General features: G+C 43.6%; 36 protein-coding genes (2 of these 36 running past the window's edge). 9 read left to right on the forward strand and 27 right to left on the reverse strand.

Features of this window, described 5'->3' with window-relative positions:
• From MKY28_RS16070 to MKY28_RS16130, 13 genes are all read right to left on the reverse strand, one after another.
• Window positions 1–1211: the 5' portion of a PTS fructose transporter subunit IIABC gene (locus MKY28_RS16070; protein ID WP_340936372.1), read on the reverse strand. Its footprint begins 757 nt before the window's first position; only the first 1211 of its 1968 coding nucleotides appear in the window; its start codon is at window positions 1209–1211; the stop codon falls past the left edge of the window.
• 90 nt (window positions 1212–1301) lie between these two features.
• Window positions 1302–2213, reverse strand: a complete 912-nt coding sequence (pfkB, locus tag MKY28_RS16075; protein WP_076249938.1) for a 1-phosphofructokinase — start codon at window positions 2211–2213, stop codon at window positions 1302–1304.
• Window positions 2214–2215: 2 nt separating this feature from the next.
• Window positions 2216–2962, reverse strand: a complete 747-nt coding sequence (locus tag MKY28_RS16080; RefSeq protein WP_017689448.1) for a DeoR/GlpR family DNA-binding transcription regulator — start codon at window positions 2960–2962, stop codon at window positions 2216–2218.
• 252 nt (window positions 2963–3214) lie between these two features.
• Window positions 3215–3664, reverse strand: coding sequence for a hypothetical protein (locus MKY28_RS16085; RefSeq protein ID WP_340936373.1), 450 nt, complete (start codon window positions 3662–3664; stop codon window positions 3215–3217).
• Between the two features lie 170 nt (window positions 3665–3834).
• The gene (locus MKY28_RS16090; protein WP_340936374.1) at window positions 3835–5265 is read right to left on the reverse strand and encodes an NAD(P)-binding domain-containing protein; all 1431 of its coding nucleotides are present in this window, start codon (window positions 5263–5265) and stop codon (window positions 3835–3837) included.
• A 320-nt stretch (window positions 5266–5585) separates the two neighbouring features.
• Window positions 5586–5825 carry a DUF896 domain-containing protein gene (locus tag MKY28_RS16095; protein ID WP_047842338.1) on the reverse strand — a complete coding sequence of 80 codons (240 nt, stop codon included), beginning with the start codon at window positions 5823–5825 and terminating at the stop codon, window positions 5586–5588.
• A gap of 111 nt (window positions 5826–5936) precedes the next feature.
• Complete coding sequence (locus MKY28_RS16100; RefSeq protein WP_340936375.1) at window positions 5937–13220, reverse strand: beta strand repeat-containing protein; 7284 nt, start codon at window positions 13218–13220, stop codon at window positions 5937–5939.
• 351 nt (window positions 13221–13571) lie between these two features.
• Entirely contained in the window at window positions 13572–14525 is a 954-nt protein-coding gene (locus MKY28_RS16105; RefSeq protein WP_340936376.1) for an NAD-dependent epimerase/dehydratase family protein, read from the reverse strand.
• 74 nt (window positions 14526–14599) lie between these two features.
• Window positions 14600–15121, reverse strand: coding sequence for a TetR/AcrR family transcriptional regulator (locus tag MKY28_RS16110; protein ID WP_253507187.1), 522 nt, complete (start codon window positions 15119–15121; stop codon window positions 14600–14602).
• A gap of 235 nt (window positions 15122–15356) precedes the next feature.
• Window positions 15357–16169 (reverse strand): hypothetical protein, encoded by an 813-nt coding sequence (locus MKY28_RS16115; RefSeq protein ID WP_340936377.1) that lies wholly within the window; start codon window positions 16167–16169, stop codon window positions 15357–15359.
• On the reverse strand, window positions 16170–17150 hold the full coding sequence (locus MKY28_RS16120; protein WP_127544267.1) for an ABC transporter substrate-binding protein: 981 nt from the start codon (window positions 17148–17150) through the stop codon (window positions 16170–16172).
• 108 nt (window positions 17151–17258) lie between these two features.
• Window positions 17259–18860 carry an AraC family transcriptional regulator gene (locus tag MKY28_RS16125; protein WP_340936378.1) on the reverse strand — a complete coding sequence of 534 codons (1602 nt, stop codon included), beginning with the start codon at window positions 18858–18860 and terminating at the stop codon, window positions 17259–17261.
• Window positions 18861–18911: 51 nt separating this feature from the next.
• Window positions 18912–20933 (reverse strand): AraC family transcriptional regulator, encoded by a 2022-nt coding sequence (locus tag MKY28_RS16130; protein ID WP_340936379.1) that lies wholly within the window; start codon window positions 20931–20933, stop codon window positions 18912–18914.
• 421 nt (window positions 20934–21354) lie between these two features.
• On the opposite strand from MKY28_RS16130, the gene MKY28_RS16135 reads away from it, so the two are divergent.
• From MKY28_RS16135 to MKY28_RS16145, 3 genes are all read left to right on the forward strand, one after another.
• Window positions 21355–21774: a MarR family winged helix-turn-helix transcriptional regulator gene (locus MKY28_RS16135; RefSeq protein WP_036609779.1), complete on the forward strand. Its 420-nt coding sequence runs from the start codon at window positions 21355–21357 to the stop codon at window positions 21772–21774.
• A 27-nt stretch (window positions 21775–21801) separates the two neighbouring features.
• Window positions 21802–22452 carry a nitroreductase family protein gene (locus MKY28_RS16140; RefSeq protein ID WP_036670026.1) on the forward strand — a complete coding sequence of 217 codons (651 nt, stop codon included), beginning with the start codon at window positions 21802–21804 and terminating at the stop codon, window positions 22450–22452.
• 64 nt (window positions 22453–22516) lie between these two features.
• Window positions 22517–22813, forward strand: a complete 297-nt coding sequence (locus tag MKY28_RS16145; RefSeq protein WP_340936381.1) for a putative quinol monooxygenase — start codon at window positions 22517–22519, stop codon at window positions 22811–22813.
• Between the two features lie 172 nt (window positions 22814–22985).
• Here MKY28_RS16145 and MKY28_RS16150 read toward each other — a convergent pair whose 3' ends face one another.
• The 4 genes from MKY28_RS16150 to MKY28_RS16165 form a co-directional block, all read right to left on the reverse strand.
• Window positions 22986–24335 carry an FAD-binding oxidoreductase gene (locus tag MKY28_RS16150; protein ID WP_253507168.1) on the reverse strand — a complete coding sequence of 450 codons (1350 nt, stop codon included), beginning with the start codon at window positions 24333–24335 and terminating at the stop codon, window positions 22986–22988.
• A 112-nt stretch (window positions 24336–24447) separates the two neighbouring features.
• On the reverse strand, window positions 24448–24969 hold the full coding sequence (locus MKY28_RS16155; RefSeq protein WP_340032373.1) for a MarR family winged helix-turn-helix transcriptional regulator: 522 nt from the start codon (window positions 24967–24969) through the stop codon (window positions 24448–24450).
• Window positions 24970–25015: 46 nt separating this feature from the next.
• A complete protein-coding gene (locus tag MKY28_RS16160; protein ID WP_340936382.1) occupies window positions 25016–25825 on the reverse strand; it encodes an alpha/beta hydrolase in 810 nt (269 codons plus the stop codon).
• Window positions 25826–26288: 463 nt separating this feature from the next.
• A complete protein-coding gene (locus tag MKY28_RS16165; protein WP_340936383.1) occupies window positions 26289–27338 on the reverse strand; it encodes an LLM class oxidoreductase in 1050 nt (349 codons plus the stop codon).
• A gap of 152 nt (window positions 27339–27490) precedes the next feature.
• Here MKY28_RS16165 and pdxR point away from each other — a divergent pair, with 152 nt between their 5' ends.
• Window positions 27491–28906, forward strand: a complete 1416-nt coding sequence (gene pdxR / locus MKY28_RS16170) for a MocR-like pyridoxine biosynthesis transcription factor PdxR (RefSeq protein WP_340936384.1) — start codon at window positions 27491–27493, stop codon at window positions 28904–28906.
• A gap of 139 nt (window positions 28907–29045) precedes the next feature.
• Here the strand turns inward: pdxR and MKY28_RS16175 are convergent, their stop codons facing one another.
• Together MKY28_RS16175 and MKY28_RS16180 are read right to left on the reverse strand one after the other, a co-directional pair.
• Window positions 29046–31472, reverse strand: a complete 2427-nt coding sequence (locus tag MKY28_RS16175) for a flavocytochrome c (protein ID WP_036670018.1) — start codon at window positions 31470–31472, stop codon at window positions 29046–29048.
• A 13-nt stretch (window positions 31473–31485) separates the two neighbouring features.
• Window positions 31486–32100 (reverse strand): NADPH-dependent FMN reductase, encoded by a 615-nt coding sequence (locus MKY28_RS16180; RefSeq protein ID WP_036670012.1) that lies wholly within the window; start codon window positions 32098–32100, stop codon window positions 31486–31488.
• Window positions 32101–32280: 180 nt separating this feature from the next.
• Between MKY28_RS16180 and MKY28_RS16185 the strand changes: the two genes are divergently transcribed.
• Window positions 32281–33210, forward strand: coding sequence for a LysR family transcriptional regulator (locus MKY28_RS16185; RefSeq protein ID WP_036609797.1), 930 nt, complete (start codon window positions 32281–32283; stop codon window positions 33208–33210).
• Between the two features lie 9 nt (window positions 33211–33219).
• On the forward strand, window positions 33220–34158 hold the full coding sequence (locus MKY28_RS16190; protein ID WP_340936385.1) for an FAD:protein FMN transferase: 939 nt from the start codon (window positions 33220–33222) through the stop codon (window positions 34156–34158).
• 144 nt (window positions 34159–34302) lie between these two features.
• On the opposite strand, the gene MKY28_RS16195 is transcribed toward MKY28_RS16190, so the two are convergent.
• Window positions 34303–42327, reverse strand: a complete 8025-nt coding sequence (locus MKY28_RS16195) for an immunoglobulin-like domain-containing protein (RefSeq protein ID WP_340936386.1) — start codon at window positions 42325–42327, stop codon at window positions 34303–34305.
• Between the two features lie 422 nt (window positions 42328–42749).
• Here MKY28_RS16195 and MKY28_RS16200 point away from each other — a divergent pair, with 422 nt between their 5' ends.
• Window positions 42750–46334 (forward strand): S-layer homology domain-containing protein, encoded by a 3585-nt coding sequence (locus MKY28_RS16200; RefSeq protein ID WP_340936387.1) that lies wholly within the window; start codon window positions 42750–42752, stop codon window positions 46332–46334.
• Window positions 46335–46773: 439 nt separating this feature from the next.
• Here MKY28_RS16200 and MKY28_RS16205 read toward each other — a convergent pair whose 3' ends face one another.
• The 7 genes from MKY28_RS16205 to MKY28_RS16235 form a co-directional block, all read right to left on the reverse strand.
• Window positions 46774–47808: a reverse transcriptase family protein gene (locus MKY28_RS16205; protein WP_340936388.1), complete on the reverse strand. Its 1035-nt coding sequence runs from the start codon at window positions 47806–47808 to the stop codon at window positions 46774–46776.
• A gap of 262 nt (window positions 47809–48070) precedes the next feature.
• Window positions 48071–50149, reverse strand: a complete 2079-nt coding sequence (locus tag MKY28_RS16210) for a retron Eco8 family effector endonuclease (protein WP_340936389.1) — start codon at window positions 50147–50149, stop codon at window positions 48071–48073.
• 229 nt (window positions 50150–50378) lie between these two features.
• The gene (locus MKY28_RS16215) at window positions 50379–52016 is read right to left on the reverse strand and encodes a DUF4365 domain-containing protein (RefSeq protein ID WP_340936390.1); all 1638 of its coding nucleotides are present in this window, start codon (window positions 52014–52016) and stop codon (window positions 50379–50381) included.
• A gap of 342 nt (window positions 52017–52358) precedes the next feature.
• Entirely contained in the window at window positions 52359–53048 is a 690-nt protein-coding gene (locus tag MKY28_RS16220; protein WP_340936391.1) for a hypothetical protein, read from the reverse strand.
• A gap of 54 nt (window positions 53049–53102) precedes the next feature.
• On the reverse strand, window positions 53103–55088 hold the full coding sequence (locus MKY28_RS16225) for a DUF3732 domain-containing protein (protein ID WP_340936392.1): 1986 nt from the start codon (window positions 55086–55088) through the stop codon (window positions 53103–53105).
• Window positions 55088–55591: a three component ABC system middle component gene (locus MKY28_RS16230; protein WP_340936393.1), complete on the reverse strand. Its 504-nt coding sequence runs from the start codon at window positions 55589–55591 to the stop codon at window positions 55088–55090. The genes MKY28_RS16225 and MKY28_RS16230 overlap by 1 nt, the downstream gene beginning before the upstream one ends.
• Window position 55592: 1 nt before the next feature.
• Window positions 55593–56750, reverse strand: coding sequence for an ABC-three component system protein (locus MKY28_RS16235; protein ID WP_340936394.1), 1158 nt, complete (start codon window positions 56748–56750; stop codon window positions 55593–55595).
• 516 nt (window positions 56751–57266) lie between these two features.
• Between MKY28_RS16235 and MKY28_RS16240 the strand changes: the two genes are divergently transcribed.
• Both MKY28_RS16240 and MKY28_RS16245 read left to right on the forward strand, forming a co-directional pair.
• A complete protein-coding gene (locus MKY28_RS16240) occupies window positions 57267–57560 on the forward strand; it encodes a JAB domain-containing protein (protein ID WP_445670926.1) in 294 nt (97 codons plus the stop codon).
• 56 nt (window positions 57561–57616) lie between these two features.
• On the forward strand, window positions 57617–57671 hold the 5' end (the start) of the coding sequence (locus MKY28_RS16245; RefSeq protein WP_340936395.1) for a helix-turn-helix domain-containing protein. 347 nt of this gene lie beyond the right edge of the window; 55 of the gene's 402 nt are visible here — the first part of the coding sequence; it begins with the start codon at window positions 57617–57619; its stop codon lies beyond the right edge, outside the window.

Here is a 57671-nt window from a genome sequence, read left to right on the forward strand (position 1 = left end):
GCCATCAATCCACCGACCATACCAGGCATCAGGGCCGGGCGATCACCAATACTCATCGCGATAAATCCGGCAAGTACCGGAATCAGGAAGTGGAACGCACCTGTTCCGCCACCGATCGTTTGAAGCAGCTGCACAATCGGATTCTCAGGGCTAGCAAGCTGTTCAAACAAGAAGGAGATTGCTAGCAGGATACCGCCACCTACAACAAATGGTAGCATATGCGAGATACCATTCATCAGATCTTTATAGATTTTGCTACCTACACTGATTTTGCCAGCGCTTGCGCCCTCTTCCTTGGTATTTCCGCCTTGGCTGCGATAGATCGGTGCATCACCGTTAACGGCCTTGCGAATCAGCTCTTCGGATTTACGGATTCCATCACTCACCGGTCTTTGCAATACCGGTTTGCCATCGAAACGTGCCATCTCCACATTTTTGTCTGCGGCAACGATAACCCCTTTAGCACGAGCGATCTCATCAGCAGTGAGAACATTCTGCGCTCCTTCAGAGCCGTTTGTTTCTACGCGAATATTGATGCCCATTTCCTGAGCTTTCTTTTTAAGTGCATCTTCAGCCATAAACGTATGAGCTATACCGGTTGGACAGGCTGTAACCGCAACAACAAAATCTTCCGAATTGGCATTACCTACAATCACACCAGAAGTATTTTGTTGCTGACCAGTAGTAGAAGTGGATGCGGCATTTGCTGCTTTTTCAGCTTTTGCTTTTTCTTTGGCTGCTTCCTTCTCAGCTGCTTCAGCCTGTTTGGCATCAAACAATGCACTAACTTCGGCAGGTGTATCTGTACTCATCAATTGTGAGATGAAATCGCTATCAATCAACAACCTGGAAAGAGCTGCAAGCGTACGCAGATGGGTATTACCTGCGCCTTCTGGAGCCGCAATCATGAAGAACACATGAGCTGGCTGATCATCCAACGCTTCAAAATCAAGTCCTTTTCTACTCTTGGCAAATACAACTGTTGGTTCGTTCACCGCTGTTGTTTTGGCATGTGGCATTGCAATTCCGCCACCGATACCTGTGCTGGATTCAGCTTCTCTTTTATAGATCATTTCCTTGAACAGGACCGGATCATTAATTCGCCCGCTCCGGTTCAGGCTTGCAATTAGTTCATCAATAGCCTCATCTTTGGTTGTGGCTTGCAGGTCCATGATCATCGTTTCCTGGATCATCAAGTCTGTTATTCTCATCTTGGTACACTCCCTTAAGTTCAGTCGGCCTGCATAAGCAGGCCTCACTACATTACAATTACAGTAAAAACCTTTTATATGGCCGTTAGATTAAATCGTCGTAATGGTTACTTGATTACGCAATTCATCAATCAATTCTCGTGTTGCCAGATCATCCGAGAACGCAGTTGCGCTTCCAGATGCAACCCCTGTGCGGAAAGCTTCCAGCAAATCTCCGCTCTGTACATAGGTACCTACGAATCCGCCAATCATGGAGTCACCGGCACCAACCGAGTTTTTCACAGTGCCTTTTGGCACATTCGCATGATGAACTTCGGCTTTGGTAATGAATAATGCACCCTCGCCTGCCATGGAGATCAACACATGTTTGGCACCGGCTTCCAGCAACTTACGCCCGTATAACACCAGTTCCTCGCGAGTATTAATCGTTACACCGAACAGTTCAGCCAGTTCATGATGGTTTGGCTTCACCAGCAATGGTTCATGTACAAGAGCTTCCATTAGTGCAGGTCCAGTTGTGTCAATTACAAATTCTGCACCCGTTTGCTTGCAAACTTTAATGAGACGATCATAGAAGTCCGTTCCAAGTGACGGTGGTACACTTCCGGAGAGAATGACAATATCTCCTTTTTGCAATGAGGACAATTTGTGTAGCAACTGCTCTGCCTCTTCTGCACTTATTGCAGGTCCAAGACCATTAATCTCTGTCTCTTCTCCATGCTTCAGCTTGATGTTAATGCGAGTATCGTCTGCAATCGTAACAAAGTCTGTCCGAATGTTATCTTCTTGCAACTTGTCATTAATGAAACGTCCCGTGAATCCACCAAGGAAACCAATAGCCGTGTTATCTGCTCCAAGTTGATTCAGTATGCGAGAGACATTAATGCCTTTGCCGCCAGGGAGCTTCAAATCCCGATTCATTCGATTCAATCCGCCAAGCTTCAGCTCATCCACTTCCACGATGTAATCAATGGACGGGTTAAGTGTTATCGTATATATCATCGTTATCCCTCAATTATTTTAGTTTTCTGGGCGATTCCAGGCCGCCAATGTTCTGGCATCTGCTCGGTAATCAAATCGGCCTCCTCCAAATCAAACAATTTGGCAAAAGTAATTTCCCCTATTTTGCTGGAATCAGCCAGCACATAAGATTTTCCCGACAATTGATGTGCACGCCTTTTAATCAAGGCTTCCTCCGGATCCGGTGTTGTATACCCCATTTCGGGATCAACTCCGTTGCTTCCAAGAAAACATTTATCAAAACGGAAATTATCCATGTTCTGTAATGCGATACTGCCAATGACTGCTTTTGTATGAATTTTCATCATACCTCCGAGCAAATAACTGCGAATACGCTTGCTTACCAAAGCCTCAACATGTGAAAGTCCATTCGTAACAACCGTTACGTCTTTAGCTTCAATAAAAGGAATCATGGCTAACGTTGTCGTTCCTGCATCCAGATAAATGCATTCGCCATTTTCGATCTCCTGTGCAGCCAAACGGGCAATCGTCGTTTTTTGTTGAATGTTTTTGAACGTTTTTTCTTCCATGCCCGGTTCCAGCGTTTTTTCATTCACCAGTGCGGCACCGCCGTGGATGCGTTTGAGCATCTGACGACTCTCCAGATCGATCAAGTCACGCCTAATCGTTGATTCAGAAGCACCCAACACATCAACAAGCTCTTGCAATTTCACAATTCCCTGTAAATGTAAGCGTTCTATAATTGCAGCATATCGTTCTTCAGTCAGCATCTTTCATTCCTCCAACTGCTTCTATAGTATCATAATTCACTCAAAAAACAACCACTTTCATTCAAAATAATTTAAAAACATTCAAAAACCCGCATCTTTCGACTTATTTTCTTGTCCAATTGTCCCTTTCTTACTTCATGTTCTTAAAGTTGGAATTCCGTGCCCTTCGAATCTCCATTAAAAATCCTGCAGCTTCCAGCGCTTAATGCGCGGCGTTGCAGGATTTTGCTTATCACGCGAACTTTATGACGGTTATGATCCTACAACCATTGCATCCGGTTTGGGTTTAAGCCATTTGCCATCCTCATTAATAAAAGCCCCCTTGAAGCGGCCCATCTCCAATTGTTCAATTAACCTCTCCTCGTCCATGACCAGAATCTCAGCGAGCTGCCCCGAGGTGTAATAATGAGCGGGATTGTAATCGAGCAGCACAGGAACAGACGTATCATATAGTTCTTTGATCAGATTCTCAAAGGAATGCCGACCCAGGTTCTCCATATCTCTATAAAACTGCAAATGTTGGGACACCATATTACGGAAAGATTTATTCTCCAGATGCATCCACAACGTATTGCAGGCCCGAACACTCATATGATTTTGTTCCACATCGTAAAATTGAACTTCTTCAATCTTCATGTATTTCTCTTGAAATGCTACGATCTTAATCAAAGGTACATTTCGTTTACGCGACGCTTTCTTCAAATGGGCTCTAAATTGTTCATAGTTCATTTCATTCATCTATTATCCCTGCCTTTAACATGTTCCAACCGACATTTTACAACAAATTAAAGGCAAGTGTAACCTTCATCATATGAAAAACGAAAAAACGTGCAGCATCAGATGCCACACGTTCACAATATTATAGAGTGCGATTACTCAGCGAGGGCACCACTTTTCACCCACCTAGCCGTAAATTCCTGTTCTTCATACGCATAGAATTGTTGCAAAATAATCTCCCGATCATCGAGGAACAACTGATCCGCTATGGCAGAGACCAGTTTCGGCACCGCGCTCTTGGTCCCCGATATTGCCGATGCCGACAGACCACAGCTGGCAAGTGCAGAGTAGTTGAATACAAACAGTCCGTGCAACGGTCTCTCACCCTGTTCACTCCTGCTTGTCACTGCAAACCCGGAACTCAGGTATGGATGTGCGTCCAGCAGTGCATTGCGATGCTCTGGCGGAGCCTGGTAACAGTCCTCCCAGCGTGCGATGTATGGCTCTACAAGCTTCAGTTCAGGACGGAGTGCCGGATCACTAAGCAGACCTGTGCTAATAATTAGAAAATCAAACTCATATGCTCCCTGTGCGGTGTGCACAATCGCGCCTTGGTCTGTTGCTTCTACACTCAGCCAAGGCGAATTCAAATGCAGTTCGAATCCAGGCCAGGCTGCCGCACGATTAAACGTATCGTTGGTTGGCGGTTGATTGAATTTGAAGAAATGAGAGATCACTTCATATTTATCAGCAACCGGAAGAGCGTGGTATCGCTCGATCATACCGGATTGTTCCATCTGACGAATGGGATTAACACTAGGCAGTTGTTCCCGCCGCACAAATACATGAGCTTCTGCCACACCTGTGGCAAGCGCATAGCTAGCATTATCGAATGCAGAAGCGCCGCCGCCAAGCACAGCAATTCTTTTACCTTTTAACCGATCAAAATCAATCGCTTCCGACGTATGGGCATACAGCTCCCGAGGTAATCTATCCGCAATCATGGACGGCACATGCCACTCTCCACCACCTTGTATTCCCGTAGCAAACACAACTTTGCGAGCAAGTATAACATCCATCTGAGATCCAGCCTTGTTCACATGAAGTCGATGTATTCCGTTCTCCATAGGCTCAACCAGCGTCAATTCTACCTCATTAAGCACAGGCAGATTCAATACTTCCCGATACCAGCGTAAATAATTCATCCAGTCCCCACGCGGGATCTTATCTACCTCTTCCCAACCTTCAGGCCCAACCTGTGATTCCCACCATGAGCGAAAGGTTAACGAGGGGATCCCCAGATCAATAGAGGTCAGATGCTTGGGTGTGCGCAAAGTTACCATACGCGCATAAGTCTCCCAAGGTCCTTCAAGCCCCGATGCATTCTCGTCAATGACAACAATATTGGAGATCCGTTCACGAAGAAGTCCAAATGCCGCCCCTAAACCACTCTGGCCTCCACCCACAATGACGACATCATAGACATGACCATCCGCATGTTCTCTTGGACGTACCCAATTCGTGCCACCAAATGACAAATAAGCCAGATCATTCTTCACACGTTCATTCAAAGCTTCCAGGCTCATGATTCATCAACCCTTTCGAGATACATATATGAACTAGTCTTTCTTTGATTATTTGATGTAAGTTTGTTGTTAGTTATATTGAGGATAATTGTGCTTTCACCTTGTATTCCTGAAATATATTAGCGTTATTATATGAGTTATCGGGGATCATTTGAAGTTCGCGGTAGATTTATTGTCATCAACACTAAAAATATCTAACATGCTTGTTAATTCGCACGAAACCTTAACTGGATTATTAATGCAGTTCCTGCTGAGCGGATCATTTGCAGAAAAAAAAGACAGACCAAGATGTAACCTTGGTCTGTCTTTTTAAAGGAATGCTATTGGCCGGCTTGTTCACGGCGCTGCAATTTTTCGTTGGTTAATTTCTCAGGGGTCACATCATGACCCAGTGGGTCCACAACGGATACTGCCAGCATAGTTGTCAGTACCTGACCTCGAATAGCCTGTAAATATTGTTTTCTAAGCTCCTGCTGCTCGCTTTTTTCTGCTTTTGTCAAACCGACGCTGCTGCGTTGTTTTCGACTTAATTCGTTAATGCGTCCCAAAATAGGAATCATGAAATCCACCTCACTTGTTAGTCCACTTTCCAAAAGATATTTCGAATATCTTCAAACTAACTTATTACAACTTTACGAATTTGTCCATAGGCGCAATCCGTTGAGAGGTGTTTAGGTAATCTCATGCACAGACCACACAATGCCATTTGTAGCACCACTGCCCAGGTTCAATGTAATCGTCAACCCGTTTGCAGCATAGAACAGTCCAATCACATCTCCCGCATTCAATGCGACTTCTACTGCCAAAGTCACTGAACCGCTTCCCAGCACTGCCCGCAGTGTGAGTAGCGTAATCGCGACATTTAGGACGGGCAACAAACCACTGACAAGTGTCGTTACCGTTGGGGATGTTCTCTGTACAAGAAAGGCTGGGTTAACGCCTGCACCCAGAGATAGAGCAATCGCTGCAGTCGTTGCATAATTGATCGTGGCCACAATTGAGTATCTTCCGGTTACCGGGACGGTATAGTTTCCTGTGGTTGCATTGAAGTTGGCATTACCATAATAAGGAGCCGTGGTCGTCCAGTTGGTTAACTGAGTGCTGGTTGCTGTCGAAAGTGTAGCTAGGAAGGCGGAGAACCCTTGTGTTGCAAAGTTGGGCCCGGTTGGGCCCGTGGCTCCTGTCAAGCCCGTAGCCCCAGTCGCACCTGTAGTTCCTGTGATGCCTGTTGCTCCAGTGGCACCCGTAGCTCCGGTTGCACTCGTTACACCGGTTGCCCCCGTAATTCCATTAGCCCCAGTTGGTCCAGTCGGGCCGGTGGCTCCCGTAATGCCTGCTGTTCCGGTTATTCCTGTAACTCCTGTTGTGCCGGTACTTCCGGTGGTGCCCGTTGCACCTGTAGTTCCTGTTGTCCCAGTTACACCAGTTAGTCCTGTAGCTCCCGTTATTCCTGTTTCTCCAGTTGTTCCGGTCGCGCCAGTTATACCTGTAACTCCTGTTGAACCAGTACTTCCGGTGGCACCTGTTACACCCGCAATACCCGTAATTCCTGTTGTGCCTGTGGCTCCTGATACACCTGTGAGCCCTGTAGCCCCAGCTGCTCCGGTCACGCCAGTAATACCCGTGGTTCCTGTTGTTCCCGTACTTCCTGTTGTTCCCGTCGCGCCGGTCGTGCCTGTAACGCCTGTTACACCCGTCTCTCCTGTAATACCCGTGGTTCCTGTTGCTCCAGTCACACCTGTGATCCCAGTGGCTCCAGTCGTACCTGTTGTACCTGTTGTACCCGTAACACCAGTTACGCCAGTTATGCCAGTGGCACCAGTCGCACCCGTAGTTCCCGTTGCTCCAGTAGCCCCGGTGGGTCCCGTCACACCAGTCGTACCTGTGCCCCCTGTTAGACCCGTCTCTCCAGTTTGACCAGTTGTGCCGGTGGCACCTGTAATTCCAGTAGCTCCAGTCACACCCGTAATGCCAGTTACGCCGGTCGTGCCGGTTGCTCCTGTTTCACCAGTAATACCCGTTGGACCGGTTGGTCCCGTTACACCTGTTGTACCAGTCGCACCTGTAATCCCGGTTAGACCCGTCTCACCTGTCGTTCCTGTGACCCCTGTTGAACCTGTAGCACCAGTAATTCCTGTGGCTCCTGTGCTCCCAGTTAGACCCCTCTCTCCAGTGACGCCTGTTGCTCCTGTCGTTCCAGTTTGGCCAGTTGTGCCAGTGGCTCCTGTAACACCTGTAAATCCAGTTACCCCAGTAATTCCAGTAGCACCAGTCGCACCTGTAATCCCGGTTAGACCCGTCTCACCTGTCGGTCCTGTGACCCCTGTTGGACCTGTAGCACCAGTAATTCCTGTGGCTCCTGTGCTCCCAGTTAGACCCGTCTCTCCAGTGACGCCTGTTGCTCCGGTCGCACCAATTGTGCCCGTAACACCAGTTACGCCAGTCGTGCCGGTTGGCCCTGTTTCACCAGTAATACCCGTTGGACCGGTTGCTCCAGTAGCCCCGGTGGGTCCCGTCACACCAGTCGTACCTGTGCCCCCTGTTACACCCGTCTCTCCAGTTTGGCCAGTTGTGCCGGTGGCACCTGTAATTCCAGTAGCTCCAGTCACACCCGTAATGCCAGTTACGCCGGTCGTGCCGGTTGCTCCTGTTTCACCAGTAATACCCGTTGGACCGGTTGCCCCTGTAGCACCAGTCGTACCTGTGACTCCGGTTATGCCAGTCGCACCAGTAGCTCCGGTTGGTCCTGTTGTACCTGTCGTGCCGGTAACGCCTGTTGCACCCGTCTCTCCAGTCGAGCCGGTTACGCCAGTAACTCCCGTAGTTCCGGTTGCCCCAGTGGCTCCTGTAACACCGGTTGGTCCCGTTACACCTGTTGTACCGGTGGCACCTGTTACGCCCGTCTCTCCAGTGGCTCCTGTCGTTCCAGTTTGGCCAGTTGTGCCAGTGGCTCCTGTAACACCTGTAAATCCAGTTACCCCAGTAACTCCAGTAGCACCAGTCGCACCTGTAATCCCGGTTAGACCCGTCTCACCTGTCGTTCCTGTGACCCCTGTTGGACCTGTAGCACCAGTAATTCCTGTGGCTCCTGTGCTCCCAGTTAGACCCGTCTCTCCAGTGACGCCTGTTGCTCCGGTCGCACCAATTGTGCCCGTAACACCAGTTACGCCAGTCGTGCCGGTTGGCCCTGTTTCACCAGTAATACCCGTTGGACCGGTTGCTCCAGTAGCCCCGGTGGGTCCCGTCACACCAGTCGTACCTGTGACCCCTGTTACACCCGTCTCTCCAGTTTGGCCAGTTGTGCCGGTGGCACCTGTAATTCCGGTAGCTCCAGTCACACCCGTAATGCCAGTTACGCCGGTCGTGCCGGTTATTCCTGTGTCACCAGTAATACCCGTTGGACCGGTTGCCCCTGTAGTACCAGTCGTACCTGTAACTCCGGTTATGCCAGTCGCACCAGTGGCTCCGGTTGGTCCTGTTGCACCTGTCGTGCCGGTAGCGCCTGTTACACCCATCACTCCTGTAATGCCCGTGGTTCCTGTTGCTCCAGTAGTCCCGGTGGGCCCCGTCACACCAGTCGTACCTGTGACCCCAGTTAGACCCGTCTCTCCAGTGGCTCCAGTCGCTCCCGTCGTTCCAGAAATTCCAGTATTACCTGTAACCCCAGTAAGTCCAGTTACTCCCGTCTCACCAGTTTGGCCAGTTGTGCCGGTGGCGCCGGTAATTCCAGTAGCTCCAGTCACACCCGTAATGCCAGTTACGCCGGTCGTGCCGGTTATTCCTGTTTCACCAGTCGCACCTGTAATCCCGGTTAGACCCGTCTCCCCAGTTAATCCAGTAAGTCCAGTTACTCCCGTAACTCCGGTTGATCCTGTCACACCAGTTTGGCCAGTAATTCCAGTAGCACCAGTCGGCCCGGATACGCCAGTTATTCCTGTGGAACCCGTACTCCCCGTAGCTCCTGTAACTCCAGTCGTACCTGTGACTCCAGTTATGCCAGTCACACCTGTGGCTCCGGTTGGTCCTGTTGGTCCTGTCGTGCCCGTGGCTCCAGTTAATCCCGTAACACCAGTTGGACCAGTAATTCCTGTTAGACCTGTTTCCCCTGTGATACCAGTTGTGCCTGCTACACCAGTAGCTCCCGTAGTACCCGTACTTCCCGTTGCTCCAGTCGTACCCGTTTCACCGGTTACACCAGCAATTCCTGTTATGCCACTAACTCCGGTTGCTCCTGTAACACCAGTTGTTCCCGTCGTACCCGTACTTCCAGTTATACCTGTTAGTCCTGTCTCTCCTGTTGGGCCATTCAAACCGGTAGATCCCGTTACACCTGTAGCCCCGGTGACACCAGTGACTCCTGTTAGCCCAGTTGCACCAGTTGTTCCGGTTGCGCCGGTTACTCCCGTGGCACCTGTACTTCCTGTTTCTCCAGTCAAACCCGTAGGACCTGTAATACCAGTTGCACCCGTTGTGCCTGTTGGTCCTATTTCACCAGTTTGGCCAGTCGAACCGGTAGGGCCCGTCACACCAGTCGTACCTGTGACCCCTGTTGAACCTGTATCTCCAGTAGTTCCGATTGAGCCGGTTGCTCCTGTCTCTCCAGTGACGCCAGTTGCTCCCGTCGTTCCAGTAATTCCTGTGAACCCTGTTTCTCCAGTAACACCTGTCGTTCCGGTTACGCCAGTCATTCCCGAGATACCTGTAATTCCGGTTGCTCCTGTCGCCCCAGTCGATCCCGTCGGTCCCGTCGCGCCTGTGAATCCTGTTAGACCTGTTTCCCCAGTGACACCAGTCAGTCCGGTCACGCCTGTGATACCCGTTGTTCCAGTAATGCCAGTTAGTCCAGTTGTACCTGTAATTCCAGTTTCTCCAGTTGCACCGTTCAGTCCCGTCACACCAGTCGGACCTGTAATACCAGTTGCACCTATACCTCCTGTTAGACCCGTCTCTCCAGTGACACCTGTTGCTCCGGTTACTCCTGTAATACCAGTTGTTCCCGTTATACCACTAGTGCCAGTAGTTCCGGTCACACCAGTAAGTCCCGTTACGCCAGTTAAACCAGTCGTGCCGGTTGGTCCCGTTACACCTGTGTTCCCTGTTAGACCAGTCTCCCCAGTAACGCCAGTGGTTCCGGTCGCTCCCATAATTCCTGTAGCTCCGGTACCTCCTGTGACACCCGTGGTTCCGGTATTGCCAGTTAGTCCAGCCGCACCTGTAATTCCCGTTTCTCCAGTTGCACCGGTCGATCCCGTCACACCAGTCGTACCTGTGACCCCTGTTGGACCTGTATCTCCAGGAGTTCCGATTGAGCCGGTTGCTCCAGTAGGGCCTGTAACTCCAGTGATTCCTGTTTCACCTGTTGGACCCGTAAATCCGGTGACACCCGTTGGTCCTGTATTTCCCGTCAGACCTGTAGCTCCTGTCTCTCCAGTGACGCCTGTTGCTCCGGTCACACCAATTGTACCCGTAACGCCAGTTAAGCCAGTTGTGCCGGTTGGCCCTGTTTCGCCGGTGACCCCGGTTATGCCAGTAGCTCCGGTATTACCAGTTGAACCAGTAACCCCGGTGAGTCCTGTCGCGCCAGTTACGCCAGCAATTCCTGTTGTGCCACTAACTCCGGCTGCACCTGTAACACCAGTTGTTCCCGTCGCACCGGTACTTCCAGTAGCTCCAGTTAGACCTGTTAGTCCTGTCTCTCCTGTTGGGCCAGTCGAACCGGTTGAGCCCGTTACACCTGTAGCCCCAGTTAGACCCGACTCTCCAGTTACACCAGTTGTTCCGGTTACTCCCGTGGCACCTGTACTTCCTGTTTCTCCAGTCGCACCTGTTGGGCCAGTTACACCAGCTGTACCCGTGATTCCTGTGGTCCCAGTCGCACCCGTAAGACCTGTAATACCAGTTGCACCTGTACCTCCTGTTAGACCCGTCTCTCCAGTGACACCAGTGGCCCCGGTCGCTCCCGTAATTCCCGTCATTCCGGTTACGCCAGTCACTCCCGAGATACCTGTAATTCCGGTTGCTCCAGTCGCCCCAGTCGGTCCCGTCGCTCCTGTCGTGCCTGTGAATCCTGTTAGACCCGTTTCCCCAGTGACACCAGTCAGTCCGGTAGCTCCGGTCACGCCTGTGATACCCGTGGTTCCAGTAATGCCAGTTAGTCCAGTTGTACCTGTAATCCCTGTGGCTCCAGTCTCACCGGTGATTCCGGTTACCCCTGTTAACCCTGTCGTTCCTGTGACCCCTGTTTGACCTGTATCTCCAGTAGTTCCAGTTGCTCCAGTAATTCCTGTGGCTCCTGTTACACCAGTATTGCCGGTTATGCCGGTTATGCCTGTAACGCCGGTTGTACCTGTACTTCCCGTTGCCCCTATCGCCCCAGCAGATCCTGTAGCACCTGTAACTCCGGTGGTACCCGTTTCTCCAGTAGTGCCGGTGTTCCCAGTTAGACCCGTCTCTCCAGTGGCGCCAGTTGCTCCGGTAACGCCAGTTATTCCTGTGGTACCGGTAGTTCCCGTTACTCCTGTATCCCCGGTGGGTCCTGACACACCAGTCGTACCTGTGACTCCGGTTGTGCCAGTGGCACCAGTTGCTCCGATCGCACCTGTACTGCCTGTAAATCCAGTAATACCTGTTGCACCTGTTATTCCAGTCGTTCCTGTTGTGCCCGCAATTCCAGTAACGCCAGTTACTCCGGTTGTACCTGTTGGTCCTGTTTCACCAGTGACACCACTTATACCAGTGGCCCCAGTGAGTCCTGTCACACCAGTAATTCCCGTGAGGCCTGTAATTCCAGTAGAACCGGTTACACCCGTGGTACCCGTAACGCCAGGTAATCCGGTAGTACCTGTTGATCCTGTTTCACCAGTATTACCTGTTATTCCAGTACTTCCTGTAGTTCCGGTTGTTCCGGTTGTTCCTGTTTCGCCAGTGACCCCGGTGGGTCCCGTTAGACCAGTCGTGCCTGTAACTCCTCTTAGCCCCGCCTCACCAGTACTTCCTGTCGCTCCGGTGAATCCTGTCAAACCAGTCGTGCCGGTCGCACCTGTACTGCCCGTAAATCCAGTAATCCCTGAAGCACCAGTATTTCCAGTAACGCCAGTCATGCCTGTTTCGCCGGTTGCTCCCGTCACACCCGTTAATCCAGTTGCCCCCGTAGTGCCTGTTGTTCCAGAAGTACCAGTGCTTCCTGTAGTTCCGGTTACACCAGTAACTCCCGTAGACCCGATCCCCCCAGTGGGGCCTGTCGTACCAGTAAGTCCCGTTTCCCCAGTGGCACCAGTTGCGCCGATCGCACCTGTTATCCCTGTCATGCCGGTTATGCCAGTATTTCCAGTTGGACCCGTACTTCCCGTTGCTCCTATCGCCCCAGTAAATCCTGTAGCGCCTGTAACTCCAGTGATACCTGTGATACCTGTGATACCTGTGGTTCCAGTAATACCAGTTGTTCCTATTGCTCCGGACGGGCCTGTGATTCCAATTTCGCCAGTACTTCCCGTTAATCCAGTCGAACCTGTAACTCCTGTGAATCCTGTTTCACCAGTAGATCCCGTTAGTCCCATCACACCAATCCCAGTTGGACCAGTTGCTCCAGTGAACCCGGTAGCCCCAGCTAATCCTGCAACTCCAGTTGGACCTGTGAAGCCGGTTATACCGGTATTTCCTGTAGCACCGGTCACGCCTGTAACACCAAATCCGGTAATTCCAGTTGCGCCGGTTGTTCCTGTGACTCCAGTCGATCCTGTACCCGTTGCACCTGTAAATCCTGTAGTACCAGTCACACCTGTGGTGCCCATCAGTCCGGTAGCTCCTGTTGCACCTGTGACTCCAGTTATTCCGGTACTTCCCGTGGTTCCGGTTACTCCGGTCCGTCCTGTTAAAATGGTTGCTCCCCATATGCCGGGATACCCAGGGTCTCCAGTTAACCCAGTAGCACCTGTTGCTCCAGTGAATCCTCTCATTCCCTGATAACCCCGTGGGCCGCGAAGGAAAGGAATCCTGTGACTTTTCTTTTTTTTGCATTTACGTCTGCTTTTCTTACAAGACTTACTCTTCTTCTTTGGTATAGAGTGCTTTTTTGATTTTTTTGCTTTCCGTTTACCTGTACTGATTAAGGAAATTTTGCGTTTCCTTTTGGATATATCGCTCACAAGAGAATCCCCCCTCCTTATACACCACGTCAAATCCCCGCATTTTACAATAGTACACTCTATGCCCTGGACTAGCTTTGTGCGCCCCCTATTCAATATACCTATAAAAGCTTCCCAGTTAGTGATCAATCAATTACTTTTCTCTAAAAAATATATTCCCCTCTACTCCCCCTGCAACTCCTTAATCGTCAACGCAATTCCTTCCTCAAAAGATGTTGCCACAACCGGGCCAATCCGTTCCTCATACTTCTGTCTACTCAGGATCAGCGGTTCCTCAGTCAGATATAACATTTCTACAATTTCTTTCATAACGGGTACACCTAGTCCAATCACCGACATTCCTACTTTTCCTAGCGCCAGCACAGGTTTGCTTCTTCCCGCAGCCTTCTGTGCCAATCGCACGATGTCATGACCCGAGATGATCCCCGATCCAGGAATGTTCCAATTCTGTCCATACGTCATCTCTCTGCTTGCCAGCTCCACCACCATGACCGCAGCATCCGGTAAATAAATATACTCTCTCGGCACGTTCATATTCCCGATAAAAAAAGCCATCTTTCCTTTTGCTATCGCTTCAAGGGTTGAACCCAGATAGGAAGCCTGATTGGCCGTTGGGCCATAATAGTCCGGCAAGCGAACAATCATCACCTGAGCTCTGCTCCATCTTGTGCTGAATAACATCTGTTCATAGGCAAGTCGTGTCTTGCCTTTTCGGGTATGTGGCTGCTTCGGATGTTCTTCCGTTACCTCGTTCATTTGTCTTCTGCCATAGGGGTAGATTCCGTCTATTACAACCACGTTCAGACCCAAGTGTTCTGCCGCCGCCATCACGGATTTGCCCAGCGGAATTAGCCTGCTCTCCATCTCGTTATAAGGGACATTCGCACAATGAAATATGACATCGGCACCCTGGGAAGCAGCAATAATATCCTCCGACCGAAATGCATCTCCAACTGCAATTAGCAGGTGATCCGGATATCCCAATTTTACCGCAAGTTGCTCCAACTTTTGACGGGAGCGCCCAAATGCGATCGTTGAAATCCCTCGTCTAATCAATTCCTCCGTAATTGCTGCACCTGTTCCACCTGTGGCTCCAATCACAATAGCTCTTTTCATCGTAGATCGACCTCTTTCATCCATTTAGTGATTGATCAATAACTAAAATATAAAAAGGGACTTTACCTCCCTCTCTATCGTTCCTTCAACTCTGGCATATCCAGTGCATTAGATACATTACACAACATCCCAATTGCCAGAAAAATCATGGTTCTTTTTAGCGGTTCAGCAATTCCTGCAACGGTGAAAGCTTCCAGTACCATGGCCCTTACATCACTAATGCCTTTTTGCATAGCCTGACGAATGACTTCCTCCCGTATCGTTTGCGCCTGCATCTGAAGCAAGATCTCGCTCTTGTGCGATTCCAGAATCTTATCATAGGCTTCAATGAGATCATTCTCTAACTGATCTGGTGTCGCCATCTCCACCACAATTCGAAACGAATCAATCACCCGTGTCCATGAGACCTCAATTGCAGTTAATAATAAAGCTTCTTTTGTTTTGAAAAAACGAAATATATACGGCTGTGAGATCTGTGCCCGTTCAGCCACCTGGGCTGTGGTCGCACGATAATAGCCAATTTCCGCGAAGACGTCAATTGCTGCGGAGATAATATCATTTCGCCGGTTAACCGACGCTGCTGCATCCTTTGCCATGATAATCCGCCCTCCAATAGTTAGTGATTAATTGATCAATAGCTTGAAGTATAACGAATACTATCCCTCGATGCAAAGGTATCGTGACCTTGTACAAAGCCAACAAACCCGCAGACGCTGGCTCAAGCCGCTGCAGGTTGTGTAACTTGTCGATCATAGATTCTATCCACTGGAAACCAAAGAGAACATGGTTTGTCTGAAACAGATTCGTACCATGCGGTACAAGAGTGTCTGTTCACTGCTGAAGAAGTTTACGCAATCGGGATTCCGAATCCAGCTTCGGACAACTGTCACAATACCCATGTGTATGACTTCCGTCTCCAACCAGATAAGCCAAACAACAATATCGGCGTAGCAGGAACGGCGGTCCCTGCCACCCGGAATGTTCGAAGCACTGCAGCTCATTGGCAAATGTACATGCATTATCGTTTTGCCGATCCAGCCAGAGGCTTTGATCTTCTTGAATCTTTGCAAGCCGTTCATCTGTCTTCCAAATGCTCTGATCATTGATCATACGTGCATACAATTGTTGCACATTATGGGCAACCAGAGACCACATGACCTTATCGCTCGCTCTTGTAGCGACGGCTACCGCTCGCAGGACAGGTTCCAGATGTAGCAGCACTCTTTTCTTGAGCAAGCCACTCTCTGACCTGCGCTGAACAGGATCTTCACCCTCCAGAGAGGTTCTCTCCAGCAGAGTCTCATATCGCATGCCACCTGCACCATTCAATTCAAACCGCACATCATCGTCTGCAACGCTAAGTATAGTATCGTATAGACTGAATGCTGAAATTACGGACATCACGAATACGGAGTAACGTTTGGCAAAAAGTGTACCGACGGCCGCACTTCCTCTTCCGCCCAATTGAAGCCCTTGCTGCATAGCCTGTTCACGCAATATCAAGTTTCGTTTCTCTTCATTCAGCAGATCCTTCACACGGAAAGGATACTTGGAATCATCGCAGTCCACTTGGATCGTCGTCACAAAAAATTGCTGTAACACTTCCGACATCTCTGAATAATCATGTATTGGATAATGTCTCATCTATTGAATCATCTCTTCAACTTCGTTGATAATCTCGCTTCGCCCAATTGCTCCCCAGCCCTTAAACAACCAGAACGAATCTGTCGTATAGACCTGATCTGCACCAACAGCCGGTACTCCCTTCCAGAGTGAGCTTGCGTTGATGTTGTTTACATACTCATCGGCATTCGGGTCAATCTCCAGAACTACGAAATCAGCATCCACATCTGCAATTTTCTCCATGGACAAATCCTCACGTTGTTCGGCAGGTGTCACAGTCGTTGGCACAAATCCAAGATCATGATACAAAAGTGTGTTGGTTGGATGTCCTTTTGCCGCGTAAATTTGTAAGGTCTTCTCTCTTACACGCAGATAAGCCAACTTTTTTTGATCCAGTTGTTCGATCTTCGCTTTTAATTGCTTCGCCTGCTGCTCTACCTCGGCTATCTTTTCTTTTGCCAGATCCACTTTGTTGTACATCCCGGCAATGGTCAACAGATCCTGTGTCCAATATGTTGTATCATCAACAAAATCCAGCCATTCAGTACCAAGTACAATCGTCGGAGCGATTTTCTCCAACTGATCATACGTACTCTCCGCAGTTCGACTCTCAATAACGATGACATCCGGATCAATCTGAAGGATAGCCTCCAGGTTAGGACTGTCTGCAGACCCTACCGTTGGAATGCCGGCAAGCTGATCTGCAAAGTAAGGCAAATAATCTCCTCCGTAACGAACTTCTACATTAACGCCTGCTGGTTTCTCACCAATCGTCAACATGTGATCGATGTAAGCAGCAGATAATACCACCATACGCTCTATTTTTTGCGGTACAACCGTTGTTCCTTTAAGATGCTCAATCGTTTGCGTACCACTCTCTTCCACAGGTGTATCCTGTTGCGGAGGCGTTGCTTCTGTTACTTCTGATGCCTTGCTACATGCCGTCAGAACGAGCACAAGCAGGGCCAACAGTATCATCGTTGTTGCTCTCTGTCTTACCATTTGTAGTAAATCCCCTCTACTATTTAATAATAATAATCATTATCACTATAGTAGGGAAAAGCATACAGGCTTACCATGGATTATTCCACTCTCTTCTCTTGCACAATATCACCGTAAGGTAACCCCAAGTTGCTCTGCCACATATCGCATGGCCCACATTCGTCCGGTGGGACCCAGCGTTTTGAAGAAAATATCTCCTGCATTATATACATGGCCTTCTTGAACAGCCTTTAATGCCAACCATGCACTGGATTGCTGCAATTGCCCCAGTTGAGCACGTGCCTCTTCTGTCGGGTCGACCATTACAAACACATGATCCGCGTCGTATAACTGCAAATCGCAAACTTTGCTCTCTACAGCCCACTGTTGTTCAGGAAAATCACGAGGCAAATAAAATCCCAGATCATCATACAATAGCGCCCCTGTCTGGTTGTTCAATCCATACATTCGGTAGAAATGGGAAGTCACCCGGATGAACATGACACTCTGTTTCCCCCACCTCGATTGAATGCGTCCTCGAAGAACCCGGCTCAGTTCAGCATGTTGTTCTATCCACTGTACAGCCTGTTCGGTGCGGCCCATAATGTCCGCCATATACAGAAGCCTCTCCCCAAAATGGTTGGTGTACTCTAGCATGGTGGTAGGCGCGATACGATTCAGGGAGTCATTTGGCTCCAAACGATCACTTGTAATGATCAGGTCCGGTTGGACTCGCCTCAAATCATCATAGTTCTGATTGAAGCTATCCAGAATAAGTCCCTGATGACTGTGTGCTTGAAGCGCAGGTATGGCAACATGTCGAGCAACCCTCTGACCATAGGATAAAGCGGATACTGGCCTCAAACCGAGCGTTATCACATAATCGTCCAACCCGTAATATAAGGTGGCAATGCGATTCACTTTATTTTTCATATACAACGTTGGGGCGATTCCTTCGTTTTTCTTGAAAACTCTGCTGAAATAGTGCTCGTCCTTATAACCCACTTGCTCCGCAATTTCCTTGATTTTATCTGAAGAAAATAACAGCTGCTTGGCCTTTGCCATACGTAGTTTCAGTATATATTCAATCGGGGTCATATTTAATTGTCGTTTGAATGTTCTTATAAAATGATTCACACTAAGCCCTGCCATGCGGGCCATCTGATCAATTCGAATATCTTCCATATACTGATGCGTCATATAATCAAGTGCCAAATCCATCCCCGCTACAGGGGGAGTTGCTTCATTCACGTGCATCATTAACTGAATCAACAACTGATGCAAAAGATGTTTCCTGCGCGTCTTTTCCAGACTCGTAAACGAGTGTTTTCCACTCACCAGGGTATCCATCATCTCCTGAATATCACGTGTATTGGAAGGAACATTAAGCTTGCCCGTCACAGGGAGATCAAATGCCTCGGTATGCCAAGCATTCTTACGCCGGGTAAGTGTAACACAGGAAAATAAAATGATCTGATATCGGACAGGTGCTTCCATATCCGTCTGAAACTCCACATGCATTCCTGGCGTCAACAAAAACCACTCGTCTTGAGATACCGTATGTACAATGTTATCCATAGACAAAGATCCCTTGCCCGCGATGACCCTGCAAATGGCGAACCTTTTCCAGATCCGACGCTGAACAGCCCCCGGATTGCTAGAGTAATGGCAGACGTGGACAGCAGAGAAATGTAGTTGCTCCAGTTGTTTGATCCAATCATTTTCCTCCATGCTCACGTCCCCTCCCTGTTCTGATCCGATTCTATGTGAACTGATTACACTCTATTTTTCAGCTCCCAATAGTAAATTCTTTATACTATTCAACTGCAACTCCAGTGAATAGGGATCTTCCATGACGAACTCATCCTCTGTACCATCCAAGGAACCATAGGTGTAGACTTGTCCTTTCTGCACAGCAGGCAGACGTTTCCAAACCTCGCTGTTCAGGATCTCTTTGGCGTCCTCACTACCCGAACCATATAAGAAGATATGATCTCCCATATACTCAGGCAGTACTTCAAGGGAGATCGTCTCGAATCCATCCTTCATTTCGAGTGCTTGCTGAGTTGGAGGCAGTTTCAGCATCTCATAGATCGTGGAACTACCATAGTTCCCGCCTTCTGCACCAAGTACATACAACGCTTTGTACCCTATTTGTATGATGGATACAGTCTCGCCTTCTTTAATTACACCATCAATCTGCTTCTTAGTCTCTTCGATATTCTCTTCATATGTCGTGATCCATTGCTCTGCTTCCTTCTCTTTTCCAAAAACACCAGCAATCCGGCGCAGCTTTTCCAGTGGGCCAGAAGTTTTATCGCCTTCCCAATAAGGTAAAAAGACGGTCGTTGCAATTTTTTCGTAATCCTCAATATTTTTATCAATGGAACCGATGATGAGATCCGGCTCAAGTGACACTAACTTCTCCAGATTCATTGGGAACTCTCCTCCCAAATCCTCAATACCCGCTATAACATCAGCAGCAATGCCAGACTTTTCAATCCATCCTTCGTTCAGCATAAATGTTCTTACACCAACCGGTACAATGCCCAGTTTCAGCAGGTACCCCATATATTGATCTGAAGCAACACGCTGCGGATTGGCCGGGATTACCACATCTCCCCTCATTGTAGAGACGGTCCGCGTCTCCGGCTGTGCAGTCGATTTCCCTGCCTCCGTTGCCTGGTTACCCGATTGTGTAGTAGTCGCATTGGTCTCTGTTTGCGTACCACTTGCAGACGGCGCTGGACTGGAACAGGCCGTGAGCAATAGCGTGAGACACAACATCATGCTTAGTGCTGTCATTTTGAATTTTCCTTGCATTATTAATTCCCCTCCAACACTCTTTTGATATTGATAATCAATATCATTATATAGATGGGAATGTAACGAATGAAGGGCATTTTCTTGCATTACACTGGGCAAATCTTGCTTGTTGTTCAATACCAATGGGTGTTTCGACTTGTTTAACCGTTGACTTACTCCTTTTTTGTAGCGAATTGGAGAAAGCCCTTTTATTTTTTTGAAGCTGCGGCTCAGTGAATGTGCATCCGGATAGCCGATCTGTTCTGCAATCTGTTGCAGCGTTGCACTGGTATGCACCAGAAGATGTGCGGCCCTCTCCATTCGAATCTGTCCAAGATACTGGATGGGACTGATGTTTAACTTTTGTTTGAACAGCCTCGACAAGTGCCCCACACTGCATTCCATTGCTTCTGCCATTACGTCAAGAGCTATGGGCTCATGGAGATGAGCTTTCATATATTCAATAGCCTGTGTGACCGTATCCGGTTTATGTGGCTGAATGGATTGTTCGTGTAAGTCTGTCAATAAAAGATATACCCATTGATGAAATAAGGTTTTGGCATGTAACTTTGCAAGCTTAGTAGACTGCTCCCACTCCTGTTTCAATTCCTCCATACACTGATACATGTGTAGCGGACGGGTTGGTACAAGTGCATATTGGTCCTGAAACGGACGTTCATGGTCCATCAGATACTGAATTTCCATCCCACAGGGCAAGGCCAGGATGGCTTTGTACAAAATCATATAATACGCCACGCCCGAATCCGTCTCCATGTTTAAATACGCCTGCTTGCCTCCATGAATGATGTGGAATCCCTCAACAATGTATCTGTGTTGATCCATTCGTATCCGTGCACTTCCGTCGGTGATATATAGATAGGTACTTGCTGGTAGTTGATAATTCTTCAACTTCTCCCCAGGATGCAAAGCGTTTTGGCGTACATCCAGTATTTTGACAAAAGCATGATTCCACAACCTGATGTGATCATTCAAATTCATATCCGCTGTACTTTCCCTCCCGCCATATTACATCGACATACCTTCTTGCTACTCTTTATGAAGAGCCTGTAATTTTCGCTCAGTATGTATATTTCATTTCATTATAAATCAATTGATAACAATTCTCAATAACATGCACAATCAATATTAACTTACCCATTTGGACAACATATATGGACTGCAATGTATACGTAGCGGGATAATAACGCTAGAATCAGCAACATTTTCTAACCTGTTGCAAAATCATAAAAGGCATGATATATTAATTGAGCCATCAATGATTGACGCATCAAATATTGATACATCAATGATTCGAGAGCATCCAAATAATCATTAGGCAATGGCATTGTATACTGCAACATTAATCATTGGTTAACATACGCCGTTGTTCATGATTCAGATTCACCCGGGAGGTCTAGTCATGACACGTATTGTTTCCAAAGAAGAACAAATCATCAATCTGTTGAACGTGTTGGGTAACAAACTCAGTCCCAAGTTCGAACGCTGTACAGGTATCAGTTCCTCTCGCTTTGAAATTCTGCATGAGCTGGATCAGGTCGATGAGATTAACCAATCCATGTTGCAGAAAATCATTAACATTGATAGTGCTGCGATTACACGCCACTTGAAGCAACTTGAGGCGGACCTGATGGTTACAAGACGTAAGAATCCCGATGATAATCGGGTCACTTTTGTTCGTTTGACGGACCACGGTCGGAAGCAGATTGAAGGCTACAAAGCTGAGAAGACCAATTTTATCAACCAGATTTTACAGGATTTCAGTGAAGACGAAGTTCAATCACTCGCCGATTTCCTGGAACGTATGCAGAACAATTTCTAAACCCATATATAGAGGAGAGATCCATGCATGAGTACAATTCAAAGCAAATTCCAAAAAACCAATGATTTTAACGAAATCACCTACGGTCGTCGTTCTGTTAAACTTTACGATCCTGAAGTGAAAATTAGCCGTGAAGAAATGACTGAAATTCTGTCAGAAGCTTCCCGTGCACCATCTTCGATCAATTTGCAGCCTTGGCGTTTTCTGGTTGTAGATACAACTGAAGGTAAAGAAAAGCTTGCTCCACTTGCGAGATTTAATCAAAATCAAGTGTTGACTTCCTCCGCAGTCATTGGGGTATTCATTGACATGAAAAACGCGGAACATATGGAAGAAATTTTTGGTAAAGCTGTAGAACTCGGTTATATGCCACAAGAAGTTAAAGATATGCAACTATCAAAAGTATTGCCTTATTATGAAAATATGCCTGCTTCCGCTATTCGCGAAGTTAATATGATCGACGCTGGACTTGCTTCCATGCAATTAATGCTTGTAGCACGTGCTCACGGTTATGATACTAACCCAATCGGTGGTTACGAAAAAGACCAAATCGCAGAAGCATTTGGCATGGACAAAGAGCGTTATCAAGCGGTTATGTTGATCTCGATCGGTAAATCGGCCAAAGAAGGTCACCCATCCTACCGCCTGCCTGTAGAAACAATCACAACTTGGGCATAATATCAGGGACGGTTTCCCCATTCTTAACACATTCCAAACAAACACAATATGGAGGTTATACATTATGATTATCATTCACGCTCATCTGCAAATTAAACCGGACCAAGAGCAAGCATTCCTCGCATCTGCGAAAGAACTGATGGCTGCAACACGTCAAGAAGAAGGTAACATCAGCTACGATTTGGCAAAAAGCACAGAACGCGAACAACAATACACGATGATCGAGCTGTGGAAAGATGAAGCTGCTACAGCTTCCCACAACACAAGCGCGCATTTCCAAGCTTTTGTTCAACAAGCAGCAGCATTCATGGCCGCTCCAATGAACGTTGAAGTATTTGCTGGAGAACAAGTTAAAGCTTAATAGCGCTTTAACTGCCGTGCGTATTTAACATGTGAAGAAGCCGCTCTTGGTCATATGACCGAGGGCGGCTTTTTAGTTTCCTTTTGAAAATAAGTTCACTTCAACAAAAAACACGCCAATTAAGGCGTGTTTTCTTCACTCATTGAAGAGGTATTGAACAATTGAACATGGACTACACTATCCGAGCAGGAGTAATACTTTGCGGATTGTTAAACACATTTTTCGGGTCATACTTGGCTTTGACTCTCCGCAGTCTGGCATAGTTGGCTCCATAGTACACTGGACCGGAATTCTTGATCCCTTGGTCTGGAACGTTGATATAGGAACCCACAATGTATGGTTGCAATTTCTTGCGAGTATTACGAGCGAGTGCGATATTTTTGGCGGCATGGGATGGTTTGAGCCACGTACTGGTCCATTCCACATAGAACTTCTCTTTACGCCAGAAGAAGGCGGTTGATCTAGGTGATTTGCGACTTACTGCTCCGCCCCAGTTGAGGAAATAGAATCCGCCTGGTCCCTCTTCCAGGTTCTCCAAAAATGTTCGCATCGATTTAATGGCTTTATCGGGGAATGGTTTTCGTCCAAAACCGGACGAGAACTGGTTGCTATACCGTTGAGTCTCGGTCGGATCAGGTTGTAATAAGAACTTCACAACTTCCGTGTAAGGTAACAAACGAACAATGGAACTTGTCGGTGTGCCAACACTCGTAATCGGCTGCAATAGACGGAGAGCCTCTGTTTTTGACCCTAGGAACAGCCCCTCCATGACAACATTGCCACCCTTTTTCGGTCCGATGGATAATTCGCTACCCAATCTTGTATCCACAGAGGGAGCCCACCTCTGCCATACTTTGAGCACCTTTTCGAATTGAGCCCATGGCCAGGTAATCTTAAATACAGTTGCTTTCGCTGGAGCACGGCGCACTTTGAATTTGTAGCGGGTGTATACTCCGAAGTTACCACCGCCCCCTCCCCGCGAGGCCCAAAAGAGATCTGAATTACGATTTTTATTGGCCCGAATCACTTTTCCTTTGGCGTCCACCATCTCCACCTCAAGCAGGTTATCACTGATAAGACCGATGGTACGCTGGAGAGGCCCAATTCCCCCACCTAACGTAATTCCACCGATCCCTACAGTAGGGCTGTCACCAAAAGGAGCTATGAAACCTTGCTTGGCAAGGGTATTTGCAATTCTTCCCACTCGGTTTCCTGTTCCAACAACAACCGTTCCATTTTTTTTATCAAGCTTGATGGAATTCAGATCACTCACATCAATCACGATACCGCCATTCACCTGTGAAAGATTCACTTCAAGCGCATGTCTGCCGCTCCGCGGCCTGATCGGTACATTGTTTTCACGAGCCCATCGGATAGCATTGGATACATCCTTCGTCCGTTGGGCAAATACAAACACTTTGGGAAATTTGTCCGTATGCGGGTCCCAGTTCTTGCGCGCCGCTTCATATCCCGGATCTCCTTTATAAATAACCCGTCCGGTAAGCTTTGTTGATGATTTCACACGTCCCACTCCCTGCTGAATAATTGTCCTACAGCCTCTGCTGCATCAAGCACTTTATACTGTATGACGGACATTCGCGGAGGGAATGGGCTGTTGCCCTTAATTTCAAGGTTCATGTTTCAGAGGAATCAATTCTGATTAACTTGCGCGCTTCCTGTTCTTTTTCACCATACCAGACGAGCACGTCAGCAAACAAATCCATGATGCGAATAAAGTTCTGCTTATCCGCCTCTGAAATCTGATCTGCATACTTGAAAATCTCATCAAAGCAAAGCTCCCTTACAAATTCAGTGTACTTCGCATATACCTCGCGACCTTTCGTCGAAGGTTTGACGTATATGTCTTTGCGGTTGCCGCTTAAATGAAATTTTTCGAGCAGCCCTTTTTCCGTCAGATTCTTCACGTTCTTGGAAAATGTACTGCGGCTTACGCCCAGGCGTGCGGCCATCTCCGACATCTTCTCTTCCTTGTCCTCGGCTTCCAGGATGTATTCCAGCGTCTGAATCTGTGAAGCCGAGAACATCATGTCTGTACCATAACTTCGCTGCAGCTTATAGGTGTTCGAGTACGCATTACCGTATTTGATAATTTTCTCAATCAGTTCCCGATGGTCACCCATCCAATCTAATTTCATGCGTAATCCCTTTCATATTCAGATTCTCTCTCTTACTCTACTGAAATCAGATCCGTTTTTCAATCCATGTAATCGCTTCTTCAATAACGTCATCACGAGTCGGTTCATTAAATATCTCATGCATCAGATGAGCATAAATTTTGAGTGTTTTATCCGTTGAAGCGATATCGCCGTAAAAGTCACGGGAATCCTTTTCGCTGACCAGTCCATCATTTGCTCCATGCAGAACAAGTACGGGATCTGTAAACTGCTTGGGGTTCTCCTTCAGCCATGTTATGCCATTTCCCAGACTATTAAATAGATCTACAGAGATCTGTTTTTCAACCAGTGGGTCATTAGCGTAAGCGGATACAACTGCGGGATCACTACATACGCCGCTGCCCAGCTCATTCGGGAAATACGTGCCTGTAGGAAGTTCCATCGGCAGTTCTCCGGCAACTTTTGTATTGTAACGAGTGAGCGCTCCGGATAGTACGATGCCTTTGACCTTGCCTGGATATTTCGTTCCAAAGGACGAGGTTGCAAAACCGCCCATACTATGTCCGATGACAAACAGCGGAAGATCACCGCTCTCTTGCAATGCCGCCTCGACAATGACATGAACATCTTCAATAAGATGATCAAACTCTTTATAGAACGTACGCTGTCCCTCGGATCTGGCATGACCACGATGGTCGAAGCGATACACGCTAAACCCGCGCTGATTCAGCTTCTCTGTCAAATAATCGTAGCGCCCTGCATGCTCAGCTAGTCCGTGAACAATAACTACAGCTGCCTTCGCATCACTAACTAAATTTTTACTAGAATATAGGCGAGTACCGTCAAAAGATTCGATTGTTGTTTCAATTGTACTCATAATATTTCCCATCCCTCTCGTTACGCTCAAGCACCAAACAATTAAAATTCTTTAGCACAGGGCGTTATTCGTATACTTAAGAATGAAGTCCTTATAATTATATTTGATAAGAACAATATAGTTTCTTATAGAAACAATATTATCACCGTCGACATCCCTTGTCTATATTAAATTAAAACGCTTACACGAAGACTGTGTCATACCTTTGGCATCATTCCTGATCTGCTGTATCGAGTCGATTTACAGCTTCATACACGCACGCGGACTAAGCTACGCATTCGCTACCTGAACAATCCATAACGAAAAAAACGCCATAATATATTTCGTAATGACGTCTTTTTCGTTATGGTACCTAGGGGATCGAACCGCTGACCTTATCGCTGTCAGCGGATCGATACTCTTCTGATCGTTAACAGAAATGCGGAGAAAAGCCACTTGTGTCATCAGGCAATAATTTTATGCTCTACCACCCTGTAAACAACGGCTTCGGACCCACATTCGTAGGAAAGAGCGGCAATACTTCCTCTGCCAACTCCTGAATCACCTCAGCAGGAGGCCGACTCGAAAAATGAATGCCTAGTGCAGCATGATTAACTCCCACCGCTCGCCATTCCTCCAAAAGCTGAATCAAACCTGCCCGACCTGTACGTAATATGTATCCGCCACGAAGCGGTGTTCGCGGATAATTGACATCTTCCACAAGATCAATCCATTCGTTGGTCATATGCGGCTTGAACATGCCATTAGGTATTTTTTCACGCCAGGCACTAATCTTATGGCCAAGCATCTGAGGACCGGATTCGTTTGCCGTTGCTTCGGGATACGTAAGCCAGCCGTCACTGTTCTTCGCAATCCAATCTAAAGACTGCCTGCTTGAGCCTGTCACAACGAGCGGAATACCACCAGCTGCTGGTTTCGGGAGTAATTCAAGCCCTTTCAATTGACCAAGAGAAGATTGAATTGCGCCAGTTCTATCCTGTATAAGCTCACGGAAAAACTCCACCGTCTCCCGGAATCGCACATCACGATGCTCCCCATCTATCCCATATGCCGGAAACTCAGCAGGTCGGTCGCCAGAAGCAATCCCTAACACAAGTCGTCCGCCCGAGAGTACATCAATGGATGCAGCTGCCTTGGCTAAATCAATCGGATGGCGAAGCGTGAAGATCGCGCTTCCTGTTACTAGGGAGACGTTTTTGGTTCTTGCAGCAAGATAGGCTAGATAGACAAATGGGTCAAATACTTGTCCAGCATCTCCAAAGCCGGGATCAAATAAAGGGACATCTCGCACCCATACGGCTGCAAAATTGCGTTGATCAATGCTTTCCACGAGGTCAGCTTGACCTTTTAGAACATCCATGTGTCCTTTATAGAATTTAAATGGTAAAAACAGCCCTATTGTTAATTGGTCTGGGGCAAACATACGGCGGAAACCAGGGTGTTGATTGAAGTTTTCCACCGCTTGTGTTGACGGATTTTCTATTCGTTCCATAACATCTATAGGTTTGTTCATTCCTTCTCCTCCTACAACAATAGTAATCCAGTGCACTGATATCTTTTCAATTCGACCGGAACTGATATAATTGTAACCATCGATTGACCCCATAAGTAGTGACAACTCTCAACAAAATAACAGGGTCAGTTTTGGCAACGAGGAGGATTAACATGATTGAGTTGACATTATTGTTGAACAGAGAGTCTGGAGATCCGTTATACACTCAGCTTTATCACTATATTAAGAAAGATATTTTGAACGGAAAGTTACCAGCCGATAGTCGTCTTCCCTCTATTCGTTCACTATCCAGTCACCTCCACATTAGCCGTAATACAGTCGATATGGCCTATCAACAGTTATTAGCCGAAGGTTATGTCCAGAGCAGACCTAGAAGTGGCTTATACATAATGGATTTGAAGCTGGAAGCATTGCCCTTGTCCCATGTAGTGAGTAAGGATTGGTTGGAAAACAGTATTCAGGATAGCCCAGAGATTCGATACAATTTTCGTTATGGTGACGTAGATGCCGAGCATTTTCCATTTGCCACTTGGCGCAAGTTATCCAATCAGAGCTTGCTCCAAAACCAAATGAAGTTGTTCTCTTATGGCGATCCTCTTGGAGAACCGGGACTTCGATCTGAAATTGCAATTTACCTGCACAGCTCTAGGGGAGTAAATTGTTCACCTGATCAAATTATAATTGGAGCTGGTGTTCAATACCTGCTCGGTGTGTTATCTGGATTAATAGGTAACGTTAGTCATGGTATCGCGATGGAAGACCCGGGATATGACGGTGTTCGGACGGTTTTTCAACATAAAGGTCTAAACATTCATCCTATTCCGCTGGAAGCAGATGGTCTTCATATCCATAAGTTATACAAAAGCAATTCCCGCATCGTCTACATTACACCGTCACATCAGTTCCCCTATGGAATGGTCATGCCGCTCGCCAAGAGAATGCAATTACTGAAATGGGCAACAGACCAGAATGGGATCATTATTGAGGACGATTATGATAGTGAGTTCAGATATGTCGGCAAACCGATACCTTCCCTGCAAAGCCTGGATACTCAACAGCGAACCGTTTACCTGGGGACATTTTCAAAGTGCCTTCTTCCTTCATTACGAATTGCATATATGGTTCTACCACAGACCATGGTAGAGCTACACCGTAAACAAGACTACCGATTATATGATCAAACAGTCTCTCATTTTCAGCAGAACACCCTAGAGCTGTTTATGAGTAATGGACATTGGGAAGCCCACATTCGCAAGATGAGGAAGGTATATCGACAGAAGCAATTCACACTTATTTCAATGATTCAGAAGATGATGGGTGCTCAAGTTACCATCGTTGGTGAGGATGCAGGACTTCATATTTTATTGCGTGTACATAACGGAATGGACGAACACAAACTGATTGCTACTGCTGAGAAGGAAGGTGTTCAGGTCTACCCGGTATCCCCCTTTTGGGCGCAACCAGCTCAAGCGGAGCAATCCATGGTTCAGATTGGTTTTGGTGGATTGAGTATTGAGGATATTACAGAAGGTGTATATGCCCTTCACCGGGCTTGGTTTGGGGTCTGAGAACATTCGTGTGACCACGACCACAAAACCAAACCATTTCCACATCGAAAAAACCCGCTTAACACTCGAAAATCCTTGTGTTAAGCGGGTTCTTTACATATGGGAAACCTGGAGTGATCTATATTTCTTATTTTACATTCTAATCATTCATCTCATCAACAGCAGTCTTACCAGCGATTCGCCCAAAAGTAAAGATATCCGTCAAGGCATTACCGCCTAAACGGTTGCCTGCATGTATACCTCCTGCAACTTCTCCAGCGGCATACAGATGTGCAATCGGCTGACCGTTTTCATCCAATACGCGGGTTTGGGTGTCGATCTTAATTCCGCCCATGGTATGGTGAACTGCCGGTTTTCTAGGTGTGGCATAGAATGGAGACTTCTCGACTTTTAAACTAAACGTATCCTTATGGAACTCCGGATCAAAGCCCGCATCCACATATGAGTTATACTTATCAATCGTATTTCTAAGAACTTCAGGTTCCATTTTGATTTTCACTGCCAGTTCTTCTATCGTATCGGCTCTGAACAAGGTACCTTCTTCGACTTGACGGTCTATCTTTTCCTGGCTTGTGTTCGCTGCCGTTTTCTTGATCTCGTCATCCGCAATCAGGTAAAATAAACTTCCCTGCTCGATAGCTGCTTTCGTTAAGACATCTCGTCCAGAGAATTCATTAACAAATCGTTCTCCCTTTTTATTAACAATGACAAAGTTTTCAGGCGGTACTTGCAGTCCACTGAAGAGTTCGCCCGTATCCGGATCGGCTACAGGCATCATTTGAGTGAAGCCCATGCCTGTCAGCGCTGCTCCTGCACTCTTACCTAGCGATATTCCATCACCAGTCATCGCATAGGAATTTGTTGTTTTGATATCATCGTCAATATGGCTCCAGTATGTGTTGTATTCCTTGAGCATCTGTGTATTTGCACCAAAACCGCCGCTGGCAAGCACAACGGCTTTGGCATGAATGGTTATGTTCTGACCATTGACACCTGTTGCGATAACACCTGTTATTTTTCCATCTTCGATGATCAATTGTTTGACCGGGCTATCTGTAATAATTTTTCCTGAATGCTCTTCTACATATTTGCTAAGTGCAATGATAAAGGCAGAGCCATAACTTTTGACAGGTTTATGGCCACGACGCCAAAGGGCACCCACTGGAGCAAATACGATACTCTTATCATACTCAACCCCGATATCCTCAAGCCACGTTACACTTTCCAAGGCACGGTCTGTAAGTACTTTGACCAGATCGTATTGTCCATAGATCATGCTCCCATTCAGGTCTGTACGTTTGCCCCCAAAATACGTTTGCATTCTGTGAAGAAGTGGGGAGTCGAATAAATAAGCCTTTTCTGTGCCGAACTTATCCTGATATGCAGTAAACTCTTCTTTGAGTGCATGGAAATCATCTACATATTCTGGATGGATCAAGCTCTCATCGGTACTTAATAAATTCTCAATCGTCTGTCTTTCCCCTGGATTCTCAGTGAACTGTTGTTGCCATACAGGATCTGCAGCATTGACAGGACCACCTGAGCGGATCGTATTCCCCCCAACAGCAGGATATTTCTCAAGTACAATCGCACTTGCTCCTTGTTGTAAAGCTGTAGCAGCAGCACTGAGTCCTGCGCCACCTCCACCTACAACGACCACATCGCAAGTGTATTCTTCGTCATCTTTCATCTGGCTGCTAGCAGGTTTTGGACGTCTTTTCAGGATGTCAGGATTCACTCCGGCAAGCTTAACCGCTTTGGCTACACCATTGATGACAGCATTACTGGTTTCAGAAGCACCTGAGAGAGCATCTACATTCAGCGTCTGTCCCTCAATGATTTTATTCGGAATTCTTACAAAAACAACATCGGCGATGCCTTCGGTTTCACCCTTCGAATCGATATCGATGCTTTCAATTCTATTTTCACTAAAGGATACCTTCATCGGCAGATTGCCACTGTGACCTATAGCATTGATCTCATACACACCGGGATTATAAGTGAATTCTTCTTCTTCGTTCAGCTGATTTGAAATTTTGGCAAACCGAAGGAACCGCAGGAAACATATTTCCAGGAAATCGATCGTTCCTTCATTGTTCAGGTTGCCTGATTCGTCAAATGCTTTATGTGCGCTGCCAAGCAAAAATTCATACCCTGGCATCACGTTAGCTTCGACACCTGGTGCATCCAGGATTTGACGAAGATGCAGCTGTGCACGCGAGGAACCTTGTGTTCCCTGTGACGCACCTATGATCATCACGGGTTTTCCAGCCAGCGGATGGATTTCAAAGCTCAACCATTCCAGCAGGCTTTTAAGAGATGAAGGGATGGAATGGTTATATTCTGGAGTCGCAATAATGACACCATCACTTGCCATAATTTTTTCATTAAACGATTGTATAATTGCACTGTTTGTTTGATTATCGGACTGATTAAACATCGGAACATCTGTAATATCGAGGATTTCAATGGCTGCTCTGGACTCAAAATGCTTTTGTATGAATTGAAGCAGCTTGCGATTATACGATTTCTTTGCATTTGTGCCAACGATCGCTATGATTTTCATTGTGATTAGCCCCCTACTCTTGCCAGGAAAATTTTTTCGTTTTTTTCTTCAACGTCCTTTTGGATAACAGTTCCGTAGTGATCTCCGTAAACAAAACAAACTCATTGAAGATTTCGTCAAGCTCGGCCACTTTTTGAGCGTCAATGAGATTACCACTGCTATCAAATGCACTCTGGGATTTTCCCAAAAGAAACTCGCTGCTAGGCATCATTCTCGCACCAAGCTCAGGCGAATCCAGGATTTGTCTAAGATGCGCTTGTGCCCTGGAAGAACCGAGCGCACCATGTGAAGCACCCACAATCAGAACAGGCTTGTCTTTCAAGGTTTGAGTGGTATAACTGATCCATTCCAGCGCACTTTTCAGAACGGCAGGGATTGCATGGTCATACTCAGGAGTAGCGATAATGACACCTTTCGCTTTAGAAATTTGATCTAATAAGTCTTGTACCTTCACAGGAATATCAACTTCAGCATCCTCTAATTCATCTTTTTCAATAAAAGCAGGCATATCCTTAATTTCAAACAAGTCAATCTGGGCTTCACTAGCAAAATGCTTTTGCATAAATTGAAGCAACGTCCGGTTCGTTGACACATCCGAATTCGTGCCCACGATAGCTAAATAGTTCATCGTAATCCCCTCTCTGTCATTCGAGATGATGTTCGTTACTGTCAGGCTCAATCTTTCGGCCTAACTCTAACATATCAAAGCTCAAATGATCTAATAGTTATTCATTGCAGTTTGATAACTAATTTGTTATAATCACCTCAAATTCAAAGTTTGTTACTTTTTTCACAAGGGGTGAGGAACATGTCTAAGTTAGAATCTCAAGATATCTTGTGTTACATTGACAGCCTATTAAAATACAGCAACTATAGCAGGGCCGCACAATCCCTTTACATATCTCAGCCCTACCTCACAAAGGTTATCAAAAAAATCGAAATTGAGTTGGGCTGTGAGCTAATCACTCGCAACAAACTTCCGTACCGATTAACCGAGCAGGGGAAAATATATTATCAATACTTAACTTCACTCGAAAACAGCTACGCCAAGCTTATTAGGGAAATCTCATATGTATCGGATATTGGCAATAAGGTGATACGGATCGGCATTCTTCCGAGCCTTGGTGTGTACTTAACGCCCCTTTTTTTACCAGATTTTCTCGAGCTTCATCCTGCTTATAAAATTAATCTTGTCGAGGATTTACCTGAAAAAAATGAGAAACGTCTCCAAAATAATGAGCTGGACTTCTGGATCGGGCAAAATTCAAGCAGTATCTCCCCTAACTTGAACTCGTTTAACTGGGGCAGGCACAGTTACCAGGCCATCATTCCGCGTTGCTGCGAATTATATCAAGAGAATGTTGCAGTCATCCCGGAGGGCACGATTGAGATCAGCACCATTTTGAATCAAAAGCTTATTCTAACGTCCAAAGGTTCGGCAATCCGAAAACAGATTGATCAATTGCTCAGTGTCTACAAGGTGCAGCCTAATATCGTTATGGAGAGCAATGAAATCTACACGGTACTGAAGCTGGCAAAGCATAATTTAGGTCTGACCTTTGTGCCTGAAAGTATCCATATCAAGGAGTGCCCTTCGGAATACAACATCTATCCAATCCCTGTAGAGAAGATGAGTCTGGATTATTTTATAGCCCATCATGGAGAAAAAAAGCTGCATAGCGTGGATCATGACCTCATCCATACTTTTCTCAATCACGGACAACAATGTGCAATATAGGAGGCTATCATGAAACCTTTTACGAGAACGATACCGCTCATGGGAACGAACATATCCCTCTATATCAAGGGGACAGATGCTGAAAAGCTTGCCGAGGAAGCCGTGAATATGCTTGTCCATTATGAACAAGTATTTAGTGCCAACAGTGGGCAATCGCAGCTTGCCATGCTAAAAAAAGAAGCCGCATCACATCCGCTTAGAGTAGACAAGGAACTGTATGATCTTATTAAGATAGGCAAAGAACACAGCCTGAATAAAGATTCATTTTTAAATATTGCGATAGGGCCTTTGATCAAATTGTGGAGAATTGGTTTTCGCGAGGCACATGTGCCGGAGGATACCGAGATTAAAGCGGTGCTGGAGCTCTTGAATCCGGAGCAGATACAGCTTGACGATGAGCTACAAACGGTCCATTTATTCAAAAAAGGCATGGAAATCGACCTTGGAGCGATCGCTAAAGGTTATTTTGCTGATCAAGTGATGTCATTTTTCAAGAAAAACGGAGCTACATCAGCTATGGTCGATATGGGCGGCAATGTTCTGGTTCATGGCAATTCTCCCACCGGGTCCAGTCACTGGAAAGTTGGAATCCAAAATCCCTTTTTACCTAGAGGAAATGCAGCAGCACTCGTTAGTATACGGGAGCAATCCGTCGTTACATCAGGAATATACGAGAGAGTTTTAGAGAAGAAAGGGGGTCAGTACCATCATATATTTAACAGCGGAACAGGCTATCCAATCGAAAGTAATATCGCTTCTTTAACGATTATTGCGGATCGATCGCTCGACTGCGATATATATACTACAGAATTATTTGGGTTAGATGCGGTCTCCATTGTTCATAAAGTTAATAATATGAAGGATATCGAAGCTGCCGTAATCACGACGGATGGAAATCTGGCCTATACAGATAATCTTAGAGGAAGAATTGAGCCCGTATTAAGGTAAAGTTAACAACTACTTCATTAAGCCAGGATCTAACGGCTTTTCCTGCTCACTGATTAAACAGATAATAAAGTGGACGGAACAAGTTCTTCCGCCCAACTTTATTATCTGAGTGAATCAATAGCAACTGCCTTATACTTAACGTGTCTACATCAAACCCAACAAATTATAGATCATCACTGCTACTTCTGCACGGCTAGCATTCTTCTTCGGTGCAAACTCATCGTTACCTACACCGTTTATTATGCCGGCTCCCTGTATTGCCTCTACCGCTTGCTTCGCATAACTTGCGATGTGTGCTTCATCCTTGAAGGCTGTAGCTTCACCACTTGTTAACGCTAGTTGCTTAATTTGGACAGCCTTGTATACCATAACTGCCATATCTTCTCGCGTAATGTTCTCATGAACTCCGAATCGTCCATCTGGTTTCCCGTTCACAATCCCCAGCTTCTGCGCGGTTGCGATATTTCCATGGTACCATTCTCCTTGCTTCACATCACTAAAACTTGTCGTTGCCCTCTCATCCGATAGCTCAAACATATTCATCAGCATGGTGATGAATTCTGCTCTTGTCACTTGACCATTCGGATTAAACTCGCCGTCACCTACACCCTTCACAATGCCTCTTGCTCCCAATGCTGAGATCGCATCCTTTGCCCAGTCTTGGGTCACATCCTTAAAACTCGTTGCAACATACGCTACCGTATACTTGCTTAGATACGTTGGCTTGAACTCTACTTTTCCTGTCGCTGCATTGTATTTACCATTCGTCACCACTCTTAACTCTCCGTTGTCCTTCACATCGTATACAACGACGTTGTTTGGATTTTCGCCAGCCTTTAGTGTGTATGGCAATTCAATCACGAGATCATCTCTGCCATCAAACTGTGTAAGTTTCTTACCATCAATCGTTAGCTCGATATCGTATACGACCTCACCGTTCAGCTGAGCTTGTGCGCCAGCTGGCAGTTGATTAGCTGCAATTTTCTTAATCGACAATCCTAACGTTTTCCCTGCACTTGTTCCTGTTCCAAGCAGTTCGGTTGCCACTGTTACGACTGCAGAGCCTATGTTGATCTCGATGCGATCTACCGTAGAAGATCCACTTGTTAAGCGCGCATCTACTGCGAGCTCCATCGTTAGCCCGTTCAAGCTTGCATCAGCTTCAACTTGCATGTGTAACTTACCGCCTGTCGTTTGATCAAGCGCACGCTTCATTGTATCCGCACTTAACTTCACTTCAGAAGTACCACTCTCATTTACAACTGGTTTAATGTTTATTTGGCCGTTGTCCATGACCACTGGCTCATTTCCACCTGGAGCTGGTGGTACTGTAGGTGCAGGAATGTTACCGTCACCGCCACCATTTCCATTACCACTGCTTGGTGCTTGTGGTGTTCCATCAACCAATGGTGTTACCGTTACCGTAGCGCTAGATGATAAACCACCATCCACTGTAGTTACTGTAATCCTTGCTGTTCCTGGTGCCACCGCTGTTACTTGACCTGTCGCACTTACAGTCGCTACAGCTGTATCGCTAGAGCTCCATGTTACTGCTTTTTTCGTTGCATTAGCTGGTGTTACCGTAGCTGTCAATTGCCCTGATTGACCTTCTACGATTGACAACGTCGTTTTGTCCAAGCTAATTCCGCTAACGGGTACGTTCTTCCCGTTGAGTGCATCATACTCACTTTGTGTAATTGGAATTACCGTTCCGTGACGCGGACTAGCTGGTAAGTTGTAGTTAGAAGATAATGTCCAGACACCTGATGCAAGATTTGTTGTCTCGAATGGAACATAACCTCTTCCACCAAACTCATCTACGAACAAATACCATTTTTCATCGGTATTCGATTTGAAGATCGTTGGACCCTCGACCCATTTGATGTTACCAACGCCTTGATTAATCATCTTGAAGGTTGGATCTAAGATCGAGTCACCCACCTCTTGGAAGATCATCTTGCCAAATGGAGCAGAAGCTCCGTTGTTTTGCTCATCTTTCGTAAAGCGATACACTTTTCCTTCATGCTCAATCATCGTTGTGTCAATGATTGAATATCCATAATCCAAATATACTTGCGGTTCAGTAAACGTATAGAAATCTCTTGTCTTGCTATACATCATTTTTTGATAAGCATCGCCTGTATGGGATGCGTCATCAAACATTCTTGATGCCCAAAATACGATATATTCACCTGTTGTGTTGTCGTACATAATTTCTGGTGCCCATGTATTACCCGCTTCTTCCGGTGCAACCTCTACCATGCGTTGATCTGTCCAATTGACTAGATCATTCGATTCCCAAACCATAATGGAACGACTGCCCCATGTGTGTGCTCTGCCCCAGTTACCATTGCCGTTAATTTTCAGATCGGTAGCGATCATGTAGAACTTATCACCTTCAGGCGAACGAATAATGAACGGATCACGTACCCCCTTCTCCCCTAAGGTAGAGGTCAATACAGGTTTACCATTATTCAATTCTCGCCAGTTCAACGGATCATTACCGTTACTTAGTGCAAAGTATACTTGCTCCCCTGCTGCGGTACCTTCTCCAGTGAAATATGTGAAAAAGTATCCCGCATATTTTTCATCAGCAGGCAATTCCTTCACCTTCGCAATGAATTCCTTCGTAGTGGATGCTGAATTTAATGTAATCGTAGCTGTAAGCTTCACGTCTACATTTCCACTACCGTGTGCCGGACGTTTTACTTCTCCAGTAACTGAAACGACGTTTGGTTGTACAGAAGCCCAAGTAATCGTTGCTCCATATAGTCCAGATGTTGGTAATGCCATATGACCTCTTACATCATTAATGTTATGAACGACTAGTGCTGCTTTTGCTTCATCTACAGAAGTGACATCGTTTGGCAATGCCTTAACCGTCAACTGAAAAGTTTTGTTAACTGTCTCTGTACCATCTGTAAATACTGCTGTTAACGTTACAACTTGATCACCTGTTGCGTTAGCTGGTCTGGTTACGGCACCTGTAGTTGAGATGACATTCCCCTTATCTGAAGTCCAGCTTATTGTTGTGCCATAAGCACCTGATGTTGGCAATGTTACATTGCTTATAATCGCATCTTTTGATGCATTAGAAGCAAGAAGATCATGAATCGTTAATTTCTCTGTGGCAGCCGATACAAGCATTCCCTCCATCAAAGCAATCTTCTGATCTGCATGGGCCTTAAGTGATGTAATATCTGCCGCAGTCATCGCACCATCATAGATTTGGAAGTCTGCAATCAACCCGCCGAAGTATGGATCAGCTGTATAAAATGACTTACCGATGGTTCCACTACTGCCTGAAGTATTTTTTATTTGTTCTAGTATCATTCCATTCGTTGAGCCTGATGCAACAGCAACACCATCAATATAAAGCGTTAGTGTACCATCCGTGCCTGAAACAACAGTCGTAACTACTTTCCATTCATTATTCTTTAAGCCCGTGGTAGAAGTTGATGACTCGTTATTCCAAGCATTCGTCGCGATACCTAGGCGAGCCAGACCGTTAGCGTTATAACGTGGTGTGAAATACGTATAGTGCGTATTATTATTTGGTCTTCCTAATGCATATAACCACTCGGCAGCGTTTTTACCGCTCCAGTTCACAATGGATGAAACAGTCATATCCGTTAATCCATCAAGTACTCCTTGTGGTAGTTCTACATAAGAGTTCGTTGTGCCACCAGTAAAGCTTAGTACACCAGCATCTTGTGTACGAATCCATTCTGCTTTAGACGGATTCATCCATTTTCCGTTGAAGTTTCCTGTTTGGTCAATAACCGTGGCACCATCGATATCATTCATATCGTAGTGAAGAATGAGCTCTGCCCCAGATGGCTGCTCGACTGGAGGAGTAACGTCTTCATCAGCTAATGTTGCAATCTCTTCAACGGATAATGCACGATTATAAATACGGAAATCATCCAATTTACCATCAAATAAACTATGAGAGCTGTTTCTCGATTTACCAATATAATTCATCGTTGTTTCCAGTAACATTCTCGGCTCAACGTTAAATGTCGAGCTACGTTTAACCTCTTGACCATTCACATACAATACTGCATCAAATTCATCCATTGTAATTGCAACATGTTGCCAAGTCTTCGTTGGAAATAACCCGGAATTTCTCACCGCATATTTATATTCTGATCCTAGTCGCGTGCTGTCATTGCTAAATTTCTCTGTAAAAGGTGTTACCACAGCAAACTCTAGACTACCTGTATCACCTTGTGTACTCAAGTACATGGTGTTGCGGTTAACCTGTCTGCCTGTTTCGGAAGCAAAATCAAATATTCTTTGATTTGCTTGATTTCTGTCCATTTGAACCCATGTAGAGAACGTAGCCTTCTCAAGATTCAAGGATTGAATCAAGTTATCTGGCAGCTTCACATATCCTGTTGATCCATTAAGCTCTAGTGCACCACCCGTTTTACCAATGCGATCCTCTTCATTAATCGTTGCTCCACCTACTAGTGTTGCGTGATGACCGTTGCCAGAAATGTCATTCACCGTTGTACCATTCACTGTATTTGCATCGAATGAGTAATGTACAACCGGGTCTGTTGATGGTGCTGGACCTTTCCTTGCATACTTCTCTTGCAAAGCATCATACTCTGCACGTGAGATTGGAATTACCGTTCCGTGTCGTGGTCCTGGCGGCAGTGCATATTTATCACTACTTAATACATTGTTCATATATTGCGTGCTACTATCCAGATCTGTTGTATATCGAACATGATATGGCCATGAATCAAGGAACAGATACCATTTGTCTTTATTATTATCCTTAAAAATCGTCTGCCCTTCGTTGTTTCCATTATTTCCGATCAAGCCAAGTTTATTATCACGTGTACCCGGAACAGCGTTGTATTGAAGGCCGTTAGCTGCAATATTGTCCTTGTCATAGTAAAAAGTTGGTGCTTTCTCCACATACACTTTGGTATTCACTTCTGATTTGGTGAATCGGTACAACATCTGATTATGCTCAATAAACGTTGTATCAATGGTCGGAAGTGACTCATCAATCATGACCTTTGGCTCAGAGAAGTTGTAGAAATCTCTTGTTGTTGCGTAGTACATCACATTATATTGACCTGCCGGTCTTCCGTTATAATCACCATATGTCTCTGTATTTTTCATCGATGATGCCCAAAATACGATATACTCTCCAGTCACCGGATCATAGATCGCCTCTGGTGCCCAGGTATTCCCTCCAGTCTTAGGGGCAACTTCTATCATCCGCTGCTCGCTCCAGTTAACGAGATCCTCCGACTCCCATATCATCATGTAATGACTACCCGTAATTTGAGCTTGATCAAAATTTGTACTTTCACCCATCTTCAAATCGGTTGCCAGCATATAGAATTTATCACCTTCTGGTGACCGAATAACAAATGGATCACGAAGTCCTTTTTCACCCATATCAGATTGAAGGATCGACTTACCATTATTCAACCCTTTCCAGAACAATGGATCTTCAGCTGTAGCGAAGGATATCTCTTCACCACCCTCATATTCACCTGTAAAGTACGCAAAAAAGTAAGCATCATGCTGCACTGGCGCAGTTGCTTGTTTAATCGTAACGTTAAACGTAAGCTGTTTAGAAGCTGCACCATTCGTAATTGTAGCTATTAGCGTAACGGGCGTATCCATAGCTTGACGGCTTACCCAGCCTAGCTGTGTAGCGTTACCAGCCGCTTCAGCCGTTCCTTTAATAACTGCCGGTCTGCTAGATACCCATGTAATTGTGGAGCCTTGTTCACCTGTAGCAACAAGACGTAAGTTACCTTTAACGTTGTCAGCATTGTAGATCTCTATTTGTTCAGCGTCCAGATCAACCTTCTGCTGATCATCGAATTGCTTCAAGATCGTAACAGGGAATACAGCTGTAGTTGATACGCCTTGATACGTTAAAGTAGCCGTAAGCTCTGCCTGAACATTACCTGCTTCAACAGCTGGACGTTGTACAGTGCCATGGTTAGAAATGACAGTAGGATGACTGGAACTCCAAGTAATGCTCACGCCGTTTTTACCGCTTGTTGGTAATGTAACGTTTCTTGTTATCTTATCGGTGCTTTTATCGCCTTCACCTAAGTAACGACTGATGTTGAGTTGATTCGCTGCATCATCAACAGTCAGCTGACGTATTTTTGAGATGTGAGTTGCTCCTTCTTGTTGATATAACTCGCCTACTTCTTGGTCTGTCAACGCGCGATCATATACTCGAAAATCAGCTACGCTACCTTGAAGGTATGGATCGTTTGAGAAGATTGATTTACCGATAAAGCCAGAGAAAGTAGCATCCGGATTAATAATTTCTGACAGCTTTAGTCCCTTTGCATTACCCGAAGCAACCTTAGCTCCATCCACGAATAACGTTATCCTATTGCTAGCTTCGGACAAGGACACCGTTACATGCTTCCACTGCCCACCGATAAGGTTTGAGTTTGCGCTACCTGTAACTAATGCTTCGTTCGGCCAGCCATTTTTAGAGATACCTGTGGCAATCATATTACCTGATCCACTACCGTGACGTGGTGTTACGAAGAAATATTTGTTCGTTTCTGGTGTTAATACCGTACCCAAACCGAAGATCCAGCGATTCGTCCCATCATTCGTCCAGTTCACGATTGAAGATACTGTAATCTCATTCAGACCGTGTAGTAGATCTAGTCCATTTGAACCTTTAGGAATCTCAACATGTCCACTATTAGATGTAGAGCTTCCACCATTGAAGGAAACAAAGCCAACCTCACTGTTTGAAATGAATTGTCCATTGTTTGGATTTCTAAATATTCCGTCAAATGTAACTGCCTTATTGGCAACATCCTTCAGTACGAGTTGACCGTCTACTTCTTCGGTCGTCTTCATGTTGTAATGAAGAATAAGATCATCTTTTAGCGATTTTCCTTTAACCGTAACGGCTGATGTAGCTGTAAACTCTCCATCTTCCGTCTGTACCGTAATTGTGGCTGTACCTTCACTAACAGCTGTAACTTTACCCGTTGAATTGACAACCGCTACACTGGAGTCACTAGATGTCCAGATAACTCTTTTATTCGTTGCATTTGAAGGTGAAATAGTAGCCACTAATGTCTCGCTGTCCCCCACTGATAAAATAATTGTAGGTTCATTAAGCAAGACATTCTTAACGGCAATCTGCTCAACAGAGTCATCCTTAGGTAGTAAGGTAACAATGAACTCCTTCGTTGCCTGGCTTCCACCTAAAGAAATGGTTGCAGTTAACGTCACTTGTTGCTCCATTTCTCGAAAGAACACTTCCCCAGTTGGACTAATCGCACTCTCATCACTAGAAGTCCATGATATCATTGCGCCATTCTTATCTTGAGTGGGCAGTTCAAGAGATTCTGTAACTGCTGATATGTCTCCTAACGTTAGCTCTATTTTGCCTTGTTGTACTTGCTTTTCATCAAACGATTGTTCATATACTACAGCGATATCTTCATTATTTAGTGCCTCTCCGTAAATTCTTAAATCTTGAAAGCTACCCGCAAAAGTAGCATCCCCTAAATAATTGGAGCGACCGATGTAAGCATGCAAATCCGTACCAAAGCTTGCTGTTGTTTTCTCTTTGGCGGTCGTGCCTATACTTACACCGTTAATGTAACCTGTAATAGAGCGTTCTGTAATGACCGTCGTATAGTGAACCCATTGACCTTCGTACTGTGACGTAGAAGTGCCTGATACTCCTACCTCAGTCGTCCAAGGCTGGTCAACATTATTGTTATTCGTAAATACTGACTTAAAATCACCACTTGGATTCGATGGATTAAACATCCAGTAATTCGTTGGCAAGTTATTGCCAGCTGCTGGAGTACCGTAGAAAAACGCTGAGTAGTTCCCACTTCCAGTGTTGCTCTTGATCCATACAGATATCGTTGTATTTTCTTGATTATCAAACAAACCAGTAGGAAGCTGAACGTAGTTTGTATTACTATCTGTTCCCCCAGGTAAAGTGAGACCATCGGTGTACGTAATGTCTCCTACGGCCGTTCCATGCATTTCATTACCTGATATATCCTGTACATCCTCAAGCAATGGATAATGCGCCAACATCGTTGGTGTTATTGTGTCCGCTGAAGCTTGATTGCTAAATGGCAGAACAAGATTAAACCAGCTACTGAAGGTCATAAGTAAAACTAACATTAGGATTGTAATTTGCTTCCGCATAGCATTCTTCCCTTCGATTAATTTTCAGAAGCATACAACCCATATCTCTCACCTATAAAACCAGACCACCTCGCTCAAGGAAATAGAGATACGTTTTTTTCAAAAAAAGAATGCGCTTACATTTCTTCTCATATTACGTCTTCAACACTTCCAATTCAATGTAGTATCTTGTTCATAAGGTGGATTTTTTTATTGCAATTCCCGCAAACTTCAACACTATCCCTATGCTTCGAAGTAATCGTTTTCATTCTTAATATACTCTATAGGTAAATTAAAGGATTGAACGCCTGATAAACATAATATATATAGTTGGGCGCTTGTCATATGGACAACGTGTCCGAATACGATGCGGTAAGCCATGGGCGCACCGCATCGAAAAATAAGGAGGATTTTCATTTATGCCAAAACGATTTAGCAGAATGCTCGCGTTCCTCTGTTGCTTGGTAATGGTGGCGTCGCTAATGCCTACCAGCTATGCCGCCGCCACTGACAACATCGAGAACACAGTAGCGAATGAAACACCCACCGCCATTTTTGGAACTCCCGAACTCGGGTCAAACGACCCACTCTGGGGCCAGACCATGGAGCATCACATCAACAAAAGCACTGTGCCCGCCGATCCCAGACCCCATGCCACGGGCACAGCCAAAATCCTTTGGGACCATGACTACCTGTATGCCCGAGTAGTTGTGAATGACAGTAATCTATATCAGGGAGCTGGCGGAGATCACCAGTATGACAGCCTGGAGTTTTATGTCGGCACCGGAACCGGAGGCTCAAACCAATGGCGCGTCAGCGCGACGGGTGTGTTCTCAGGGCAGGCAGCTCCGGGCAGAGCTGTATGGACCCAGATCACGGAAACAGGATATATCGTGGAGATGAGAATACCCAAAAGAACCTTGACCTTGGAGGAGGGCAAGCTTACCTTTGAGGTTTACATTAATAACTCGACGGAAAAGGGCGGTGACCGATATGAAGTCGTTTCCTCTTTTGGAGTTCCAGACGCAGCTTATACCAGCTCTGATTCATTTACAGACAGCCTGCAGCTCATCTCAGCCAATGAAGTGGACACCAGATTATCAATCACCGCCACTGCGGGACCGGGCGGCTCAATCATGTCGAACCCACCCGGCGATGTGCTGAGAGTAGATCGGGGCTCTAACAAAGAATTTACGTTTACTCCCGATTCCGGCAAAATTGTGGATACTGTAACGGTAGACGGCGAGACCGTGACTCTATCTGCTGGCACTTATACCTTTTCGAATATTGAGGCTGACCATACCATTCACGTAACATTCAAAAACGATCCGGACGCGGGGCTGCTTCCCTTTGTTGTATGGAATGACAACTTCGCCAGTGGCGAGTACACAACGGCTGTCATCATCGACTTAGGCGAGGGGAAGGCAGCGTTAGGCTCCGCGCTTAATCCGGACTTGTTTGCCTTATCGGCTAGGAACACAACCCTGAACGGCGAAGCAGTGACCTTTGAAGGACCACGCAAAATCACAAGGGTATACGCTAATGACGAACCGAAGGTACGCGGCTATCTGGGGCCGATAAGCAATTCACCGGATTATCAGGACGGACTGGCAAGCGGCCGTTACATCGTAGTTGAGTCTGAGTTTTATTCAGCGAGCGGCGGCAAAACAACGCTGGATGGCAGCAGTAACTCGACAAAGCAGGTTTACAACATCGTCCCAAACGGAGAGATCGTACTAACAGAGGGGAGTCCACTTCGCAACGTGGTTTTTGAACAGGAAAAAGTTGTGAATCCGATCCTTGACAAGTTTACAACATTCACGGACAATTCGGTCAATCGCTCGCTCTACCTTCACAAGGATGAAGACGGTAAAGTGGTCAAAGGATTACCGCTGTATGTTTATACACACGGCATGTCACGCGGCGGCACAAACGCTGCGACAGACCAAAAAGCGGCCATGAAATCCGCCAACGGCTCGGTCGCTCTAATGAAAAAAATGGAGAAAAATCCTGACAAGTACGCCAGCCATGTACTGAATATTTCCTATAATGGCGTATCTGTTCCCTCAACAGAGAATGTTAAGAAGGTCATAGACCCCCTGATTGCCAGCGGCGAAGTAGACCCTAATCGTGTTTACGCGGCGGGCTTCTCATGGGGCGGCCAGTATACGAACAACTTAGTTAACAGCCATCCCGGCTTCTTCGCCGCCGCCGCACCTATGGCCCCGGTAAGCGGTTCACCGAATGCTAAGGACAACGACGCTCACAACAATCTGGCCTATTGGATGTTTTTAAATGCTCATAATGTTGGAGGCTACCAGACTAACCTCAATAACTTCATCAATAACAATATGCCGAAAATGATCAACGCGAGGGCTTCGCGCTTTGAGAGTAATGAGGTCCTTACGTGGCCCTACAATCAATTTGATCAGCCGAACCTGAGGCCGAATCCGGCCAACACACCTGTTCTGGCTGATTACATAGCGCACGAAGTTGAAGCGGCGGTTCTTTACAACCAGATAACTATGGGGAATTGGAGCATAGCTCCCACGGCGCAGTCCTCTAACTTGCCGGCTTGGAACAATGACTACACAGACGTCTTTGATTGGATGTTCGCGCAGAGAAAACCGGTCGTGCCAGGTGCTCCGAGCAGCTTCAAGGCGACAGCGGGTGACGGACAGGTCACATTGAGCTGGACCGCCCCTGCTGACGACGGTGGCAGTGCGATATTGGGCTACAAGGTATGGTATGGCAACGTGACGCCGGTCACACTGGATGCGACGGAGACCAAATATACCTTTAAGAACCTGACAAACGGCCAAGGCTACAACTTCACCATCATCGCGGTGAACGCGAAGGGCGACGGCGCGGAGATCAGTGCAACGACGACGCCGATGAAGACGACGACTCCCACTGTGCCTGATTCTGGCGGCAATACGGGCAACACCGACAATACGGGCACCGGGACAGACGCTGGAACGTTGAAGTCGACCTACACAGTGAATACACCGAAGGATAAGCCCGCGGTCACAGACAAAAACGGCAACACCACCCTCCCCGGTGGCGGCGAGATTGCGACCAAAGGCGGGACGAAGATTAAGGTACCTGAAGGCACAACGATAGACTCAAACGGTAAGGTAACCATTCCGGCAGACAAGAGCGCCGAAGTGACACTACCCGGCGGCAACAGCACAGTGACCATTTCGGGAGGCTCGACGATCGCGAGCGACGGTACGGTTACAGTAGGCGGCAAAGACGCGCATGTGAACCTGCCAAACGGCAACCGTGTGGATATCCATGGCGGATCGAAGATACGGAGCGACGGAGCGGTTGTGATAGGACCGAGCGGCGCAAAAGTTAGCTTAGATAACGGCATGTCGCTGAACATCCGTGAGGGTACGGAGCTGGCGGTTGATGACGCCACCCCACTGGGCTTCCTCGTGATATCAGGCAATTCTTTCAGGGATGCCAACATGGACGACTGGTTCTACAACGATATAAATTTCGCCTACACATACGATCTTTTCAACGGCACGACATCCACGACGTTCTCACCTAGAACCGCAATGACGCGTGCAATGTTCGTGCAGGTACTGTCTAATCTTGAGAACGTAATCCTGTCCAGCTATACGAGTTCACGCTTTAACGACGTGACGGACGGACAATGGTACACCGCGGCAGCTGAGTGGGCGGCCGAAAAAGGCATAGTCAACGGTACAAACGCAGACCTGTTTGATCCTAATTCACCGATGACGCGCGAGCAGATGCTGGTGATACTGTACAACTACATGAAGTACAAGGGCTATGAGCTCCCTGAAAGCCACGCTAAGTCCTTCGCGGACGAGAGTGAGATCAGCTCCTGGGCGTTGGAGGCCGTTCAGGCACTGCGGGACATCGGCATTGTATTAGGCAAGCCGGATAATCGTTTTGCTCCCAAAGCCACCGCCACCCGCGCCGAAGTAGCCACGATCTTTGTAAGATTCGTCGAATATCTGGCTAACTGAAAGCGTATACAGAAAAATGAAGACCCTTCCGGTTGGACAATATCCAGCCGGAAGGGTCTCCTTGTTTTCAAACTGTACTTTTTTTGACAACTCCACAGTCAGGACTTTAAACCCTCTATTTTTGCATCTAGAATATTCGTCAACAGGCTCGTCACTAATTCCAAAAATTATAATTAATTAATGCATGTTCTGATTTATTTCACGCACAAAAAAACGCCATCACAATAATGTGATGGCATTCTTGATTATGGAGCCTAGGGGGATCGAACCCCTGACCTCATCGCTGCCAGTGGAGAGATGGGTTTTTGTACGTTAAGGAAAGAGCGGGTAAAGCCTCCTAGGACAAGGATTTTTTGAGTTTTATGTTTCTACGTTCGAGTTCGCTGCGGCGCTCGGAAATGAAAAAGTATGACCAGAAATGTGACCAAGTTAAAATCGTTTAGAGTCCAATCACTGTTAGATCTAATATTTTTTCAATTTCATTTATTTTAAATAATATTTTTTTATTTGTTTTTGTTATATCGTCAGACATTACTCCTGCGCTATCAAAAGGTAGTAATCCAAGCAAAAAAGATCGATACCCTGCTAAGTAATTATGAAGCCAAATTATATTGATTTTCTTTTTCTCTCCAATATTAAAGTGCTCTCTAATCTCAGACAAAAGATCATCAAGAGTCTTTTTTTGTGACTTTTGATAACAATATATAAGCGCTGAAAGAAATGCTGTTTTTTTTCGTGATAAACGGATATTGTCTCCAACTACAAAACCATTTAATGATATCTCATCTTTTGCTTTCCTAATTTTCTCGGGATTTAAGTGAAGCCCTTGAGTTTTGAGAATTTTATTTATTCCATTAATAAAAACTTTCTTATGAAGAAACAAATTATGTGATGAAAAGAGTAAATCATCAACATATCTACTGTACTCAATACCGAATTTTTGGCAATATCTAGATATTCTAATATCGATAAATCTGAAATAAATATTTGAAAGAACAGGTGAAGTCACTGCACCTTGCGGAAGACTGCCATCGAAAGTAACTGTTTTAATTATAAAATCCATTATCGTTAGATCATCATTAATTTTAACATCATCTATATAATACTCTAGAACTTCCCTTAATTGCTCATTCTTTATTGATTGAAAAAAGTTTTTTATATCCAATTTCAAATAATATCGATTCTTTATATGCGGCTTAAGATGGTCAAAGTATGATTTTCCTTTAACGTAGCCATATGCATGATTAGAGAGTGGTATAAAGTCAAAAAAATTACTCTTCATTTGTTTTTGAATTTTATATATCCAATGTTCGTTGTCGATACACTGTATAGTTCTATCAGAATTATCTTTCTTTTTTATTGTTTTTGTATAGTATGCTTTAACTAGTTGTTCTTCGGTTAGAAAATCTATGAGATCTAATACACTCCCACGAAGGACTTTTTTTTCGAAACTATTTAAACTATCAATACGCATTTAATTTCTCCTAGAGAGTATAAGGGTAAGTACATCCTAGAACCTCGAAATTGATATAGACAATAGGCCAATTAGCGTATACATGAGCGCGAAAATTAGCAGGCCTAAAACCATGGATTTTCCCTATAAACCGCTAATGGAACGTTACAAGAGATTTTTAGTTTCTTGAGATACAAGGGATAAATAAGCTTTCATCATGGCATCCATAGTCCAAGAACTACTACTTCAGATTTTACTACTTACCCTATACTTTAAATTTATTTTATATCATTTCCTCTAGTTTCACAATTACTTTTCCTAGTTCGGGAAAGTTCGTTTGAAACATGCTTCTATTTATAAATTTATCTTCAGTCTTTCCCAGTTCTAATTCTTTATCAAAGAACCAGTTGAAGAATAGAGTGATCCAGCCGCTTGTCTTATCTCCAAAATCTAGTTTTGACTTTTCTAATTCTGTACGAATTTCTTTTATAACTTTGAATATTCTAATGAATTCTTGATTTTTAATACTTCCTTCTTTCTTACTATTAAGCCAGTCTGTTTTCCCGAAAAAAATCAACCTAAGTAAAGTAGTTTTTTGAACTTCTGTTTGTAAAGAATCATACAGATTATCAAAGATAGTCTGATCCCAATCATACCCTTTAATCCATCTATAAAACAGATGATAATTGTTCTTGTTAATGATAGCACCTTCAATAGTTGTGTCTAATGGCATAAAGTTATATTGACCATAATATTGCTGAATTAGTTCAATTAGTTGGACTCTTTCATCACTCTGTTTAACACAAAGTCCTGTGGAGTCTATATCGAAAATAGTAGTTTCTAATTTCTGTGTGATCTGATTCCTGGCTCCATACGTATTAGTAAACTTCTTTCCATAGTGATATTTTTCGCGATTCATAATATATTTATTTTTAACCACATTGAGATAGGAACTGCCCGAAGTACTATATTTTTTTGTTTTTGAAGAGTAATTTAATATCTTATCCATATCAATCAAGACCAGATATTTTATTTTAGTTTTTCGATCGTTTGGGTTAACTAATTTAAGTTTATCTTCCTTCCCTTCGAACGAGTAAATATCAATTTTGTGTAGTTTAGGATATAATATGCGCAAATTATTATTCTTGAAAACCTCTAATTCTGTATCACCTTCTACAAATAAACAAGCTTCAGAGAAGAACACATTAGCTTCATTATCTGATAGTAGTTTGTATTTTTTTTGTTTAAACCCATTTACTCTCGACACAAAAGACTTATTAAAAATTTCTGTATTAGTTACGTGAAACATTTCGTATTCTTCATATTCAACGATTATATTCTTAGCAAAATTTGGCGAGTGAGTAGCAAATATCCATTTTGTTGTCAAAAACCTTTCATATCCCTTAATCTCTCTTATAAACTCTTCAATTTTTTTCAAGTGTAGATGAAGTTCTGGCTCATCTATCATTATTAATGGACTTGAAAGATGTTTATTATCAAAAAGACGCAAGATTAATTTTACATATAAGCTCATAAACGAATAAGAATTCATACCATATGAACCTAATTTCAATTGATGTGACTCATATTCAAAACCCTTCCCACCTAATTGAAGTTGTATTATTTGACTGATTTTTTCATATATATTTGACTGCCGAATTCTAATATTTGATTTTTCAAATTCCTCAATAATCTCTTGTATCACAATATCGTAATTCCCTTGATTATCATCATCTAATTCGAATATACCCTCTAAGTTTCCGTTTATAGATACTTTTTTTCTAAACGGCGCTATTTCTCCAATAAGTTTCCAAATTGATTCCCAGTTATAAAGATCAATATTTCTGGATTCTAAGAAAAAGACTGGAAATCGAACCGAAATGAACGCTCTAAAATGATATTCTTTTATATTCCAAGATATTGATTTTTTATTTCGATTGCATTTCATAGTAAGTGTACATTTATTATTTACAGTATATTTATCAACATATCTTTTTACTTTTTCTACAAGTTCATTTGATGGGTCTAAATTGCTTCCAAGTCCATTGAAGTTTATGTCTGAAAAAAATTCATCTAAGAATCCGTGATAACTATAAGTACTACCTTGTACCTTATTAATTAGTTCTTTGAAGTTATATTCTACAGAAATCTCTATTTCATCATTGTATGGATTGCTCTTACTAAACATTGAATCATCAAAAAATTCTCTTGTTAAGTTAGTGTGAAAAAAATAAATTATTTTCATGATATTTGATTTACCGACATTATTAATACCTATAAAGCAATTAACATTTTTATTTAAATTTAGTTCTAAAAACTCAATTGATTTGCAGTTTTTTATTGTTATTCTTTCAATAGACATTCTTTTCGTCCCTTTTCAAAGTTTATATTATGTATAAATATTAACACCTTTCCGTTATCAGCATGCACTTCTACTAAACCAACAAGGAGCAGAGTGATCAGTGATCTGTAGTCATAATTAACCTCTAAAATTGGTTAATTTCAAGAAAATCATACTAAAAAATAAAGAGTCCATTACTTTCAATTTATAGCTTCAATACTTCAATCTATTGTTGTATATTTTTATTTTCCTAATCACTATATTGAGCAGCAAATTTATTCCCAATTAAAAATCCAAAAAATTCATGCATATATTTTGTTAGTTCGCTGTTTGCATTTTCAAAATAAGCATAGCACGAATTGTACTGTTCCTTTAACTTCTCGTCTTCAACTAAATTTTTCTCGTGTGACTCTAGCGTTTCAATTTGATTATCATTAATAACTAATTCCTCATCTAACAATACTGACATAACAATATCATTGAATTCTTTGGGTGATCTTCTATCTATATTCCACTTTCTTTCGTAATAATCGTCGAGCAAAAAATTATACTTTTTGATATCTAACAATAACTCAACAAGTCTCCATTTACGTAACAAGAATTCACTCTTATTAGAATCGAAAATCGCTCCATTAAAAAATGAATTATTTTCAGAAGACAACAAATTTAAAAAGGATTCTAAATCTTTTCGTAAATCATGCACTACATTACTTGGTGCTGGTAATTCATACTTTGCCCATTCCGATGTTCTTAAATAACTATCATAAATACGTTGAAAAATAGATTTCATATTCATCCCTGTACTTCCTTTTACTCGGATTAAATTATGATTTTCACAGTATCTTATAATAGTTGAAAATTTATCAGCATCATGGATAGTTATAAATGTACTTTCTCCAAATGGTTCAAACTCTTTCTCAAGTTTTTTTTCTTTTACTGGACGATTGGACTTATTCTTCGTATAAATATGGTCATTAATATTTAAAAAAGATTTTCCAAGATCATTTAGCGTTAACACAAGTCTATATTTAGCTAATTCACCACTTTCTATTATATATGGTCTTATTGATGGCATACTTTTGAGATAATCATCATAATAACTATAGTCAGTGATGTATTCATCTTCTTCTGAATCATAGTAACCGTTATCAAGTTCATAATCTTCAATGTCAAATTGTTCATAAAAATCATAGTCTATTGTTATATGTGCCCATGGAAAAAGCTTCTCGAATGCTTGTTCATATGGAGTAAATGGTAACAAAATATTGTTACTCCATAAAATTTCTTCTTCGTTATTCTTACCTTCGTTCAGGATAATTCTTAATTTACCCAATCCAGATGACTTGTTTATCCATTCTTCTGATTCACAAATAATAGTCCCCCCATTGTCCAGTGCTTCCATCCAAGCCTTAGATATGCTCATATTTATCAAGAATCTTTCATACACTGACTTGTTTTCGGAGATTTTTATCAATGAATCTTTAGAATTTGAGTCTAAAATTTGATTTTGCTTGATTTCAGTTTTCCAACCCTTTTTTGTGAATTCAGTGGTATCTTTTGTTATATGTTGCCAATAGATTGTACTACTATCTAAATCACACAGAACTAATATAACTGGAAGAGAATGATTCATCCAATATGTGTAGTGTTTCAAATCACCATAATAAATAAGCCTACCATCTTTTTTTCGTGTATATGATTCTCCAGTTTTTATTTGTAAAGCGATAAGTTTTCCTGATGGGTAAGACCCATCGTAAATTTCTATATGAGCATCTATACCGTAATCACTTGTAGGTTGTTCCCTAAAAATCCACTTAAGTGTATTAGAAAACTTCAACTGTGCCAAGCCTACACCAGCACGATCAATTAATGAAGTATCTTCTTTCATAAAAGTTTTCTCTCCTTTATTATTACAATCAAATAATATGATTTAGCAGGTTCTAATTATAAAGAGATTCTTTTAGCATTAAGGACATGATTTAGTCACGCGCCTAGTAGTATCCTGTTCTCCCTCCATATGTATAACCTATTAAACTATAATGGGGGCACACGATGTATGAGCAACACAACATCCAGACTTCATAAAACAGTTATTTTTCTGTTCTCCTCTAGGAAGATGAGATTCTGTACTTCGAAGGATATGCATGAGAAGTTCTTAGATAAGATTCTATTCCTCTTCCTACTTAATCGCTAAACTTAAAACATGGAACCTCTATTCTAAAAGCAACCTTTATTGTTTACCTATTATTGGATTTATTCTAAATCGCAGTTCTTTTTCTATAAAATAAACAAGATGATACAAATAATCTTCTTCAAATTTATCCATTTTCACATATGAAACTCTAAAGTCAACATCATTAAAAGTCGTTTCTAGATCATTCAAACGCATACTATAGAGTTGATCGGAAGTTGTCCTATAATCTGCATAAATGTGTTCTATTATTCTAAATTTTAATCCTTTGTTTGAGGAAAAAATGTCATTTCTCGCCTTACCAATGTATAATGGAACCCAACCATCTGAATAAAAGTTTTTTCCACTCTTTCGTGCCACAAAATGTTTCATAAACTTTATCCTTGAAATTCGAGGGGTATTGCCACTTCTATTTTCAAACCAGCGGTCAAGAATATAAAAGAAGAATCTTTCTCTTCGTTCAATTAAATTATCAAACTGGTTCCCTTGTTCTCTCAACCATTTAGAGTAGAAAATATTAAAATTAGCCTCAAAATAATAAATACCTGTACAATCACTGAAATTTAATTTGTTTTCAATGGATTGAAGCGTATCATTTAAGGTGAACTCATACTTTTTAGCTATACTATTCAAATGCTCTATAGCAATTTCTGAAGTAGTATCTTTTAAATACCATAGACCTTCCTGTATGATTTTAAGAGTCTCATCATATGATTTATCCTTGAACATAATAAGTTTTTCTCCAAATTGTTTCACTTTTAATTTTTGATTCTTGCCTCAACTTTAAGAATACCATTCTTCTGGTATTAATTTTTTTCCATTTCTCCATTCAACTACCTCATGAACCCCTTCAATAGTTCCGTAGATATCACTGTCTGCATGATCCAGAATAATGCACTGCCACGCACCTTGGCTCGCTACAACTGAGTTTGCGATAGTGCTAAATATACTTTTCACAGCAGTTATGTCTTCGTTATCATATTGTGGTTCGTCTTCAGTGTCCTCATTAATTCTCTTTAATTTAGGAAAGTAAACTTGACTGGGCTGATCAAAAATAACGAAACTAGGCACACATGAGTTTTCCATTTCAAGAAAAAATTCTTGTAATGAACACATCAGTGCTATGTGAAAAGATACCCAGTTTGATGCACTGCCAACTTGAGCAAGATAATGCCAATTACCATCATTACTGAGGATTGAGATATTTAGGTCTTTAATAATGAATCTTGGAGCTACTTTACGATATTTTTCTTCTACATCAAGGGTTTTTAAATGATTTAGCATTTTTTGCGAAATAGTTGTAGTAGCCTTATCAATTCTTAGTTGCATTTTTCCTTTATCAACTTTTACTTGTAAATCAATATACTCCATTTCCAACGATGTAATTTCCTTTTGTAGGTCACCGCCATCAACAAGTTTTTCGAAAGTTTCTATTGAAGCTTTTAAATGACCCAAAAAAATAAACATTTGTTGGTTACGTTGGAACTCCTCCTGTGCTTTTTTATCTCTAGAGATCAATAAATCAAACCTCTTTTGTATTTTTTCTTTATTATCTAGAAGTTTTTGTAACTCTAGCTTAGTCCGTTCTTCTTCTCTCGAAAATGAAGTTGGAACTTCGGCAACATTTCTTGATTGGTCTTCATATTTTTTAAAGGCAGAAATTACTTTTGACAACTCCGAAGTTGATTTTGGATGTTCTGAGCTTCCACAAGCTGGACAAGCAACTGATTCAGATGAAACATTTTCCAACCACATTGAAATGTGTAACCGATCTGCTCTTTTCTGTTGAGAATTTCCATAATCTATCAAATTGGTTCTCAGACGTTTTACGTCATTCAACCTTTTTTTTGCCTCCGCAATTTGTTCGCTAATATTTCTCTCTTCAATTTCTAACTGAATAATCTCCTTATTTGCCGATTCAATGTTTTCAATTTTTGTATTCGAATGTTTGGGGATATCTTCGAAAATCCTCTTGGCAATTAATAAAAGTTCATCGGAAGGTGTATCATCAGAAATTTCCTGATTAAGAATTCCATACTCTTGCGCGATTTTTATATGACCTAACATGTTCGCCATCCATGAAGCTGATACATTCCTAATCTTTTCAAATTCCTTTTTTAACTGTCCTAAACGTTTTTCCACAAATTGAAGCCGCTGCCTAGCGACGAGGATTTCAATATTCTCAATACCTAGAATAAAAGGAAACCAGTTTCTTAATCTCTCTCTATGTTCATGAGCATGTGTTTTATAAAATAATATATTTTGATTAGCCACGATATCTTGATTTTGGAATATTAAGGCCATTAAATCTCTAAAACTAAGTCTAGCTTGATAGTTTTCCTTCTCATCTTCGCTACCACTCAGGTTGAAATATGGCACTGAAGCAATAGCATTTAAAATATGTTTAACTCCTTCAGTTTTTTCATTAGGTTCTTCAATTATTGGAGGAATACTTACGATTCTCCCTCGTGACAAATAAAATTCATTTGAAACTTTATTTCCCAATGGTACTTTCCTTGCTATTAATATTTGTTCAGCCTCAGTTTGAATAACCACTCCATACCATGATACAAAATCACGAATCGTATCTATTGGAATAAAGCAATCACTGGAAGCAAGACAATAATCAATTATAGGAATAATTGCTGATTTTCCAGTACGAGATGAACCAGTGATTACATTCACTTTGCCTAATTCAAATGGTATAACTTGAGGAGGGAACTCTGGAGATTTAGGCCAGATGATTAATTTGAAAATTTGGAACTGCATTAGAACACCACCTTTAAATATGCTTCAATCGTAATTAAATCATGTTTAGAAAACCATTTCCCCAGAATTTCAGCCTGATCTCCTATGCGTTTAATCGGTGTCTTCAAACCTTTTCCCCGACTAGGTTTCTTATTCAAAGCTCTCGGATATATTTTTCCGCTTTCTATATCCCACATCACTAATCCTTCTGAAATAGCAATATCTATGGAAGCAAGTGTATATTCTCGCTTATCTTTAACTCTTTGCTGAATAGACAATAAGATATCTGACTGCTTAGACTCTTCAAAACTTCGTGCGTAAGACTGTAAACCATCTCTTTGATTAGTCACAGGTTTTAGCAATTTTTTGTTTGTGAGTATTGCAGACGCTACAAAGTGTAGAAGACCAATGGGAGCATCTCCATTAGGATGACCAGCACAATACCCCTGGGTGAATCTCCAAAGTATGAAAGCTCCAAGTATCGGAGTATTCCAGAGCTTTACTTCATCCACCAATCTCCCCAAATTAATCCCCCTTCTCCTTAATAAATATTTTATCCCATTCTGAATGCCATCCTATTTCTGCTTCATCTGCTAACGCATGATATGTGCCAGGAATAGTAGAGGCTGGGGGAGTCATATCTCTTATTGTTTCTAACCTTGAATTGCAATCAGACAAAAGTAATTGCCCCTGCTCTACCGCATTTAAATTCTTTTCAGTAATTCCAATTCTTTTCCTTTGATTCTTCCAAAACTTAGTCAAACGATCTTCAAAATCCAAAGCAATATCATAATCAATAGTTTCATTTTCTATCCATCTTTCAAGATTTGCATCTGCTCTTAAAAAATCAGAAATTGCCTCGAGCATTTCATTTTCAGTAAGTTCTATAGCTTCAAGCTGTTTTAAGTATATTGGCCGTTCTTTAAATTGTTTTTTGACTTTGTCATGTTCCTTATTATAATTCATAGTAAAATCAATGAGTTCTCTAGAACGTGAGCGATCAAGCAACACTTTGAATTGTTTATCAAAGTCTTCCCAAGTCATGATCGCACTTCTACGTGCTGCTATACTTTCAACAACAATCTTTAATACCCAACCGTTTAAATTTTCCATAATAAAGTCAATTTGTTTTTCAGAAACATGTTTTTTTTGTATTTCAATTCTAACAGCATCGTATCCGGCTCCACTCTCTATTTGCAAATTAAAGCGTTGGATAATTTCCATGAATTGAATCTCATTTTCATTTACTACGTAGTTATAATATTTCCATATCTCATGTTCAACGTCTAACTCTTTAAGTTTATCTTTTGCTTTCTTCAAAGCAGTTGAAGCTTTCAATGGATCTTGTGCTTCATCAAACTCATTAACCAGCCCTCTTCTTCCAGACTGATTTGTATATAGTACAAATTGGGTCTTTTCTATATCAATAAATCCTGAATTAGAAGCATCTATCCAATTAGATAGTGTCTTCCATAAATCTTTTGATCTATCGGTCAATACATTCCCTAATACTGACGACTTATCTTCTTCTGTAAGAAGTTCACCATTAGAGTATCGGATTGCAACATCACCAACAACTTCAACACAAACAACATCACTAGGAGCACTCCTAAGAAGATGATAAAGTGCACGAGGGAATTGTAGTGCGTATCCTAATAACTGACCAGGAGCATTCGATTTCATATATTGCCCTCCATAAAACGATATAGCTACTACACTTCCTAGAAAATACATAATTACATTTTCTACATAATAGGACTATTTTCCTCTTTATCCAACAATATTTTTATCTTCCAGTCTCATAGAACTACAAAATTCATTTCTATATTAGATTAAAGAAAAGTATTGAGATTAAATAGTCAGAGGGAATACATATGAACATCCGCACAGAGATAATGAGAAAGTTGCCCTCAGAATGCTTACTTGAGCATACGAATAGTTATCCCATTGATGATTTACTTGAACAGTTTCCTACTATTCAAGAGCTTATGAACGTTTCAGAGCAACAGCTTGTTAACATTAAAGGAATCGGATTAAACAAAACATGTCAATTGAGTGCCATACTGAAACTTGCAAAATGCTAGCATTACCTGTCTTTCCAGTTCCTCGAACCTGAATTCCAATTCTTAAAAGTGGGGAAACTTTGTCTGCCTCTTCTTAAACACCAAAAATAAAGTAATCTGTAAAGAAGTTATTTCCATCAGCTCATTGAATGCCACCATTGTTCATCCAAGAGAAGTATTTCATGCTGCTATTAAGCATTGTAGTGCTTCTATTATTTGTGCTCATAATCATCCCAGCGGAGACTCGACACCATCTCCAGGAGATCTGAATTTCACAAAACGACTTGTAGAAGTTGGAAAAACTATTGGGATAAACGTGCTCGATCACGTAAAATCGGCCATAACAGCTATACCAATCTACGTGAGAAAAATCTTATGTAAGAAATTAGAGAGTAAGTCCTCCCTATTCCTTCAAATTCATCTTATCTAAACGTGTAAACATTAAATCTAAAACTTCATAATTCAGTTGTTGTTTATCGGAGGAACATGCCTGCATTAGTTGCTTTACCTTATCCGTTTAATAATGCTGGGCATTCGGGCA

This window comes from Paenibacillus sp. FSL R5-0473 (assembly GCF_038004565.1).
Classification (GTDB): domain Bacteria; phylum Bacillota; class Bacilli; order Paenibacillales; family Paenibacillaceae; genus Paenibacillus; species Paenibacillus amylolyticus.

Coding starts and splice junctions, on each gene's coding strand:
- pfkB (WP_076249938.1), bottom strand. CDS start 2,213: ATGATATATACGATAACACTTAACCCGTCCATTGATTACATCGTGGAA.
- MKY28_RS16080 (WP_017689448.1), bottom strand. CDS start 2,962: ATGCTGACTGAAGAACGATATGCTGCAATTATAGAACGCTTACATTTA.
- MKY28_RS16090 (WP_340936374.1), bottom strand. CDS start 5,265: ATGAGCCTGGAAGCTTTGAATGAACGTGTGAAGAATGATCTGGCTTAT.
- MKY28_RS16095 (WP_047842338.1), bottom strand. CDS start 5,825: ATGATTCCTATTTTGGGACGCATTAACGAATTAAGTCGAAAACAACGC.
- MKY28_RS16100 (WP_340936375.1), bottom strand. CDS start 13,220: ATGAGAGGATTCACTGGAGCAACAGGTGCTACTGGGTTAACTGGAGAC.
- MKY28_RS16105 (WP_340936376.1), bottom strand. CDS start 14,525: ATGAAAAGAGCTATTGTGATTGGAGCCACAGGTGGAACAGGTGCAGCA.
- MKY28_RS16110 (WP_253507187.1), bottom strand. CDS start 15,121: ATGGCAAAGGATGCAGCAGCGTCGGTTAACCGGCGAAATGATATTATC.
- MKY28_RS16115 (WP_340936377.1), bottom strand. CDS start 16,169: ATGAGACATTATCCAATACATGATTATTCAGAGATGTCGGAAGTGTTA.
- MKY28_RS16120 (WP_127544267.1), bottom strand. CDS start 17,150: ATGGTAAGACAGAGAGCAACAACGATGATACTGTTGGCCCTGCTTGTG.
- MKY28_RS16125 (WP_340936378.1), bottom strand. CDS start 18,860: ATGGAGGAAAATGATTGGATCAAACAACTGGAGCAACTACATTTCTCT.
- MKY28_RS16130 (WP_340936379.1), bottom strand. CDS start 20,933: ATGAATTTGAATGATCACATCAGGTTGTGGAATCATGCTTTTGTCAAA.
- MKY28_RS16135 (WP_036609779.1), top strand. CDS start 21,355: ATGACACGTATTGTTTCCAAAGAAGAACAAATCATCAATCTGTTGAAC.
- MKY28_RS16140 (WP_036670026.1), top strand. CDS start 21,802: ATGAGTACAATTCAAAGCAAATTCCAAAAAACCAATGATTTTAACGAA.
- MKY28_RS16145 (WP_340936381.1), top strand. CDS start 22,517: ATGATTATCATTCACGCTCATCTGCAAATTAAACCGGACCAAGAGCAA.
- MKY28_RS16155 (WP_340032373.1), bottom strand. CDS start 24,969: ATGAAATTAGATTGGATGGGTGACCATCGGGAACTGATTGAGAAAATT.
- MKY28_RS16160 (WP_340936382.1), bottom strand. CDS start 25,825: ATGAGTACAATTGAAACAACAATCGAATCTTTTGACGGTACTCGCCTA.
- MKY28_RS16165 (WP_340936383.1), bottom strand. CDS start 27,338: ATGAACAAACCTATAGATGTTATGGAACGAATAGAAAATCCGTCAACA.
- pdxR (WP_340936384.1), top strand. CDS start 27,491: ATGATTGAGTTGACATTATTGTTGAACAGAGAGTCTGGAGATCCGTTA.
- MKY28_RS16175 (WP_036670018.1), bottom strand. CDS start 31,472: ATGAAAATCATAGCGATCGTTGGCACAAATGCAAAGAAATCGTATAAT.
- MKY28_RS16180 (WP_036670012.1), bottom strand. CDS start 32,100: ATGAACTATTTAGCTATCGTGGGCACGAATTCGGATGTGTCAACGAAC.
- MKY28_RS16185 (WP_036609797.1), top strand. CDS start 32,281: ATGTCTAAGTTAGAATCTCAAGATATCTTGTGTTACATTGACAGCCTA.
- MKY28_RS16190 (WP_340936385.1), top strand. CDS start 33,220: ATGAAACCTTTTACGAGAACGATACCGCTCATGGGAACGAACATATCC.
- MKY28_RS16195 (WP_340936386.1), bottom strand. CDS start 42,327: ATGTTAGTTTTACTTATGACCTTCAGTAGCTGGTTTAATCTTGTTCTG.
- MKY28_RS16200 (WP_340936387.1), top strand. CDS start 42,750: ATGCCAAAACGATTTAGCAGAATGCTCGCGTTCCTCTGTTGCTTGGTA.
- MKY28_RS16205 (WP_340936388.1), bottom strand. CDS start 47,808: ATGCGTATTGATAGTTTAAATAGTTTCGAAAAAAAAGTCCTTCGTGGG.
- MKY28_RS16210 (WP_340936389.1), bottom strand. CDS start 50,149: ATGTCTATTGAAAGAATAACAATAAAAAACTGCAAATCAATTGAGTTT.
- MKY28_RS16215 (WP_340936390.1), bottom strand. CDS start 52,016: ATGAAAGAAGATACTTCATTAATTGATCGTGCTGGTGTAGGCTTGGCA.
- MKY28_RS16220 (WP_340936391.1), bottom strand. CDS start 53,048: ATGTTCAAGGATAAATCATATGATGAGACTCTTAAAATCATACAGGAA.
- MKY28_RS16225 (WP_340936392.1), bottom strand. CDS start 55,088: ATGCAGTTCCAAATTTTCAAATTAATCATCTGGCCTAAATCTCCAGAG.
- MKY28_RS16235 (WP_340936394.1), bottom strand. CDS start 56,750: ATGAAATCGAATGCTCCTGGTCAGTTATTAGGATACGCACTACAATTC.